The 57,671-nt window shown below is 40.1% G+C and carries 58 protein-coding genes and 2 tRNA genes (2 of these 60 only partly in view); 32 read left to right on the forward strand and 28 right to left on the reverse strand.

Annotation, left to right across the window (positions count from 1 at the left end):
* Together KME09_24695 and KME09_24700 are read right to left on the reverse strand one after the other, a co-directional pair.
* On the reverse strand, positions 1-255 hold the 5' portion of the coding sequence (locus KME09_24695) for a glycosyltransferase (protein ID MBW4537138.1). The gene continues 897 nt to the left of window position 1, outside the view; only the first 255 of its 1,152 coding nucleotides appear in the window; the start codon lies at positions 253-255; the stop codon falls past the left edge of the window.
* Between the two features lie 33 nt (positions 256-288).
* Entirely contained in the window at positions 289-1,653 is a 1,365-nt protein-coding gene (locus KME09_24700) for an NACHT domain-containing protein (GenBank protein MBW4537139.1), read from the reverse strand.
* 357 nt (positions 1,654-2,010) lie between these two features.
* On the opposite strand from KME09_24700, the gene KME09_24705 reads away from it, so the two are divergent.
* The gene (locus tag KME09_24705; GenBank protein MBW4537140.1) at positions 2,011-2,613 is read left to right on the forward strand and encodes a peroxiredoxin; all 603 of its coding nucleotides are present in this window, start codon (positions 2,011-2,013) and stop codon (positions 2,611-2,613) included.
* Between the two features lie 146 nt (positions 2,614-2,759).
* On the opposite strand, the gene KME09_24710 is transcribed toward KME09_24705, so the two are convergent.
* Both KME09_24710 and KME09_24715 read right to left on the reverse strand, forming a co-directional pair.
* Positions 2,760-3,965, reverse strand: coding sequence for a DUF3747 domain-containing protein (locus KME09_24710; GenBank protein ID MBW4537141.1), 1,206 nt, complete (start codon positions 3,963-3,965; stop codon positions 2,760-2,762).
* 618 nt (positions 3,966-4,583) lie between these two features.
* Positions 4,584-6,275 (reverse strand): NAD(P)/FAD-dependent oxidoreductase, encoded by a 1,692-nt coding sequence (locus KME09_24715; protein MBW4537142.1) that lies wholly within the window; start codon positions 6,273-6,275, stop codon positions 4,584-4,586.
* Positions 6,276-6,637: 362 nt separating this feature from the next.
* On the opposite strand from KME09_24715, the gene KME09_24720 reads away from it, so the two are divergent.
* From KME09_24720 to KME09_24730, 3 genes are all read left to right on the forward strand, one after another.
* A complete protein-coding gene (locus KME09_24720) occupies positions 6,638-7,303 on the forward strand; it encodes an SRPBCC family protein (protein ID MBW4537143.1) in 666 nt (221 codons plus the stop codon).
* A gap of 127 nt (positions 7,304-7,430) precedes the next feature.
* The gene (locus KME09_24725; GenBank protein ID MBW4537144.1) at positions 7,431-8,216 is read left to right on the forward strand and encodes a signal transduction histidine kinase (STHK), LytS; all 786 of its coding nucleotides are present in this window, start codon (positions 7,431-7,433) and stop codon (positions 8,214-8,216) included.
* A gap of 376 nt (positions 8,217-8,592) precedes the next feature.
* Positions 8,593-9,762 carry a glutathione-dependent formaldehyde dehydrogenase gene (locus KME09_24730; GenBank protein MBW4537145.1) on the forward strand — a complete coding sequence of 390 codons (1,170 nt, stop codon included), beginning with the start codon at positions 8,593-8,595 and terminating at the stop codon, positions 9,760-9,762.
* A gap of 195 nt (positions 9,763-9,957) precedes the next feature.
* On the opposite strand, the gene KME09_24735 is transcribed toward KME09_24730, so the two are convergent.
* The gene (locus KME09_24735) at positions 9,958-10,212 is read right to left on the reverse strand and encodes a hypothetical protein (GenBank protein MBW4537146.1); all 255 of its coding nucleotides are present in this window, start codon (positions 10,210-10,212) and stop codon (positions 9,958-9,960) included.
* A gap of 518 nt (positions 10,213-10,730) precedes the next feature.
* On the opposite strand from KME09_24735, the gene KME09_24740 reads away from it, so the two are divergent.
* The 5 genes from KME09_24740 (at position 10,731) to KME09_24760 (ending at position 15,022) form a co-directional block, all read left to right on the forward strand.
* A complete protein-coding gene (locus tag KME09_24740; protein ID MBW4537147.1) occupies positions 10,731-11,585 on the forward strand; it encodes a manganese catalase family protein in 855 nt (284 codons plus the stop codon).
* A gap of 142 nt (positions 11,586-11,727) precedes the next feature.
* Positions 11,728-12,177, forward strand: a complete 450-nt coding sequence (locus tag KME09_24745) for a DUF4383 domain-containing protein (GenBank protein MBW4537148.1) — start codon at positions 11,728-11,730, stop codon at positions 12,175-12,177.
* 514 nt (positions 12,178-12,691) lie between these two features.
* A complete protein-coding gene (locus tag KME09_24750) occupies positions 12,692-13,642 on the forward strand; it encodes a hypothetical protein (GenBank protein MBW4537149.1) in 951 nt (316 codons plus the stop codon).
* Positions 13,617-14,444, forward strand: a complete 828-nt coding sequence (locus KME09_24755; GenBank protein MBW4537150.1) for a PIG-L family deacetylase — start codon at positions 13,617-13,619, stop codon at positions 14,442-14,444. Before KME09_24750 ends, KME09_24755 begins: the two co-directional genes overlap by 26 nt.
* Entirely contained in the window at positions 14,441-15,022 is a 582-nt protein-coding gene (locus KME09_24760) for a nodulation S family protein (GenBank protein MBW4537151.1), read from the forward strand. Before KME09_24755 ends, KME09_24760 begins: the two co-directional genes overlap by 4 nt.
* Here the strand turns inward: KME09_24760 and KME09_24765 are convergent.
* Positions 14,969-16,246 (reverse strand): glycosyltransferase, encoded by a 1,278-nt coding sequence (locus KME09_24765; protein ID MBW4537152.1) that lies wholly within the window; start codon positions 16,244-16,246, stop codon positions 14,969-14,971. The genes KME09_24760 and KME09_24765 overlap by 54 nt on opposite strands.
* Positions 16,247-16,593: 347 nt before the next feature.
* Here KME09_24765 and KME09_24770 point away from each other — a divergent pair, with 347 nt between their 5' ends.
* Positions 16,594-17,658 (forward strand): DUF1517 domain-containing protein, encoded by a 1,065-nt coding sequence (locus tag KME09_24770; GenBank protein MBW4537153.1) that lies wholly within the window; start codon positions 16,594-16,596, stop codon positions 17,656-17,658.
* 189 nt (positions 17,659-17,847) lie between these two features.
* Here the strand turns inward: KME09_24770 and KME09_24775 are convergent, their stop codons facing one another.
* The 3 genes from KME09_24775 to KME09_24785 all read right to left on the reverse strand — a co-directional run bounded on the left by KME09_24775 (position 17,848) and on the right by KME09_24785 (position 19,705).
* The gene (locus tag KME09_24775) at positions 17,848-18,864 is read right to left on the reverse strand and encodes an NAD-dependent epimerase (protein MBW4537154.1); all 1,017 of its coding nucleotides are present in this window, start codon (positions 18,862-18,864) and stop codon (positions 17,848-17,850) included.
* 255 nt (positions 18,865-19,119) lie between these two features.
* A complete protein-coding gene (locus tag KME09_24780; GenBank protein MBW4537155.1) occupies positions 19,120-19,467 on the reverse strand; it encodes a 4a-hydroxytetrahydrobiopterin dehydratase in 348 nt (115 codons plus the stop codon).
* Positions 19,468-19,498: 31 nt separating this feature from the next.
* A complete protein-coding gene (locus KME09_24785) occupies positions 19,499-19,705 on the reverse strand; it encodes a hypothetical protein (GenBank protein MBW4537156.1) in 207 nt (68 codons plus the stop codon).
* 220 nt (positions 19,706-19,925) lie between these two features.
* Here KME09_24785 and KME09_24790 point away from each other — a divergent pair, with 220 nt between their 5' ends.
* The 4 genes from KME09_24790 (at position 19,926) to KME09_24805 (ending at position 22,168) form a co-directional block, all read left to right on the forward strand.
* Positions 19,926-20,396 (forward strand): DUF4079 domain-containing protein, encoded by a 471-nt coding sequence (locus tag KME09_24790; protein ID MBW4537157.1) that lies wholly within the window; start codon positions 19,926-19,928, stop codon positions 20,394-20,396.
* 125 nt (positions 20,397-20,521) lie between these two features.
* Positions 20,522-21,466: an SDR family oxidoreductase gene (locus KME09_24795; protein ID MBW4537158.1), complete on the forward strand. Its 945-nt coding sequence runs from the start codon at positions 20,522-20,524 to the stop codon at positions 21,464-21,466.
* Between the two features lie 133 nt (positions 21,467-21,599).
* The gene (locus KME09_24800) at positions 21,600-21,803 is read left to right on the forward strand and encodes a hypothetical protein (GenBank protein MBW4537159.1); all 204 of its coding nucleotides are present in this window, start codon (positions 21,600-21,602) and stop codon (positions 21,801-21,803) included.
* Entirely contained in the window at positions 21,800-22,168 is a 369-nt protein-coding gene (locus KME09_24805; GenBank protein MBW4537160.1) for a hypothetical protein, read from the forward strand. The genes KME09_24800 and KME09_24805 overlap by 4 nt, the downstream gene beginning before the upstream one ends.
* 47 nt (positions 22,169-22,215) lie before the next feature.
* Here the strand turns inward: KME09_24805 and tgt are convergent, their stop codons facing one another.
* Both tgt and KME09_24815 read right to left on the reverse strand, forming a co-directional pair.
* Positions 22,216-23,331 (reverse strand): tRNA guanosine(34) transglycosylase Tgt, encoded by a 1,116-nt coding sequence (gene tgt, locus KME09_24810; protein MBW4537161.1) that lies wholly within the window; start codon positions 23,329-23,331, stop codon positions 22,216-22,218.
* A gap of 56 nt (positions 23,332-23,387) precedes the next feature.
* Positions 23,388-23,819 (reverse strand): hypothetical protein, encoded by a 432-nt coding sequence (locus KME09_24815; GenBank protein MBW4537162.1) that lies wholly within the window; start codon positions 23,817-23,819, stop codon positions 23,388-23,390.
* Between the two features lie 97 nt (positions 23,820-23,916).
* Here KME09_24815 and cobS point away from each other — a divergent pair, with 97 nt between their 5' ends.
* Positions 23,917-24,768, forward strand: coding sequence for an adenosylcobinamide-GDP ribazoletransferase (gene cobS, locus KME09_24820; GenBank protein MBW4537163.1), 852 nt, complete (start codon positions 23,917-23,919; stop codon positions 24,766-24,768).
* On the opposite strand, the gene KME09_24825 is transcribed toward cobS, so the two are convergent.
* Positions 24,765-25,640: an AraC family transcriptional regulator gene (locus KME09_24825; protein MBW4537164.1), complete on the reverse strand. Its 876-nt coding sequence runs from the start codon at positions 25,638-25,640 to the stop codon at positions 24,765-24,767. The two genes, cobS and KME09_24825, sit on opposite strands and share 4 nt — an antisense overlap.
* Before the next feature lie 102 nt (positions 25,641-25,742).
* On the opposite strand from KME09_24825, the gene KME09_24830 reads away from it, so the two are divergent.
* The 3 genes from KME09_24830 to KME09_24840 all read left to right on the forward strand — a co-directional run bounded on the left by KME09_24830 (position 25,743) and on the right by KME09_24840 (position 29,492).
* The gene (locus KME09_24830; protein MBW4537165.1) at positions 25,743-26,174 is read left to right on the forward strand and encodes a GFA family protein; all 432 of its coding nucleotides are present in this window, start codon (positions 25,743-25,745) and stop codon (positions 26,172-26,174) included.
* 104 nt (positions 26,175-26,278) lie between these two features.
* Entirely contained in the window at positions 26,279-26,911 is a 633-nt protein-coding gene (locus KME09_24835) for an FMN-dependent NADH-azoreductase (GenBank protein MBW4537166.1), read from the forward strand.
* A 214-nt stretch (positions 26,912-27,125) separates the two neighbouring features.
* The gene (locus KME09_24840) at positions 27,126-29,492 is read left to right on the forward strand and encodes a DHH family phosphoesterase (protein ID MBW4537167.1); all 2,367 of its coding nucleotides are present in this window, start codon (positions 27,126-27,128) and stop codon (positions 29,490-29,492) included.
* A gap of 146 nt (positions 29,493-29,638) precedes the next feature.
* On the opposite strand, the gene KME09_24845 is transcribed toward KME09_24840, so the two are convergent.
* Positions 29,639-29,720, reverse strand: a tRNA-Leu gene (locus tag KME09_24845).
* Between the two features lie 51 nt (positions 29,721-29,771).
* Positions 29,772-31,223: a family 10 glycosylhydrolase gene (locus tag KME09_24850; GenBank protein ID MBW4537168.1), complete on the reverse strand. Its 1,452-nt coding sequence runs from the start codon at positions 31,221-31,223 to the stop codon at positions 29,772-29,774.
* A gap of 337 nt (positions 31,224-31,560) precedes the next feature.
* Between KME09_24850 and KME09_24855 the strand changes: the two genes are divergently transcribed.
* Positions 31,561-32,598, forward strand: a complete 1,038-nt coding sequence (locus KME09_24855; protein MBW4537169.1) for a GHMP kinase — start codon at positions 31,561-31,563, stop codon at positions 32,596-32,598.
* Positions 32,599-32,650: 52 nt separating this feature from the next.
* Here the strand turns inward: KME09_24855 and KME09_24860 are convergent, their stop codons facing one another.
* The 5 genes from KME09_24860 to KME09_24880 form a co-directional block, all read right to left on the reverse strand.
* On the reverse strand, positions 32,651-32,944 hold the full coding sequence (locus KME09_24860; protein MBW4537170.1) for a 2Fe-2S iron-sulfur cluster binding domain-containing protein: 294 nt from the start codon (positions 32,942-32,944) through the stop codon (positions 32,651-32,653).
* Between the two features lie 354 nt (positions 32,945-33,298).
* Positions 33,299-33,889, reverse strand: coding sequence for a hypothetical protein (locus tag KME09_24865; protein ID MBW4537171.1), 591 nt, complete (start codon positions 33,887-33,889; stop codon positions 33,299-33,301).
* 120 nt (positions 33,890-34,009) lie between these two features.
* Entirely contained in the window at positions 34,010-34,489 is a 480-nt protein-coding gene (gene coaD, locus KME09_24870; GenBank protein MBW4537172.1) for a pantetheine-phosphate adenylyltransferase, read from the reverse strand.
* A gap of 3 nt (positions 34,490-34,492) precedes the next feature.
* Positions 34,493-35,581, reverse strand: coding sequence for an AI-2E family transporter (locus KME09_24875; GenBank protein MBW4537173.1), 1,089 nt, complete (start codon positions 35,579-35,581; stop codon positions 34,493-34,495).
* 84 nt (positions 35,582-35,665) lie between these two features.
* The gene (locus KME09_24880) at positions 35,666-37,909 is read right to left on the reverse strand and encodes a glycosyltransferase (protein ID MBW4537174.1); all 2,244 of its coding nucleotides are present in this window, start codon (positions 37,907-37,909) and stop codon (positions 35,666-35,668) included.
* 364 nt (positions 37,910-38,273) lie between these two features.
* Here KME09_24880 and KME09_24885 point away from each other — a divergent pair, with 364 nt between their 5' ends.
* Positions 38,274-38,555: an RNA-binding protein gene (locus KME09_24885; protein MBW4537175.1), complete on the forward strand. Its 282-nt coding sequence runs from the start codon at positions 38,274-38,276 to the stop codon at positions 38,553-38,555.
* Positions 38,556-38,891: 336 nt separating this feature from the next.
* On the opposite strand, the gene KME09_24890 is transcribed toward KME09_24885, so the two are convergent.
* From KME09_24890 to moaC, 3 genes are read right to left on the reverse strand one after another with little or no spacing between them, the layout of a single operon-like run.
* A complete protein-coding gene (locus KME09_24890; GenBank protein MBW4537176.1) occupies positions 38,892-39,191 on the reverse strand; it encodes a DUF3181 family protein in 300 nt (99 codons plus the stop codon).
* 11 nt (positions 39,192-39,202) lie between these two features.
* Positions 39,203-39,454: a 2TM domain-containing protein gene (locus KME09_24895; GenBank protein MBW4537177.1), complete on the reverse strand. Its 252-nt coding sequence runs from the start codon at positions 39,452-39,454 to the stop codon at positions 39,203-39,205.
* A 42-nt stretch (positions 39,455-39,496) separates the two neighbouring features.
* Positions 39,497-40,015, reverse strand: coding sequence for a cyclic pyranopterin monophosphate synthase MoaC (gene moaC, locus KME09_24900; GenBank protein MBW4537178.1), 519 nt, complete (start codon positions 40,013-40,015; stop codon positions 39,497-39,499).
* 69 nt (positions 40,016-40,084) lie between these two features.
* Here moaC and KME09_24905 point away from each other — a divergent pair.
* Together KME09_24905 and KME09_24910 are read left to right on the forward strand one after the other, a co-directional pair.
* Positions 40,085-40,158, forward strand: a tRNA-Arg gene (locus tag KME09_24905).
* Between the two features lie 281 nt (positions 40,159-40,439).
* A complete protein-coding gene (locus KME09_24910; protein MBW4537179.1) occupies positions 40,440-41,357 on the forward strand; it encodes a TIGR01777 family oxidoreductase in 918 nt (305 codons plus the stop codon).
* A gap of 50 nt (positions 41,358-41,407) precedes the next feature.
* Here KME09_24910 and KME09_24915 read toward each other — a convergent pair whose 3' ends face one another.
* A complete protein-coding gene (locus KME09_24915; protein MBW4537180.1) occupies positions 41,408-42,175 on the reverse strand; it encodes a hypothetical protein in 768 nt (255 codons plus the stop codon).
* A gap of 442 nt (positions 42,176-42,617) precedes the next feature.
* Between KME09_24915 and KME09_24920 the strand changes: the two genes are divergently transcribed.
* The gene (locus tag KME09_24920; GenBank protein MBW4537181.1) at positions 42,618-43,889 is read left to right on the forward strand and encodes a class I SAM-dependent methyltransferase; all 1,272 of its coding nucleotides are present in this window, start codon (positions 42,618-42,620) and stop codon (positions 43,887-43,889) included.
* A 46-nt stretch (positions 43,890-43,935) separates the two neighbouring features.
* Here the strand turns inward: KME09_24920 and KME09_24925 are convergent, their stop codons facing one another.
* A complete protein-coding gene (locus KME09_24925) occupies positions 43,936-44,475 on the reverse strand; it encodes a TetR/AcrR family transcriptional regulator (GenBank protein MBW4537182.1) in 540 nt (179 codons plus the stop codon).
* A 106-nt stretch (positions 44,476-44,581) separates the two neighbouring features.
* Between KME09_24925 and KME09_24930 the strand changes: the two genes are divergently transcribed.
* Together KME09_24930 and KME09_24935 are read left to right on the forward strand one after the other, a co-directional pair.
* Positions 44,582-45,184 (forward strand): glutathione S-transferase family protein, encoded by a 603-nt coding sequence (locus KME09_24930; protein ID MBW4537183.1) that lies wholly within the window; start codon positions 44,582-44,584, stop codon positions 45,182-45,184.
* 34 nt (positions 45,185-45,218) lie between these two features.
* On the forward strand, positions 45,219-45,839 hold the full coding sequence (locus KME09_24935) for a pyridoxamine 5'-phosphate oxidase family protein (GenBank protein MBW4537184.1): 621 nt from the start codon (positions 45,219-45,221) through the stop codon (positions 45,837-45,839).
* A 270-nt stretch (positions 45,840-46,109) separates the two neighbouring features.
* Here the strand turns inward: KME09_24935 and KME09_24940 are convergent, their stop codons facing one another.
* Positions 46,110-47,384 carry an MFS transporter gene (locus tag KME09_24940; protein ID MBW4537185.1) on the reverse strand — a complete coding sequence of 425 codons (1,275 nt, stop codon included), beginning with the start codon at positions 47,382-47,384 and terminating at the stop codon, positions 46,110-46,112.
* 231 nt (positions 47,385-47,615) lie between these two features.
* Here KME09_24940 and KME09_24945 point away from each other — a divergent pair, with 231 nt between their 5' ends.
* Complete coding sequence (locus KME09_24945) at positions 47,616-47,819, forward strand: hypothetical protein (GenBank protein ID MBW4537186.1); 204 nt, start codon at positions 47,616-47,618, stop codon at positions 47,817-47,819.
* On the opposite strand, the gene KME09_24950 is transcribed toward KME09_24945, so the two are convergent.
* From KME09_24950 to KME09_24960, 3 genes are all read right to left on the reverse strand, one after another.
* Positions 47,816-48,076 carry a hypothetical protein gene (locus tag KME09_24950; GenBank protein ID MBW4537187.1) on the reverse strand — a complete coding sequence of 87 codons (261 nt, stop codon included), beginning with the start codon at positions 48,074-48,076 and terminating at the stop codon, positions 47,816-47,818. The genes KME09_24945 and KME09_24950 overlap by 4 nt on opposite strands.
* A 23-nt stretch (positions 48,077-48,099) precedes the next feature.
* Entirely contained in the window at positions 48,100-49,125 is a 1,026-nt protein-coding gene (locus tag KME09_24955; protein MBW4537188.1) for an ABC transporter permease, read from the reverse strand.
* Between the two features lie 76 nt (positions 49,126-49,201).
* Positions 49,202-49,459: a hypothetical protein gene (locus tag KME09_24960; GenBank protein MBW4537189.1), complete on the reverse strand. Its 258-nt coding sequence runs from the start codon at positions 49,457-49,459 to the stop codon at positions 49,202-49,204.
* Between the two features lie 268 nt (positions 49,460-49,727).
* Between KME09_24960 and KME09_24965 the strand changes: the two genes are divergently transcribed.
* From KME09_24965 to ftsH, 6 genes are all read left to right on the forward strand, one after another.
* Positions 49,728-50,459: a phosphoribosylaminoimidazolesuccinocarboxamide synthase gene (locus KME09_24965; GenBank protein ID MBW4537190.1), complete on the forward strand. Its 732-nt coding sequence runs from the start codon at positions 49,728-49,730 to the stop codon at positions 50,457-50,459.
* A 419-nt stretch (positions 50,460-50,878) separates the two neighbouring features.
* Positions 50,879-52,972 carry a BamA/TamA family outer membrane protein gene (locus KME09_24970; GenBank protein ID MBW4537191.1) on the forward strand — a complete coding sequence of 698 codons (2,094 nt, stop codon included), beginning with the start codon at positions 50,879-50,881 and terminating at the stop codon, positions 52,970-52,972.
* A 20-nt stretch (positions 52,973-52,992) separates the two neighbouring features.
* Entirely contained in the window at positions 52,993-53,826 is an 834-nt protein-coding gene (locus KME09_24975) for a UDP-3-O-acyl-N-acetylglucosamine deacetylase (GenBank protein ID MBW4537192.1), read from the forward strand.
* Between the two features lie 254 nt (positions 53,827-54,080).
* Positions 54,081-54,554: a 3-hydroxyacyl-ACP dehydratase FabZ gene (fabZ, locus tag KME09_24980; GenBank protein MBW4537193.1), complete on the forward strand. Its 474-nt coding sequence runs from the start codon at positions 54,081-54,083 to the stop codon at positions 54,552-54,554.
* A 242-nt stretch (positions 54,555-54,796) separates the two neighbouring features.
* Positions 54,797-55,588, forward strand: coding sequence for an acyl-ACP--UDP-N-acetylglucosamine O-acyltransferase (lpxA, locus tag KME09_24985; GenBank protein ID MBW4537194.1), 792 nt, complete (start codon positions 54,797-54,799; stop codon positions 55,586-55,588).
* Between the two features lie 365 nt (positions 55,589-55,953).
* Positions 55,954-57,671 carry the 5' portion of an ATP-dependent zinc metalloprotease FtsH gene (gene ftsH / locus KME09_24990; GenBank protein MBW4537195.1) on the forward strand. It continues 112 nt past the right edge of the window, so 1,718 of the gene's 1,830 nt are visible here — the first part of the coding sequence; its start codon is at positions 55,954-55,956; the stop codon falls past the right edge of the window.

Raw genomic sequence — 57,671 nt, forward strand, 5'->3', positions numbered from 1 at the left:
CATGTTCCAAAGTTCGGGGATTGCGGTTAAAGAACTCCATCCTCCATTCGTACGTAAGTTGAGCATCTCTGCCGAAGCTTGAGCAACACTCACCTTGACCCCTGCCTTTTCCAACCGTTCACGCAATACTCCGTCACTAAACAACAAAACTTTGCTTCCTTGAGCATAGGCGCTTGACAAGTCCAAAAGACTCAGTTCTGCTCCTCCCATGACTGCTGTATGATCGACAAAAAGAATCTTACGCTGCTTTGTCATTAATTTAGGCAAATTAAATACTAATGATGATTTTTAACCTTGAAGAGCTTGCTTGACTAATTTTTTTCGTACATATGTTCTCATAATAGGCATTAGAGAATAGGTAGAATTATTATTAATTACCAGCGTTCTTTTAACTAAAGAATCAATACTCTGGGCAAATTTAAGTTTATATTGAGATTTTTCCACACAATAAGTTAACTCTTCCAGCGAAACAGGATAACAAGAAATTGCTAGCCAGTAAATAATCTCTTTTTGCAAATCAGATAGATAAAATAATTCTTGCTCCAGCAAGTTACTGATTTCATCAATGAGAATTATATCTTGCCAAACCTGTTCAATATCTTTTTCGATAAAATATTTAAATTCATCTAAGTGATTTTTAATAATATTAAGTATTTGCGGGTTATTTTGGACACTTTTTGCTAAAAACGATAGCTGTTCTGCTTCAAGTAAAATACTACTATGGGAATTAATTATTGCTTCAGTAGTTTGAAAATTAAATCCTTGCAAGTCGAGCATTTTAACTTGATTTTCACTATAATATTCCAGCATTTTTGGCTTGATACGGCTGGTAGTAATTAATAAACTTTGATGGTCGATAGATATGAGCGATCGCAAAAATCGACCGTATTCTTCAAAATTTTTTTTGTAACAGCTATTTGTTTCATTAGTATCAAAAATACAATGTAAATCATCTAAAACTAATAAAACTTTTTTTTGTTTTAAACAACTAATAAACTCAGACATTAAAAAGCTTAATTCTAAAGATTTTAAATTTATCTGAGCTTCGCTTGTCTGCATTATGACTTTTAAGTAACTATGAATAAGTGTGGTTAAAGTCGGAGTTTGTAGCAAGGAAAACCAAATAACATAATCAAATTTATCTTTATTTCGTTTGGCTAACTCAGTTACTAAAGTAGTTTTTCCACTCCCCACCATACCTGAAATGACAATGCAGCGGGTATCAGGATCTTGAGTCCATAATTCCAGCGTATTTAATTCTTTCGTTCTACCTTCAAAAAGTTTTATATCAGGTGCAGTTGTCCAGTGATAATTTTGTTGATTTCCTAGACTATTAAAGGAAGAGTGATCGTGAGGTTCTTCTAACTGTAAAGTATTTTCTTCAATTAATTGAGCTATTCTTTGTCTCATAAAGGGAACAAAATTACTTTTGCTAATTTGCTTATCAAAAGTACGAGAAAGAATCTGCCACAAATTACAGCCTACACCCTTAATATATTCTGAGTCATAATTATGTTGATAAGCGATCTCTGCATATGTTTTACCATTCCAAACTCCTCGCAGCACCATTTCTTGAGTAGGATTAAGATAGGAAGGACTAATTGACTGATCGACTAAGCATAAAACTGTTTCAAAATCATGTAAATTTGTCATTGCTATTACCGTTTAATTAAACTCAACCAGAATTTCCTGAGGAGTATCGCGCTTTTATACATTCGCGATTTTGATCTTTAGTTAATAGTTAATAGTTAGTAATTTTGGACAGATGTTCTTGAAGATAATTTTGGAGGTTTCTCGCCTATTTTTGCTTTAATACATCAAAATTCAGCATGAAGCTGATGGATTTTAGTATATTAAATAGTTAAATTTATTGTTGTATCATAAACTACAATATAACTTCTCTGCCGATGGTCAACTCGTTGCCGTTATGAGTATGATATATTAATTAAGATTCGTAAATTTGTATAATTTGTCAACTTAACGTTGTTTGGTAATTAAGAGATCAAAACTATGACTACAGAAGGATGTTTAAGAGTAGGGCAAAAAGCCCCCGAATTTATGGCTACGGCTGTTTTTGATCAAGAATTTAAAAATGTTAAGCTATCTGACTATCGTGGTCAGTATGTAGTCTTATTTTTCTATCCTTTAGACTTCACCTTTGTTTGTCCGACGGAAATTATTGCATTTAGCGATCGCTATGCAGATTTTAAATCTCTCAATACTGAAATTCTAGGCGCGTCTGTAGACAGTGAATTTTCTCACCTAGCTTGGATCCAGACTGACCGCAAAGCAGGCGGAATTGGTGATATTGACTATCCTTTAATCTCCGATCTCAAAAAAGAAATTAGCACTGCCTATAATGTTCTCGATCCTGAAGCAGGAGTAGCACTACGGGGACTGTTTATTATCGATAAAGAAGGTATTATTCAACATGCAACGATCAATAACCTTTCATTTGGTCGTAGTGTAGAGGAGACTTTGCGTACATTAAAAGCGATCCAGCATGTACAGAATAATCCTGATGAGGTTTGTCCTGCGGGATGGCAAGAAGGAGATCAAACCATGAATCCCGATCCGATCAAATCTAAAGTTTACTTTTCTTCGGTTGGTTAACAATCAATCAGACGATTCAATAGCTTTTAGCCATTAGCTCTTAGCTTTTAGCTAATTGCTGTTTGATAAATCTTTTTTCAATGAAAAAGGGGCAGTTGCCCCTTTTTTTTTTGATTATTTTTTATTTGTGGTTAATGCGAATTATTTTATTGAGCTTTAGCTTTTTGAGTCAAACAATGGTGAGTTCTCAGGGTAGCAGCAGCAGCATAGTCTCTTGCTGCGGGAGAATCAGGGTTGAATGAATCTCCTACTTCTTGATACGGTGAGGCAACACCACAGTAGGCTGACATAGCGGAAATCGTGGCTGCACCCCAGTGATTGGCGGTATCAGCAAATTTAACAGGTTCTTGATTGCTGGCTAACTCTGGGTTTTTACCTTGTAGAGTATTGGCGTACTTAGCAAGATTTTGTAAGACAACGACTAATTCTGCTCTAGTGACAGGATTGGCTGGTTTAAATGAGCCATCGGGATAACCCTTGACAATATTATTCTCTTTTGCCCATTGAATTTTATTAGCACTCCAGCGAGTAGAATCCACGTCAGGATAAGGTTGAGTCGGCACTACAGGAGCTTTTAGATCCAAACCATCAATAGTTTCCAACGCACCATAAGCCATTGAAACCAGTTGTTCTCTAGTTAAAGATTCGGTAGGACGAAAAGTTTGATCTTTAAAGCCAGCAATAAACCCAAGCGCAACAGCATCCTCAATCTCTTTTTTGTAGATATCCTGGGCAATGTCACTAAACTTAGAATCACCGCCAGCAGGACTAGGTGAGCCTTCTGGAGCATCTCCCGCAGCAGCGATCGCCGTTGAATTGCCACTTAAAAAGTAATGACCTAATGTTTTGCCTTGATAAGCTTTTTTGGTAAACTTCCAGCCAGGATTAAGATCGATTTTGACATATTCTCCTGGTGCTGGTTTGCCATTGGTTTGACCGACAACTAGATCGGCACCTTCTTGAGTGTTGGTCGCAATTAGCTGAAGATTGTCGCCTTTAGCAATCACATCCAGCCGATAATCTAAACTAGTATCTTGACCGTCAAGACGTACTGAATAACCATTGCCATCTGTCGAACGATTACAGCTACCAGTAAAATCGAACTTAGTCCAGAGGGGATCGATAATGGTAGGGTTGTCACCTTTTTCGGCGTAACACTGTTGCTTACCAGGAATCTGCTCGATTACGTTTAAATTGTAGCCAATTGCACCAGCAGGAACAGCGATCGCCGCAACATTACTTTCAGCTACGGGTGCTTCAGTAAACTGAGCCACGGCTGGTAACAGTGGTGTGGTTAAGATGAGCGTTCCTGTAAAAAATGCCGCTAATTTCAACTTGGTTGATAATTTCATAGTATCTTTTGTGTGCTTGTCGTATCGATATGATTAAAGCTCAAAATTATGGTTTCGTCCTTATTAATTACGACTTATTTGATATTGAAGCAGACAAAACCTAAAAATGAGGGTAATAAAACTGGTTTCTAATGGGTAATGGGCATTGCTGACAAGTTAAGCTTAAATACCTTGTGTCAAGAGGGAAAGGGAGATAAATTAAGAGGTGATTTGATTATCCCCAAGTCTCGATCGACTACTACAAATAGTGTTTTATAAATTTGTAAACAATAAATATGAAATTGAACTCAATAAAAAACAACTAGGCTCCCCTAAAGGATTCCCCCCAGTCACGAAGCTTATCCTTTAGGACAAGGGTATATCCGAAGGTGTATCCTTTAGGACAATGTGCTTTAGCATGTTATACCCTTGTGGTACTAACTTCTTGTCGCACCGCATAGTTTGGTGGAAAAGGGGAAAAAGAAAACCAAATGTGTAATTAATTTTAGCTAGGTACTTATTTTTGAGAACCGAATTTAGTATTAATACTATTCCGTTAACGATTATTTAAGAATTGAGGTTTTAGGAATATTGAGGCAATAATTATCTCCCTATTTCCTATTTCCTATTTCCTACTCCCTATTCCAAGATCGACTTCACCGTAGATCCAATGCTATCTTTAGCATCTTTAATGATGGTTTTAATAGGCTGTTGTTGCTGTAAAAAGACGCGGGCGCAGTTGCGGCCTGGCATCCCTGAAATAGAGCCGCCTGGATGAGTTCCTGCTCCAGTTAAATATAGTCCGTCTATAGGTGTGGTGTAGTTGGCTATTTCGGGCAAAGGACGGAAAAAAACCATTTGATCGAGGGTCATATCCATATGATAGTAATTGCCTTTGTATGCTCCCAGACGTTCTCCCAATTCGGCAGGGCTTTCTACCCGACGGGCAATCATGGCGTCTTTCACATTAGGCGCATAGTCGGCAAGTTTATTAATTACCCGATCTGCAACCTGGTTTTTAAGTTCATCTGTCCAACCAGTACCTTTTAGACCTGTTCCCTCTAGCCCGTGAATTTGGTATGGTGCAAAGAATTCAATCCACAAAATATGTTTGCCTTCTGGAGCGAGAGAAGGATCGAGTACGGTAGGTACATCGAGGTACATTGAAGGATTTTCATCGGGTATTTTACCCATTGAAGGTAAAGAGTGAGATTCTTCGACATGGTGTACCGAGTCAGCGATTAAAATTGAACCAATATTAAACTCTTCTCGGTGGTCGTAGCGTTCAAAACGCGGTGCTTCAGATAGAGCGCAGTCTATTTTGAGGATAGTTTCGTTGTTGTTAACAATGCGTCGATCTAGTCTTTCTCTTAAATTAGGAGCGGCTGCATTACTCGCTTCAACGGGAATCAGGTTTAAAAATAAGCGACGAGCATCAATATTAGAAATAACCGCAGTTTTAGCGCGATATTCTTCACCGTTTGCGGTTCTTACTCCTTCTGCCTTGCCTTCATTGCTAATTAAGACTGTTTCCACATCGCGATCGCATAATACTACTCCACCCTTTTCGGTGACGAGATTGAGTAATGCCTTAGTTAAGGCTCCTGTGCCACCACGAGGTCTTGCCATACCTGGATTGTGACGCATTGACATCATCATTGAACCAATGCTAATAGTTTTTTGGGAAGGAGGCGCGCCAAATTCTGAGGCTAACCTAGCCAATGGTGCTTTGAGAAACTCCGAATCAAACCAATACTGCAAAGTATCTTCGGGAGATGTCAGCATCGTACGAATCAAATCCAAGGTTTTATCTACACCGCCTAAAGTAGAAAACAATTCTTGAATATTTTTTAAGCCGTAGTTACCAGCAATATCGAGTAAAGACTTAGGTGGAGCATTAAAAATAGGTGTAATACCTTTTGTCAGACGTTGCCAAAAATCAATAAATTCGCCATATTTTTCCGCATCTCTTTGATTAAAGCGAGCAATTTCAGCACAGGTTTTTTCAACAGATTTATGAGCTAAAAAATATTTACCATCGGGATGAGGACAAAAGGTTACGGGATCGCAGTAGAGATATTCCAAACCGTATTTGTTTAACTCTAGTTCTTCAACTACAGGCCCTAAATGAATAAACTCATGGTCGATCGCACACAAGTTAAATTTAAATCCTGGGGCTTCTTCTGGCATCGCTTCTTCGGTAGTTGCCCCACCACCAGGTATAGACCGCTTTTCTAGTAATGCCACACTATAACCTGCTTTGAGAAGATAAGCAGCACAAACCAATCCATTGTGACCTGCACCGATAATTACTACGTCGTACGTCGGCATAACTTTAATATTTAATTAAATAATTGCTTTATAAATATTAAAAATATTTTGTCCCTAGCTCGATCTGTCTAGGGAAAGAGATTACACCAACGCTTTGCTGATCTCAGTTAATAAAATTGCGATCGCCTGAGAAGCATCAATTTCTGCCAGCAGCTTAATCTTACAGCGAATTTCAGTTGGATAAAACCCATTACCCATTACCCCGATAAATTAATGTGTCTGCTCAATTGAAAACTGCTGTAAAACTCTGTCCTTCGGTTGAAGCAAAATTATTCAGATTATCTAAAGATATTTTTATAGCTATTACGGTATTCATCAGTTTCGTAAAACTGTAATAGGTTTCTAACCTTGACAAAATTATCATGGAAAATGTCGCTCGCACCAATATTGATAACTTACTTACCAGTCAAGCAATCATCAATAGTCCCTTAGTAATTAAAAATTTACAGCAGCATTCGTTAAAAGAAGTTTTAGCTGACTATAGTAACCGCCAGCAGCTTACTGAAACTAGTTTAATCGATCGCGCTACCGAGGCTATAGGTTTAACACCTAATATTCAGGTAGAAAAAACTGTGACGATTGAGCGTCCCGCATCGGAACTATATAGCTACTGGCGTAACTTGACTAATTTGCCCAATTTTATGGGACATTTAAAGTCAGTCACCAACAAAAATGAAGCAGGTACAGTATCCCATTGGGTAGCCAATGCACCTTTAGATCTGAGTGTGGAATGGGATGCCGAAATTATCAAAGATGAACCCGATCATTTAATTGCCTGGAACGCTTTAGACAACGCAGATATCGCTAACTGTGGTTTTGTGCGGTTTCAACCAGCTACGGGAGATCGTGGTACTCAAGTAAAGGTGGTTTTAGAATATCAGCCCCCAGGTGGCGCGTTAACTAATGCGATCGTCAAATTATTTGGTGAATCACCCCAACAACAAATTGGGGATGAATTAAATCGCTTTAAACAGCTGATGGAAACTGGCGAAATTGCCACCACCAAAGGACAGCCAAAAGGTTCTTAAGCAAAAAAAATAATTGGCATGACGATATTTAGCAGCAACGCCCAATATTTAACACTTATAACTTTTGGGTGATGAATAAACAAGAGATGCGTCAAAGAATATAAGTGTCGTTGATCAATAAAAAACAATGAATCAGTACAAACGTTCAGTAGGTTTATTTTATAGTCGTGATGAAGCAGAAGCAGCTTTACGCGCTCTCAAAGACGACGGTTTTGATATGAACCGAGTTAATGTTATTGCCAAGGATGCAGATCAGGTAACTCAATCGGCAGGTATGGATACAGCCGAGGATGAAGGTAACAAGGCCCCCGAAGGTGCTGGTGCTGGTGCGACCTCTGGTGCGGTATTAGGTGGTATTACTGGTCTATTAGTCGGCTTAGGTACTCTGGCAATTCCTGGTGTAGGGCCAATTATTGTAGCGGGAGAAGCAGCGACTGCGATCGCCACTACTTTAGCTGGTGCTGGTATCGGTGCAGCAGCGGGTGGTATTATTGGCGGTTTAATCGGTTTGGGTATTCCTGAAGATGAAGCGAAAATCTATAGCGATCGCGTTGGTCGTGGTAGTTATTTAGTCATGGTCAATGGTACTAGCGCTGACATCAGCCGTGCTGAAAGCATTTTACACAATCATGGTATTGAAAATTACGGCGTATACGATGCCCATGATATTAATGATGACTCGTATCATAGAACCTCTGGGATTAATCGAGTAGATACTGGTGCATCTGTAAACACAATGGGAGATACAGATCTAGATCGTTCTGGAGTAATCGAACCTAACACTACAGATAAAGTAATGGGTACTCGTACTGACGCGATCGATCCCACGATTCGTACAAGCGATCGCACAACCACAGGGAATAATGCTGATGTAATTGTGGTCGAACCACGAGACAACAAAAAAATAAATTAGTCAGTTATCCTGCACTTCGCGTCAATACATTTCTAGTTGGTTGCGTTAGCCGAATTAATAAACGCCAACTAGAAACCTCAAAACAAATGTAGCAGCGCGTCTAGGCTAAAGTACTGGGTTTATTTAAGTAGGGTGGGGTGTGCCTCGCTCTACTAGAAACCTCAAAATAAATCTAGCAGCAGTTCAACTTGAGAAAGCAAAAACCATAATGAACTTTGAGAATTGCTGCTTTCAAAATCCTCAGCGTTTCGATTTGAAAAATTAGCCTGGCTCTCGCTCAATCAAATAAATTTCCATTACAGAGAAAAAAATAGCTACAAAATTTCTCCGTGATTAATTAGCTACTAACTATCCACAAACTATCAATTAAAGAATAATGAAAGCTGTATGTTGGCATGGCGCAAAAGATATTAGAGTTGAAACTGTACCAGATCCTAAAATTCTTAATCCCCGCGATGCCATTATCAAGGTAACCTCTACTGCTATTTGTGGCTCAGATCTGCATCTATACGAAGGCAATATTCCGAGTATGGAGTCTGGGGATATTATGGGACACGAATTTATGGGAGAAATTGTCGAAACAGGCAGAGAAGTCAAGAATCTTAAACAAGGCGATCGCGTTGTCGTTCCTTTTACTATTGCCTGTGGTGGCTGTTTCTTCTGTAACAAGGATTTATGGTCGCTGTGTGATAACTCTAATCCTAACGCTTGGATGGCAGAGAAACTATACGGTCATTCGCCTTCAGGTATTTATGGCTATTCTCATTTACTGGGAGGCTATGCAGGGGGACAGGCTGAATATGTGCGTATTCCTTTTGCCGATGTTGGCCCCTTAAAAGTACCTGATGGCTTGGAGGACGATAAAGTTTTATTCTTAACTGATATCTTTCCGACTGGCTATATGGCAGCTGAAAATGCTGATATCGAACCAGGAGATACTGTTGCTGTTTGGGGTTGTGGCCCTGTAGGTCAGTTTGCCATAAAAAGTGCCTATATGCTGGGTGCAGCCAGGGTAATTGCCATCGATCGCTTTGCCGAACGGTTACAAATGGCGAAAGAACAGGGCAATGCAGAGATTATCAACTACGAAGAAATCGATCCAGGAGAAGCCCTCAAAGAAATGACAGGAGGCAGAGGCCCAGATCGCTGTATTGATGCTGTGGGGATGGAAGCTCACGGTACAGATGCAATGGCAGCCTACGATAAAGTCAAGCAGGGAGTCAAGCTAGAAACAGGTAGACCTACGGCTTTAAGACAAGCTATAGTTGCTTGTCGCAAGGGTGGTACGGTTTCTATTCCTGGAGTTTATGGTGGTTTTGTGGATAAAGTACCGCTAGGGGCAGTTGTCAATAAAGCTTTGACTTTGCGATCGGGACAAACTCATGTGCATAAATATTTGCAACCTTTACTCGAACGTATTCAGCGGGGGGAAATCGATCCTTCTTATGTTATTTCTCATCACCTGAGTATTGACGATGCACCCAAAGGCTACAAAATGTTTCGCAACAAAGAAGACAATTGTACCAAAGTAGTTCTCAAACCTTAGATAAATATTGTTCACAGTAATTTTGGGGAATATATCTCAAAAGACTGAGACGAGATCTAACTCTTAGACGACACATTTATTTAAGCGATTTGCGAAGCTAGAAATAAGAGCAAACAAATTTAAAAATTAACCAAAACAATCAAAGGAGGATTGAAATGGGAATCAAGGATATGTTTGATGGAATGCAACGCGATCTCAAACGCAGAGTAGATGGCGATCGCTATCGTGACGATGACTATGAATCACGCCGTTACCGCGATGACGACGACGATGAAAGACGTAGCTACCGTGAGCGCGACGACGACTATGAGCCACGTCGTTACCGTGATGACGACGATAATGAGCGACGTAGCTACCGTGAGCGCGACGACGACTATGAACCACGCCGTTACCGTGATGATGACGATAATGAGCGACGTAGCTACCGCGATGATGATGACGATGAACCACGCCGCTACCGTGATGACGATGATGAACGACGCAGCTACCGCGATCGCGACGACGATGATGACGATTAAAAGCTAACTGAGTTTACAGTTTGAAGCTTAATTGACTGATAAGAAGGACAGCAGAGATTTGATAGGGTGGGTCAATACTTCTCGGATAAGCCTTTAAGAAGATTAATTGTGTTTGAGGTAGTAGGTAGTAGGTTAGGTAGTAGATTATTTTTCTTTAATTTTTTAGGTAATTGCCACAAAAAGTAGATATTAATTACCTACTACCCATTACCTGCTAGCTACTACCTGAATAAAAACCCATCAATAACAAAGCCTAAACGAGAAGTATTGCTCCCCAACCTACACATTTCAAAGCTCATCTATCTAGCTAGTTTTGTTCTATAACTACCTTTTTAGTTTGATCAGAGCAGCATGACAGAAACGTTCTTCTGATCGAACTTGGGAGGATAGGAGTCTGGACAACCACTATTTCCTACCCAAGCTAAGACACATAGATCTCCAGCAAATTATATGTTTTATCACAAAAAAAGGCTACAGTATTTTACCAAACCAGAAAGATCCGATCCGATCCTGGCTAAAAAAATGCAGGAACTAATTGGTGGCCCTTATGGCGAAATGACTGTAATGATGCAGTATTTCTTCCAAGGCTGGAACTGTCGTGGCCCTTCTAAATACAAAGATATGATGCTTGATATTGCTACCGAAGAAATCGGGCATATTGAGATGCTGGCAACCACCATGGCTTATTTACTTGACAATGCTCCTCTTGAGCAAAAAGAATCAGCCGTAAAAGATCCTATTATGCAGGGTATTATGGGTGGCATGAAAGCTGAAGACATCATCATGTCCAGCATGAATCCACAGCACGCTACGGTTAGTGGTGGCGGTGCATTACCTGCTGATAGTACAGGATATCCTTGGAATGGCCGCTATGTATCTGCTTCAGGTAATTTGATGGCTGATTTTTATTCCAATGTGCAGGCAGAAGCCCAAGGACGCTTACAAGCAGTCAGAATCTATGAAATGGCAACAGATCCTGGGGTCAAAGATACTCTAGCTTATATGATTGCCCGCGATACTATGCACCAGAATCAGTGGCTAGCAGCGATTGAAGAATTGAAAGCTGATGGTTTAGAAGATTTACCTATTCCTAGTTCTTTCCCTCAATCACAAGAGAAACAGTACACTTCTTATCAATTCTGGAACTTGTCTGAAGGTACAGAAAGTAAAGAAGGTCGTTGGGCAAAAGGGCCAAGCCCCGATGGAAAAGGTGAGTTTGAATATCTCGAAAATCCTGAAGGCGAGTCAGAAATGCCCGATCCTCCAGCACCCGATCCTCGACTACATAGTACAGGGAAACAGTAGTAGAGCTTTTAGCTTTTGGCTTCTTGCTTAAAAATTAATTGTTCAAGCGACTAATGGATCTAAACAACAAGTCGCTGAGCAATTTAATCAACATCAAACAAACAAACAAACAATCAATCAACACAATCGAGGTAATAAAATTATGCAACGCAACTCTGCTTTAGCTATAGGCATCATTTTTCTTCTCTTAGGCATAGCTGGATTTATTCCTAACTTTATCAGCTTACCTAGCTCCACTTTCGATTCAGGTATTCCTTTGGATGCTGACGGTATTTACGCTAAAGGATTTGGATTTCTATTTGGCGCATTTCCTACCAACTTCATCCATAACTTAGTTCATGTATCAGTTGGACTATTAGGTATTGTGGCAGCTAGCACTGGAAATGCACGCCTTTATAATAGAGCTTTTGGAGTGAGCTATATTTTAATCGCTGTCATGGGCTTATTACCATTAACTCAAACTACTTTTGGTATTATGCCTATTTTTGGCAACAATGTCTGGTTAAATGCTTTGTCAGGTGTAATCGCCACCTACTATGGCTTCTTGGGTACAAACCCAGAAGTTAAAACAGACCGAATCAATGCTTCGTAGTAATTATCTTTGGTAATTGGTAACTTTGATAAATAACTGTTTACTAATTACCAAAGACTATTTTATAGTTTGGGCGATCGCCTGAACTGGTTTTTAAATCTTTGGATAGAAGCACTAACATAACCTTAACCGCGACAATTTAATAGGTCGTCAAATTTGTTTTAAGTAATGAGTTTTTAACCTACTACCTACTACTTAATCTCAACCCATCAATTCAAACTTGACGATCTACTAACTAAATTACCATTATTAAACAAGGAGAAGGGACATTACTACCCAACTATTCTCTAAAGTAGCACCAAGTCAAAACTTATCTTTAGAGGCGATCGCTAAAGAAACTAAGAAGATTGCCGATTTTGCAGCAGCGAATGCGGATGCACTAGATAAACAAGGCGTTTTCCCAGTCGAAGAATTCCAACGAATAGCAGCAGCAGGTTTATTAACTGCGCCTTTAAGCCAGCGTTTGGGTGGCTTGGGGTTGGGCTTTGAAACAGGACAGACTGAGGAGTTGCTGATGCTGCTTCAAGAAATAGGACGTGGCAATTTAGTTGTCGGACGTATTTATGAAGGTCATGTTAATGCTCTGCAATTGATCCAAACCTTTGGTACATCAGAGCAAATAAAAGTTTATGCTAACGATGCTAGACAAGATAAGATATTTGGCGTATGGAATGCCGAAGCCCAAGACGGCGTAAAGATTATTCCTCTAGATAACGGTAAATATCGACTAGAAGGGAGCAAAACTTTTTGTACTGGCTGTGGTTATGTCGAACGCCCTTTTGTTAACGGCAAGTTACCTGATGGCAGTTGGCAAATGTGCATTGTACCGATGGATGAGGTTGCCACAGTATTCGATTCTGATTGGTGGCAACCAGCGGGAATGCGAGCAACAGTAAGCTACAAGGTTGATTTTACGGGCGTAGAAGTAGAACAGAAATCATTACTTGCTCAACCAGGAGACTATTTTCGTCAGCCTTGGTTAAGTGGTGGCGTAATTCGCTTTGCTGCGGTACAGCTTGGCGGTGCGTCAGCCTTATTTGATGCTACTCGTCAATATTTACAGAAGCTAGATCGCTGTGGACATCCCCAGCAGCAAGAACGTTTAGGTAAAATGGCGATCGCGATTGAAAGCGGTAATCTCTGGCTCAAAGGTGCAGCGCAGTTGGTCGATAATTACGCCCCCGTGTTTGGTGGTTATCCAGATGACGATCGGGAACAAGCTGCCAAGCTAGTCGCTTATAGCAACATGGTACGAACAGCGATCGAGCAAATTTGTATTGATACGATTCAGTTAAGTCAACGTTCAATTGGTACTTTGGGCTTACTACCACCCGAACCAATGGAACGCATAATTAGAGATTTGAGTTTATATCTGCGTCAACCTGCTTTTGATGCTGCCTTAACAGATGTCGGTAAATATGTTCTTACAGAAACGGTGAATGCTAGTGAAATTTGGTCATGGTAGGGGCGAACGCCCTAAAGGATTAGCTAGCGCGTCGCCGTTCGCCCCTACAGATAATCGATCGCTTTTTAATACCCCAGAGTCTCTACCTATTTTGAATATTAAAACTCTGGTTAATCGATCTAGCGCTCGATCTGATAAATCTATTTTAATTGTTGCTCCCCATCCCGATGATGAAACCCTTGGCTGTGGGGGCGCGATCGCTTTATTGCGTCAGTTAAATCTCCCAGTATCAGTAGCAGTGGTAAGTGATGGGACAAAATCTCATCCTAACTCTTTAACCTATCCACCTCTAGCCCTCAAGCAATTACGAGAACAAGAAAGTTTAGCTGCTTTAGCTCTTTTAGGAGTTGCACCTGAAGCGGTTATTTTTTTAGAAATACCTGATGGTGAGGTACAGATAGCGAGGGAATCAGCAAAAGCGATCGCACTTATCTCTCAATATTTAAATGAACTAGAACCGTCAATAATTTTTCTACCTTGGCGCAAAGATCCACACCCAGATCATCGTGCCAGTTGGCAATTGTTCACCGCAGCTACTAAGAATTTAATTAATCCTCCCCGTATCATTGAATATCCAATTTGGGATTGGGATACTGAGCAAAGGGGTGATTTTGCTGACTCCATTAATGCTTGGCGATTAGATATTACTAAAGTACTGGAATTAAAACAACAGGCGATCGCTCAATATCGTTCGCAAATTAGCGATTTAATTAAAGACGATCCTCAAGGTTTTCGCCTTACACCCCAAATGCTACAAAACTTTACCCAACCTTGGGAAATATATTTAGAAGTTAAATCATGAACCAGCCAAAAGATTCGCTTCAACCAAGCTATTTTGAAAATCTGTATCAAGCAAATCCCGATCCTTGGGATTTTGAAACTAGTGACTATGAAGCGCAAAAATATCAGACAACTATTAAGGCTTTACCCAAATCTCGTTACCGCAATGCTTTAGAAGTAGGTGGTTCGATTGGCGTACTGACAGCTTTACTGGCTCAACGCTGTGACTCTTTACTTTCAATCGATGTTTCCCAATTAGCTCAACAAAAAGCGATCGCTCGTTGTCAAGATTTGCCCCAGGTACGCTTTAAAATTGCTCAAGTGCCACAAGATTATCCTGATGAGATGTTCGATCTCACTCTGCTGTCTGAGGTTGGCTATTATTTGAGTTGGGACGATCTTAAAAAAACTCAACAGTTAATTATCGAACACCTTGATGTAGGGGGACATCTTTTGCTAGTTCACTGGACACTATTTGCGAAAGACTACCCCCTTTCAGGTGATGAAGTTCACGATTCTTTTTTACAGCTAGCCGAGTTAAAACATTTAACAGGATTGCGGCAGGAGCGATATCGGCTCGATCTGTTTGAGCGCATCTAGACTTGCATCAGGGCAATTTAAATTTTGGTTAATTAAAGTCTGTAAATCGGCGATCGCTTGAGAAAGTATTACTCTTGGGGCAGACACATGATACATAGCTGCATTTTCCTGCTGATATTGGTTAATTTGCTCGATAACTAAACCAAAAGTAGGCGATCGCAAAATAATTTCTGCTAATAAATCTCGTTCTATGCCCAGGTTTAGAGCGATAAGCGCCATTTTCATTTTGTGTAAATTATCCCCTCTTGTTTGTCTTTGCCACAGGTGACGTAGCTGACGACGCAGACGAAAACGAGCTTCAATCGTCGAAGCAGATTCAACTAATGGACACTGTTGTTGCTTACTAATAATCTTTAACTCAGACAATCGATCTGCTAACCCAGCTTTTGCTCTACCTAACGCTCTAGCACTAGTAACTACGCGCACTGCTGGACTATGGCGAAAACGAGCATCAACAAGCATTAGGGCATTATACAAAGCTACGTCTTCCGAAGAAGGTAAAGGTGGCAAACCGCCAACCCGATTGTACATCTGAGCTGTAACCGCAAAACTTGCGCCATAATGATGATGATGTCGGGTGAGCGATTCAAAATCGGGATCGATCGCAGCTTCTAATTGTGCAGTTAAATAGCCATAACGGATAAAGCGTAAAAAATATAGTCTGGTGCTTTTGTCTAGTTTATTTCTTTCTCTATTATTAGTGATAATGCGACCGCCTACAGCATCAGCTCCAGCTTCAATTTCGGCTAAAGTTGCAGCAATCCAGGTAGAAGCAACTCTTGTATCACCATCGGTTGAGGCAATTACGCCCAAATCGCGTCCTATCAACTGGAATCGCCTACAAGCTTCATCCATCAACAGTTTGCGTACCCAACCAACGTGAGCGCGATCGCTATCTATCGTTTTTTCCACCAGATGAAGTATTAGATCTGGGTGAGTTCGCGCAAAACGCCTCACTATTTCGCCAGAATCATCGGTACAGTTATTAGCTAAAACAATAATTTCATAGCAGTTTTTGTTTAATGGCTTCCCTGTTAAGTCGACTTGATTTGTCAGAGCGAGTAAAGTCGCTTCAATATTTTGCGCTTCATTACGCACAGGAATAATTACACAAACTTTACAGCTAATCAAAGGTAATCGAGCAACCAACGGTTGTAAATAAAGATAATGATTTGTCTGCTCTATTTTTACCGCAGGTCGATTTACCAAATTAATTTGCAACATTAAATTGTTTAGATATTTAGATATGTAGTGTTATCTTTATCTTTGCCAATTCAAATATCGATCTGTTCATCACAAAGATGGAATTTAAAATTTAAATTAGTAGAAAAATACTCTATAAATTAGTAGATGTTAATTGTGCTAGTTGTGTCTATCAAAAGATGTTTATTTAGAGAAGAGTTTTGATACTTGTCTGTTTAATTGATAAATGGTAAATAATTGCCAAAAATAAAATTAAGCTTAAATAAACTGTAATCTTAGTAATTCTTTAGAATAATTGGCAACCAAATGTGGAGAAATAAAGTAGCATTGTAATCAATCAAAAAATTTCTTATTAAACTATTTTAAGCGTGTCTCAAGCCAGAATTTTTAATCTTACTAATCTAAGGTTTTTTAGTGCTGTTCTATTAGCTACTACTGCTTATAGCTTAAATCCGACTACGATCGAAGTAGAATTTGCTTCAGACACATTTACCGAGCAATTATTAGTATCAAAGAATACATCAACTGAGCGAGATTTAAAACACAGTCAAAATAGTCAGAAAAATTTAGTAGTAGCATCTTTTTTGAAGCAGCAGGGTGAAGCTAATCTGCTTTTGGCAGACAATACAGATTTAGCAGCTACTAGATCGGATGTGAAAGAATCCCCATCAAGACTAATTAGACTCATCTCGCTGTCTTTTTTCTTCTTGTTTTTTGTTCCCTTGGGTATTTTTTATCCTCTATTTTTGTTTTACAAAATGCTGTTGACCAAGCCTGATGAGCCTAATGATCTTTTAAATAGCGATTTAAATAGCGATCGCCAAGCGGGATTCGCTGAACCTGTAGACTCAATCGATTCAGTCTTGCAAGCAGAACAAGATGTCAATCAAGCAACGGTATCGAAGCTCCAAATTGCCTTTTCTCCCCCTGCTAGGCAGTTAAGAGCAGAATTAAGTCGAGTTACTTCCATAACTGATTTGCACCAGTTTGATTTAGTTGATTTGATGCATCAGACTGTAGAGGTGCTAATTGAACAGGGACATTGGACTCATGCAAGTTATGGTTCAACAACTCTTCCTCTAACAAAAGTGAGATCAGAATTTAATTTTATTTCTGTCCAAGAAAGAACTAAGTTCACCAGTAAAATGCCAAGTTTGGTCAACCACAATCGCAACATTGGTAATAGTGATGGCAATCAAGAAAGTTATAGTTATGTAGTAGTTACTCTGATTCTCTGTACATCTCACACTACACCTCTATTTAAAAAAATTAACACTAAAGAACAGTTAGTTAATGAACTAACGCAACTAGGCAAGATGGAAAGGGATTCAGTGATTAAATTTGAATTATTATGGAATCCTCAACAGGAAGGCGTGTATCTTAGTAACGATCAGCTATTAACTGAATATGCAGACATGACCAGATTATTGTAATCTGGTATCAATCTAACAACTGTAATTTTAAACGGGCGTTGCTGAATCGATGTATACCACAAGGGTACAATGTGATTCGACTATTTTCGCTATGCAAGCAAATCAGCTAAAAAGCTAAGAGCTAATAGCTAGGAGCTAATAGCTAAGTACAGATTACTCTTCGGTTTCCTACTTCAAATCAGCAACGTCTTAAACGACAGTAGATAATTCTGTAGCCGATAACAATTTGTCTCTGGGAGTTGTGTAGCCATAGTAGGCTCTATACCAATTGACAAAACTGGCTAATCCATGAGCAATAGAGGTAGCAGGTTTAAAGCCAATATCAGTCATCGATTCTTCTATGTCTGCATAGGTAGCAACTACATCTCCTGGCTGCATGGGTAGAAAGTTTTTCTGGGCTAATTTACCCATCAAAGTTTCAATGATGGCAATAAATTCTTGTAGCTCAACAGGATTATTGTTACCCAGATTATAGATTTTATAGGGAGGAAATAATTTAGTTCGGTGAGAAATTAATTTAACTATACCTGCTACTATATCGTCAATGTAGGTAAAATCTCGCATCATCTTACCGTAATTATAAACATCGATGGGTCGATCTTCAGCGATCGCCTTAACAAATTTATAATAAGCCATATCTGGTCTACCCCAAGGGCCATATACTGTAAAGAAACGTAGTCCTGTCGTGGGAATTTGATAGAGATGACTATAGGCGTGAGCCATTAGCTCATTAGCTTTCTTGGTAGCAGCATACAAGGATACGGGGGTATCTACGCGATCGCCGACTGAAAAAGGAACTTGAGTATTGTTGCCATAGATAGAACTGGAAGAGGCAAATATCAGATGCCCAACTGCACCGTGGCGACAACCTTCGAGAATGTTAGTAAAGCCAACTAAGTTACTATCAACATAGGCGTGAGGATTTTCTAAAGAATAGCGTACCCCTGCTTGTGCTGCCAGGTGAACCACCACTTTAAAATCACCAGAGGCAAATAAATTAGCTGTTGAAGAGCGATCGCTAATATCGAGGTATTCAAATGTAAACCTAGAATAGGGTAATAGTTGTTCCAGACGAGCCTGTTTTAAACCAACATCATAGTAATCATTAAGATTATCAACCCCATATACCTGGTTGCCTAACTCCAGTAGTTTTTTGGCTAAGTGAAAACCAATAAAGCCAGCCACGCCAGTTACTAAAATTTTCATCAATGAATTCTCCTGAAACAGCTAAACAAGTATTGAGATTTCTAAAAAGTGCTACTATTTTGGCTGTCAAGATTGATAATGGCAAATAATCCTCAACAAAGAAGATCGAGAATATCGCTACAATATTACTAATGATAGCGATCTCCTCATCTCCCTATCTCCCTATCTCCCTATCTCCCTATCTCCCTATCTCCCTATCTCCCTATCTCCCTATCTCCCCGTCAATCTCAATCAACAAATTAAATATCTGACAGCTTACTGCAAAGAAGACCAAGCTGCATCGCTTTTGGCTGCCATAATAAAATCATTATGATGAAGTCCTTTGATAGCATGAGTCCACCAGGTAACCGTCACTTTTCCCCATTCAGTGAGTAGAGCAGGGTGATGCCCCTCTGCTTCGGCAATATCTCCTACTAAATTAGTAAAATCTAGCGCGTCTTGAAAATCGGCAAATTGAAAAACCCGTTGCAGACGCAATTCGTCATTTTCTGTAATCAGATGCCAATCGGGTACCTGTTTTTTGTAAGTGTCAATTTCTGCTGCTGTAGCTGGAGGTAGGCTGCCAGTACAAGGAACGCATTTTTGCTTTAATAATTCAGTCATGATTATTGTTTGGCTTAATTAAATATTTTTCTTATTCTAAGTAATGGTTGGCTGAATTTTGCTTTTTAGCTTGTACAGGCGATCGCTCGATCTCCCCCTCACAATAACCCAAATCATACATACTAGCAGCTTGAGGATCGTGTTCTGGCGTTTGTTTGGATTTACCTGCCCAAGCGTCAGCTTTACCCTGATTAAACCAATCTTCATCATTCATGTATATGTTTGAGACGTTATCCATGATTATGTCCCGCTTATTTTTATGGTTCTCTACTGTTGTTGTATCAGTCTTTGTCTTTGCTGGAAGCTATTTGCAACTAATCGATAAGTATTTAACTCTTTAAAGCTTATTTCTACTGTTTGATGGATTAGATTGAACAGTAATTTTTCTTAAGATAATTTTGAGGAGCAGGATCAATCTATTTCAGATCGTAATACAATTGCAGGAAAAATTATCAATTATGAGTTTAGCAATTCCAGAATCAGTCAAAGTTTGGTCGCAATTTATCCACCCGATTATTATGTGGGTATTATTAGTAACAGCAATTTATGCTTTATATTTAGGACTAAAAATTCGCCAAAGTAGGAATGCCGAAGGTGAAGCTAAAAAAGAATTGATTAAGGGTCGTTACAATATTAAACACTACCAAGTAGGTTCTGTGCTGTTAGCGGTGCTTACGCTTAATGCTTTTTTGGCTATGGCTGTTACCTATGTCAATCACGGCAAAATCTTTTTTGGCTCTCATTTAATTGTCGGTTTAATTGTAGTCAGCCTAATCGTTACTTCTGCTTCCCTCTCACCCTTCATGCAAAGAGGCAATATGTGGGCGCGCAACCTGCATTTGGCGATAAATATCGGCGTTTTAGGGCTATTTGGCTGGCAAGCAATAACTGGTGTACAAGTAGTGCAAAAAATAATTAGCCAACTTTAATCCCGCTTCCCTCAAGTGGCAAGTTAGATATCTTCAAAGTTTCAAGTTGAATCAAGAGTTATCTATACCTCTGCCTAGTAATTTCTTTAGCTTAATTATCTTTTTTATTTATAGGAACAAGATCCATGCAATTAAAACCAATTTCCCAACAAGTAGTCGCTATCATTGGAGCTTCCAGTGGTATTGGACGAGAGACAGCGCTACAGTTTGCCAAGAAGGGAACTAAGATAGTTGTCTCAGCCCGAAATGAACTAGGACTAAATTCTCTAGTGGCAGAAATTCAGGCTTTTGGCGGAGAGGCGACAGCCATCAAAGGTGATGTAGCAGACTTTGAACAAGTAAAAGCGATCGCCGATTATACCGTCGAACATTATGGGAGGTTGGATACTTGGGTACATTGTGCCGCTAGTGGAATTATCGCGCCTTTTGCAGAAATTACCCCAGAAGAATTTAAGCGGGTTATTGATGTTACTTTAATGGGACAAGTATACGGAGCAATGGCAGCATTACCCTATCTCAAGCAAGAAGGAAGAGGCGCAATGATTCATATTTCCTCAATGGAAGGAAGGCGAGCTTTACCCTTACAAAGCCCCTATTCTACAGCTAAACACGGTTTGGAAGGCTTTTTGGAATCATTAAGGGTAGAACTAAAACACGATAAGATGCCGATTAGCGTTACCAGTATTAAACCAGCAGTAATTAATACTCCCTTTTACAACCACGTACTAACCAAGCTGGGAGTTAAACCTACAGGATTACCCCCGTACTATTCACCCAAGCTAGTAGCCCAAGCCATTCTCCACACAGCCGAACATCCTACCCGCGACTTCATAGTTGGTGATGTTGGCAGGATATTAGACCTCGCTCAAAGACTCTCACCAGAACTGATGGATGCTATATTGGTTGCGATTGGCTTTTCGGGACAGCATACCTCAGAACCCAAATCAGCAGAGGGACAAAATAATTTGTATGCACCTATGGATGGTTATACCCAAGTCGAAGGAGATTTTAATAACTTAACCATTTTTAGTCTTTCCGACTGGCTCGTTAAAAAAACCACCTTTAAGTAGAGCTTGATAGTCGTACAAAGTTAGATTAGGACATTAATAGACTTGTTGCTTAATAAGGTAAAGTAGAATGGCAATTTTGTTTTGAGGAATAAAAAAGAGGTAATGTGAAGGAGAAGGATGAGAAAGAGAAATAATGCCCAAGAAGAAATACATCGTCTCCCTTACAGTGTCAAAAACAAAACTTCTGGAACAGTTGACCAAAAAAGGAAAAATCGCCGCATATAAGATGAATCAGGCCCGAATCTTGCTCAAAGCGAATATCAATCAAAAAGAGGGGGGATGGACAGACGGCGCACAGCTTGAGGTCACCTCAAGCTTGCGTCGCGACCTTGGTTGAATGAATCCTGGGTTATCCCACCACAGTCAAATGCAGAATTTGTTTGCTGCATGGAAAATGTTTTAGATATTTATCAAAGTCCTTATGATGAACTCAAGCCTTGGATTTGTTTTGATGAAAGCTGCAAGCAGTTAGTCCAAGAAACTCGTGAAATCATTCCAGCCAAACCTGGTCAGAAGAAACGTTACGACTATCAATATCAAAGGAATGGAGTAGCTAATTTGTTGATGTTTTTCGAGCCATTGACAGGTTGGAGACACGTCGAAGTTACTGACCAAAGGACTGCTATTGACTTGCGACGGGGTTGTGGAACTTCTACTTGGAGGCCTCCTAACACCCAAAGATCAAGGAGAAACAGTCTCTGATTTGCTTTTAAAGCTTTTTATAAAGCAACAAGTCTAGTAATTAGTCATCAGTTATCAGCTTCATCATTAAGCCAGTGGGCAAAATCAGTGGCAAAAGTTCCCTTAAAGATCGCCTCGCGGATTTCTTGGGTAAAGCGAATTAATTCTGTAATGTTGTGGAGCGAGATCATAATGTAGCCTAGCATTTCTTGCGATCGCAGCATATGGTTTAAATAAGCACGGCTAAAATTTTGGCAGGCATAACAAGAGCAGGTTTCATCAAGGGGTCGATAGTCCCGTTTATAGGGAGCATTTTTAATATTAGTCCGTTTGCCACGAATTAAAGCAGCACCATGACGACCTAAACGAGTAGGAATCACACAGTCAAATAAATCGATCCCCGAAGCGATCGCCTGAGCCATTTCGCGATAAGTCCCTACACCCATGAGATAACGGGGTTTATCAGCAGGTAATAAAGGAGCAGTATGGCGCACCGTTGCGTTAATTAGCTGCGGATCTTCCCCTACGCTCACCCCACCAATAGCATAGCCAGGTAAATCTAGTTCAGCTAGCTGTTCGACTGCCTTTTGCCTGAGATCTAGATGTATTCCCCCTTGAACAATACCAAATAAGGCTTGCTCAGACGTATTCTGATGTTGGGCCACACATCTTTTTAACCAACGATAACTGCGATCGGTTGACGCCTGAACCTGTTCTTTAGTCGCATCCGCAGGGGGACACTCATCAAATGCCATAATCACGTCTGCACCTAAAGCATTCTGAATCTGAATCGAACGCTCTGGGGTAATGTTGATCATGCTACCGTCACGAGGGGATTTAAAAATAACCCCTTCTTCTGTCACCTTACGCATTTCGCTTAAGCTAAAAACCTGAAACCCACCTGAATCAGTCAAAATAGGCTGATCCCACGCCATAAAGCGATGTAACCCCCCAGCTTCCTTGACTATATCTTCTCCTGGCTGAATATGCAGGTGATAGGTGTTTGCCAAAATCATTTGCGAATTGGCAGCTTTTAGCTGTTGAGGAATAACGCCCTTAACCGTAGCTAAAGTGCCAACAGGCATAAATCTAGGTGTCTCAACAATCCCATGGGGAGTATGAAAAACCCCCGCTCGTGCTTTGGTATGGCTACAGTTAGCCTGACATTCAAATGAAAATCCCACTATGTGATTACTGGTTACTGGTTACTGGTTACTGGTTACTGGTTACTGCTCATTGCTCATTGTTCACTATCAAAATCAAGCTGGACATCTAAACGAGCGGTTAAAACGTCCGCTACCATCGCTTCTATTGTGTCGATATCAATATTTTTAGCGATCGCTTGAGGTTGAGCAGTAGGGTAAATAGGAATTAGACTGAGTTGGCGATTGTCTTGAATTAGATTAAAACAGGCTTCTCCCTCTGTAGATTTACTGAGGTGGAGGTAATCAAAACTCTGAATATTAATATAGATTTTTCTATTAGCAATTAAAGTAGACTGATTGTAGTCACTAAAGATTTCTTGTATATATCCTTGACCTTGACTAGTTTTTTGGCCACTAATTTTATGAATATATTGAACATGACATAAATCGGCTAATAAGCGTCTCATATCATCTTGGTTGATTACAATGCCTTCGTCTACAATACAGGGAGCGGGTAGCGATTCCATGCCTTGATGTTTGCTCATAAGAAGTATATTTGAAGTGTCAAATTACCTAGCTAAATATTTTGCTGTAAGAAATTATGCCGTTAAAATAAAGTAGCTTATGAAACAATATTATCCCAACATTCCCCATATATTTAATCAAATTTTAAGCAAATATTTTTTCTGGTTCAAAATACCGATTAATAGTCTTTGGTTATATATTACAAATGTAATCACTTCATTTTGCAGTGGAGTAATATTTTATACCGTTATACCGCTACCAGGTAAATGGACGAATAATTGGTCAAGAATTGCTCGTTGGTGTCCGATGATCGGACTATTAATTGGTTTAATCTTGTTTTTATCAGCAAGCTTAGTAGAATTTCTGGGCATACCTAATTTGACTGGGAATGCTCTAACTGTAGCAGTTTGGGTAATTGTTACGGGAGGCTTACATCTGGATGGAGCGATGGATACCGCAGATGGTTTGTCTGTTACTAGTCCCGAACGTCGTTTGGAGGTGATGAAAGATAGTGCCACAGGAGCTTTTGGCGCGATCGCAGCTATAATTATTCTTTTGCTTAAAACCGTAACCCTCAGCGAGGTGTCATTGCCTCTTTGGTTAGTATTGCTTTCTGTAACAGGTTGGGCTAGATGGGGACAAGTTTGCGCGATCGCTTTTTATCCGTACCTCAGAGAAACGGGGAAAGGTTCATTTCACCGAGAAAATTTACGCCTACCGCAAGATATTTTATTAGGCTTGGTGGTTTTGCTTTGTTTTAGTGGCGGGTGGTTGACTGTAGATTACTTATCCTGGTGGCAAATAGGCTCGATTGTTGGGGGAAATATAGCGATCGCCCTGTTAACAGGATACTGGTTTAACAGACAGCTAGGAGGACATACAGGGGATACTTATGGCGCAGTAGTTGAATGGAGTGAAGTTTTGAGCTTATGCTTTTTGACGGCATTTTAGTAAGTTGCTCTGAAGGCTTTGGGTGTCATACCTGTAAGTTGACGAAATTGTTTAGTTAGATGGCTGTGGCTATTGAAACCACAGGCAAAGGCAATGTTGACAATTGATTTGTCTGTTTGCTTTAACAACTGCTTTGCTCGTTCGATGCGTTGCTGGAGTAGGTATTGATACGGAGGAATTCCGAGCGATCGCTTGAACAGATAGCTAAAATGAAATTGACTCATACCAAGCAATTGGGCTAAATCTGCCAGCTTGATGTCCCGATCTAAATATTCGTTGATGTAATCTAAAACTTTGACTAGTTGACGTTTGGGTAATCCTCCTTCATAGATTGAAAAGCGAGGTTGGTGAGCCGAATATTGCCTAAGTAAATGTACTGCTAGAACATTTGCTAGTGAATCGATATAAAGTCTTCCGCCTAAATTTTCCTGTTGTAGTTCAGCTAGTAACATCATACTCATAGCTTCGATCTGGGAATCACGAGTCCGAAATTCAGGGATAAATTCAACTTGCTCAGGATTCATTTCCAGTGCATCTTTGGCAACAGTTTTAATAAACTCAGACGCAATCCGAATCTGCAAAAAGCGATCTTCACTATCCCAACGAGCAAAAAACGAAGTCTTGGCAGGAGTTACAGAAATGTCCCCTTGTCCATATAATCCTGTGTGGGTTTTGCCTCCTTTAATTTGCAACAAGTATACTGGACGTGGGGCAAGAGACAGGCAAATCGAGTGTTCATCATTGTAATAAGTTTTCCCCTCCCCCGCAGGATGTTGAAATTGCTCGACCACAATGTTTTCCCAACCTCTATCCTTACTGGACAAAATGGGCAAGCTGCTACATTCAATTTGATGCCTGACGGTATGATCCATAATGCAAATTCAACTTGTTTTAATTTGATTGTATTCATTTTTGGTTTTAGAGATAATGAAAAAAACTCCTTTTCCTGCATAAAAAATTAAGGAGGTATCTGGATGAAATTACCTTTTACTGGTGGTTGTATGTGTAGGGCTATTCGCTACGAATGTTCGGCAGAACCTATTATGATGGGTAATTGTCATTGTCGCGATTGCCAGCAAGCCACAGGAACAGCGTTTGCTGCTGCAATGCTCGTACTTCGCGATGCAGTTACCATAACTGGTGATGTTAAATACTATGATGTTACAGGTGATAGTGGAAGCATTGTTAGTCGTGGTTTTTGTCCTAACTGTGGTTCTCGATTATTTAGCAAACCTCCAATTCCAGAATTCATGGGTATCATGGCAGGTAGCCTAGACAATCCAAGCTGGTTTCAACCTGAAGCAGATCTTTATACTGCCAGTGCGCAACCGTGGGATTATCTGAATCCAGATTTACCTAAATTTGCTAAGTTTCCGTCACCCGAACAGTCAAATATAACCCACTAAATCAATCCTAATTTCACCGCAAGATTGTGATAGTTTCACCAGAATTAGATAGCCCAAAATTGTTAGTTTCTCTAAGCTGGAATCATAATTACTCAGGAGAAACTATGACACATTTACTACACATCGATTCTAGTCCGCGTGGCGATCGCTCTCACTCCCGTAGACTGACCAAAGAATTTGTTGAAACATGGCAGCAGACTTATCCTGATGATATCGTCACTTATCGAGATGTTGGTCGTCATCCCGTTCCCCATGTAGATGAACCTTGGATTGCAGCAGCTTATACACCAACAGAACAACGGACACCCGAACTACAAAAAGCGATTTCTACTAGCGATCGCTTGGTCGATGAATTTTTAGCTGCCGATATCTACGTGATCGGTGTTCCTATGTACAATTTCAGTGTTCCTAGTACGTTAAAGGCATATATCGATCAAATTGTGCGGATCGGGCGAACTTTTGAAATTAAGCTAGAAAATCCTGATAACCCTTATCAACCCCTAGTATTTGGTAAAAAAATGTTTGTCATCTCCGCCAGAGGAGGTTCTGGCTTTGGAGTGGGTGGACAATACGAGAAGATGAATCATCAAACTCCCTATCTAGCAACGATATTTGGATTTATTGGTATTACTGACATCACTTTTATTGATGTTGAAAACGATGAAATTGGTGGGCAAAAGTTAGTAGACGCGATCGCCTCGGCTCGTCATCAAATCGCTCAATTGATTGAGGTTTAAATGATTAATTTCTATATATCTCAGGTAATTTGATTTGTGCAGCCGTTAAGATAAACATTCGTAGTAGGTCGTCAAATTTGTTTTGAGTAATGAGTTTTTAACTTACTACCTACTACCCACTACCCACTACCTAATCTCAACCCATCAATTCAAACTTAACGATCTAGTAGGTTTAGCGATCGCTTGTGATTAATAACTTGATAACTGGTAACTGATGAAAGAGAAGTGGCATTTAGCGACATCGACAGCGCCTTTGGAGTTTGTTCAAGGGGTGCAGCAAATTACAGGCAGAGACAGCCAGTACTGCGCTCAACTGTTATGGCAGAGGGGAATTAGAGATTTAGAACAGTTACCAGGGTTTTTCAATTCGGCTTTATATCAACCTACCAATGCTCGTGCTTTCGGTGTGGAGATGGAATGGGCGATCGCTCGATTAAAACTGGCAGGCGATCGCGCTGAGAAAGTCACGATTTGGGGAGATTTTGATGCGGATGGGATTACTTCTACTAGTGTTTTATGGGATGGTTTAGGGCAGTTTTTTCCCCAGCATTTGCAGCTTGACTACTATATTCCCAATCGACAGACTGAATCTCATGGCTTGAATTGTCCAGGAATAGCCAGATTAGCCGAAGCGGGAACCAGGTTGATTGTGACTTGCGATACGGGTAGCACCAATTTAGCAGAGATTGCCTACGCTAAAACATTGGGTATTGATGTTATTATTACCGATCACCATACTCTACCTGAGACTCGTCCTGAAGTTACGGCGATCATTAATCCTCGTTATTTTGAACAATCCCATCCTTTATATAATCTCTCTGGGGTAGCAGTCGCCTACAAGTTAGTTGAAGGATTATATGAGGCATTACCCGATCTACCTAGTCAGCCGATTGAAAACTTGTTAGATTTAGTGGCAATTGGTTTGATAGCCGACTTGGTGGAGTTAAAAGGAGACTGTCGTTATCTAGCACAGGTGGGCATTAAGCAGCTTAGAAAACAGGTAAATCCTGATACCATGACTCGCCCTGGAGTAGCTAAGTTATTAGATTTATGTAAACGTAATGGCGATCGCCCGACGGACATTTCTTTTGGTTTAGGGCCGAGAATCAATGCTGTAAGTCGGATTCATGGTGATGCTAGTTTCTGCGTTGAGTTACTTACCAGTCGCGATCGCGATCGCTGTAATTATTTAGCCGAAGAAGCGGAATTAGCTAATACTCGTCGTAAGTCATTGCAAAAAGATACGATTAAGCAAGTTACGAAAAAGTTAGAGCAGCTAGATTTATCAACTACCTCGGTAATTGTCCTCGAAGATCCTCAATGGCAAGGTGGGGTATTGGGTTTGGCTGCGGGAACAATTGCTCAAGAATATGGTCGCCCAACGGTTTTGTTGAGTAGCGAAAATAATGTAGGGGCGTTTCGCGAAGTAGGGGCGAACGGCGGTTCGCCCCTACCAAATCATGATTCGCCTGAAATTATGGCGCGAGGATCTGCTAGATCCGTTAACGGTATCGATCTATATCAACTAGTTAAATCTCAATCCAATTTGCTGCATCGCTTTGGGGGACATCCTTTTGCTGCGGGGTTAAGTTTACCTTTAGCGAATCTAGATTTATTTAGAGAAGGGATAAATCAGCAACTACGACAACAGATTAATATAGCCGAGATGATGCCCCAAATAGATATCGATCTAGTGGTTACCGTGGCAGATCTGGGTGAGAATTTATTTGACGAATTAAGACAGCTAGAACCTTACGGTATGGGTAATCCTGTTCCCAAATTGCTCATTAAAAACTGCTGGTTTAAAAATGCTTGGCATAAAAATATTCAAGATAGCCGTGGTCAAAAAATTGAGTATATCAAGACTACATTTGAGATCTGGGATGATTCTAGTAATCAAGGATTTCCTGGACTGTGGTGGGGACACTATAAAGACGAAATACCCGTCATCGGCAAGTGTGATGCGATCGCTGAACTGGATTTTAACACCTTTAGCAAACGTTATGAAATCCGCTTAGTTAGTCTAGGTTTAGCATCGGCAAGTTCTTGGCTAAATTCAGCTTTAAACTCAACACATCGATTAATCGATCGCCGTTCGACTCCCCAAGAATTAACTAATTTAGCAGTTCCTCTAGAACAAGCTAGCTTTCTCCAACAATGTCCTGGTAACTGGGGCGATCTTCGCCGAGAATATCAACAGGCTCTACAGGGCGATCGCTCTTTAGTTTTGGCTTATGAACCAGATCGCTCAACAGATGCCATGGCTGTTTGGCAACAGTTAGTTGGGGTTGCTAAATATCTCAGTCGTACCCAAAAATCAGTGACCAAATCACAAATACAAACAAAATTAAACTTAAGCGATCGCGCTTTTGAGCTTGGCTTAAAAGCGTTAGCCACAGTAGGTTTGCCGTCTAAATTGCAATCAAATCAATACCAGTTTGATTTCGTCGCCAATGATCGTGATTTTAGTTTAAATACTACTGTTGAATCTTTTTTATCAATAATTCAAGAAGAAGACTTCCAACAACAATATTTTTATCAAGTTCCCTTAACTACTATTACTCAGTCAATCATTAATTGACTGAGCGCTTAAATCACAATATTTGTAGACCTGTTAGATTAAGTTCCAGCCAATTGCTCGGTCTAGTTTAGAAGTGAGTAAGATTTAGCCTGGGCAATCATGGGGATTAAGCTTAATGTCTTTATCCCTAATTAAACCCGAAGCAATGCGGATGAAAGGACTTGAACCTTCACGTCCGAAAACGCTAGAACCTAAATCTAGTGCGTCTACCAATTCCGCCACATCCGCAAGTTTGCAACGTCTATCATCATAACAGATATTAATCATAAATCCAACATTTTAGAAAAGATTGCAAGATTGCCGACGACGATCTAAATCTGGCTCTTGCCAAGCGTAGCTAAAATGGCTAATAGAATTGACTTCAGGAGTTGCTTTACGTAAAGCTTCAATCTGAGTTTCTAAAGGAAGATGATTTCGGTATTCCTTGCCCCAAGCCCCAGCTAAAGCAGGAATGACATTTGTTTCTGGTGATGTTTTTAAGACTTTTTTCACTTCATCGGTAATGCAGTTAGTCTTTTCTTCACAGACAGCATAAGCCATGGGATGCCACTCTAAATCTGGAGAAAATTTATCCCAAGCCTGAAGACGAGAATCGAATCCTTGCGCACCGACAAGACGATTAGCATCGGGGAAAAATACTGCCCCCGCCTTTAGTCCGCGATCTTGTACTGGTTGAGCTGCTGAGGAGAGAAAATCGATTACGCCTTGGGCAGCATGGGCAACGGTAAAGAACCATAAATCTTGGTTGAGCTTATTTTGGCGAGATGATGCATTAGCTTTGGAGTCAGATTCAGAGAGGCTACCCTGCCACTTAGCGTGGGTTTCTTTCGGATATTGCTGATCGACAATTTCTATATCACGGGTAGACAGATTTCCCTTCTCAACAAATTTCTTGATCAGAGCTAATCCTTTGGAATTACTTGCTCGACTGTATAAGGCATTGAGAGACGATTTGCCGTGAATCCAAAGGTCTTTGACACTATGGACAGAAGAATGTCCAGCAACGCCACGAGGATAGCGAACATAATCAAATAAGATGCCGTCTGGCTTTCGTTCAAGTACAGCCTGGACTAAATTATTATAATCACTTTGTGCTTGAGGGGAGTAAGGATCGATAAAGGCTTGAGCGCGATCGTCGACGTAGCTGAGGCTATTTTTGCCCGTACCGTTACGAGCCAATGCTTCCTGGCGATCGGGTTTTTGAGCATAGGTATAGCCAAAATTCATCGTAAATAGCCAAGCGTAAACTTTTAAACCCCGTTGGTGTGCTTTGTCGATCGCCTGTTGTAATAAATCGATCTGATCTCCATTAGGCGATCGCACTACTGGAGTCCAAGGAGTTGGGTTATCTCCAGGCGGTAACAGCACTTGGCTATCGTAAAAGACTTCTAAATGTACCCTGTTGTAGCCTAAATTAACAATGCGATCTAAAACATAATCAATAGAACCAGGAGTGATATCGCAAGGATACAGACGCAACCAAATAGCCTGTTCTTCAGGCCAAGTTTGACTGCGACAAATCTGAAGCATTTCCCGATGTTTTTGCACAATCGCATCGTATTCTAATTTGGTTTGGTTATCCTTTAAAGATGTTCTGAGCAACTTTTCTTTAGCCATGGCATCTTCAGGAGCAAACTGACAATAAGGGCCGATAGCGGCTGTTGCGGGAATTGTCACCAAAAAACTAGAGCAACTTATCAAGCTGGTTGCTAAGGCAGTCAGAATTTTCATAGTAGTGTTAGGAAGTGTGTGATTTAGCTGGAGGAATTTAACCGCGATCCCGAAGGGTAGGCGGAGCCTAATCGCTTGATGAACTATTTTTTGATTAGACATAAATTGTGGCTTGTTTTCTCATAAAAAATGTTCAATTTGGCGCATCCTCGATCTCACTTAGTTGCTTCCTGTGATGGAATCGAACAACCTGATTACTCGACTCGGTTGATGCTACCTCAATTATTAGCTATTTGATGGTTTGAGATTAGGAAACAACATTTTAGCAAGATTAATAGCAAATTTATGAATAAACTACCAGCATAATACGCAAATATTGAAGCTAAACATTGAACTTATGGACATTTTTGTTTCTGGTCGTCTTTGTCTATTTGGAGAGCATAGTGATTGGGCAGGAGAATATCGGCAGGTTAATCCTCAAATCAAACCTGGCTGTGCTGTAGTGGTGGGTACAAACCAAGGTATCTATGCCCGCGTAAATCAGAATCCTGACCTAATTTTTAAGACCCTGCATTATGAAGCATTAGAATTAGCTATGGACAAAGAACTGTTGTTAGCTATGGCGCAGACGGATAATTTTTATAGTTATGTAGCGGGGGTAGCTTACCAGGCTTTAATTCGTTATGGAGTTGGTGGTTTGGCGATCGACAACTATCGCATGGATTTACCATTACAAAAAGGCTTGTCTTCCAGCGCCGCAATCTGTGTTTTAGTCGCCAGAGCATTCAATCAGCTTTACGATCTTGGTTTAAGTCTTGCTGAAGAGATGGAATTAGCCTACTGGGGAGAAAGGACTACTCCTAGTCAATGTGGCAGACTCGATCAAGCTTGTGCTTATGGTCAGCAGCCGATTTTAATGACTTTTGATGGCGATCGCCACACCACAAAACCATTAACTGTCAAACAAAATTTATCTTTAATTATTGTCGATTTGGCAGGGGCAAAAAACACTCAAAAGATTCTCGCTCAACTAAATCAGTGTTACCCCCAGGCGCGAAATACGATCGCAGTTCAAGTACAAAAATATCTAGGTGAAATTAACCAAGCATTAGTTAAACAGGCTGTTATCGCCCTGCAACAAGGGAATGCTAAGAAAATTGGCGCTTTGATGAATCAAGCTCAAGCAGAATTTGACCGCTATGTTATTCCTGCTTGTCCCGAACAGTTAAAAGCACCTATGCTCCATCAGCTACTCGATCATCCATCACTCAAGCCTTACATACATGGGGGTAAAGGCGTTGGTTCACAAGGGGACGGTACAGCACAGTTAATTGCCCAAGATCGCAGTAGTCAGTCAGAAGCGATCGCTTTGATTAAAAGAGATTTTCCGCAGATGCAATGTTATAAGTTAGATATTCCCCAGCAAATAAACTAAAATGGGAAAAGACGTTCTAATCATAGAACGCCTAAAAAAAAGCTTTAGTTTTCTAGTAAAGCTCTTCTTCTTGATGAGTAGTGATTGTACAATCAGAGCTAGGATAAGCAACGCAAGTAAGAACGTATCCAGCTTCGATTTGATCGTCATCAAGAAAAGACTGATCGGATTGGTCTACAGTACCAGACTCAAGTTTACCCGCACAAGTAGAACAAGCACCAGCACGACAGGAGTAGGGTAAATCCAAACCTTGCTCTTCAGCAACGTCAAGAATGTACTCATCATCAGGTACTTCAATAGTTTGCTCGCCTTCAGGCATTTTTAAAGTAACGTTATAAGTAGCCATGTAAGTTTTCCTCTTTTATCAGGTGAAATATTAATTACTGCTAGCATAATCAGACTCATCTGCTTTTTTTAAATTAAGCCGATTTTTCTTGACCATCCAGCATCATTTTTGATACTAAGGGAAAAATACTAATTATTGATCGGGCATTAGCAATGAGATTTGTAATTTATCTTACCATAAGTTTTACTTATGCTTGTCTGGAGGTAATAAACCTGGTTTTAAAACCATTCTATGTCGTCCATAACCACGAATCAGTCAGATAATTTAAATATTAAAACCACAATCAAAAAGCCAATATTTTCTCTAAAAATAACTATTAATTATAGTTATAGCCTTTTCCTATAATAATAATGGTTAATTTACCCCGTCAAGTTGTTGACGACCATTTTGAATCACTAGCAACATCTGCTGCATTCTCTGTTCAATATCACCCAGAACTTGATCGGCATAATCATCAGCCCCTTTTTGAATGGCTTGAGATTCGGCGATCGCATTTTGGTGTAACTCTCTCATTTCATTAAGAGTTGCTTGCTTGAGATGCTCACATTCCTGTTCAGTTTTTAGTCTAATCTTTGCTCCGTCTAACTCTGCTTGGCGCAATATACTTGAATCCTGCAAGATTTGATTAGCTTGTGCTTGTGCGGATTTTACTAATGAAGTGGCGTAATTTTCAGCCTCAGAAATGATTTGCTGTTTATGGTTGGCAATGGTAGTGGCAGTAGCCAAATCTACAGGTAAATGTTCTTTAATTTGATTTAGCTGATGCAGAACGATCACGCGATCGATAATGATCAATTCAGTTAATGGAACATGAGTACTATTAATAATTAATTCTTCTAAAGCATCTAACTCAATTTCTAGATTAAAACCTAGTGGCTGATTGGCGATCGCTTCTGGTCTATCAACAGAAACTGTAGAAGATTGAGTATAATTAGTTGGCAACATTAATACAAGCAAATATATTTAATTATTTGAATTTATTTTTAACTCAAATTAGACTTAATTGCCAACCTATTTATTACTTAGAAAATATCATTTATTTTAGTAGCTTATATTAAGCTTTATTTACATATCACGGTATTTCTGCTCTATATCTTCAGCGATATCTTGAGAAACTAAATGTTCAATTGCACCTCCAAATTGAGCGATTTCTTTAACAATACTACTACTTAAAAAACTGTACTCTTTGGTAGTAGCTAAAAATACGGTTTCAATTTCTTGATTAAGAGTTTTGTTAGTGTGAGCCATCTGTAATTCTTTCTCAAAATCAGATAGGACTCTTAAGCCTCTTAGCAATACTCCAGCATTATGTAATTTGGCATAATCAACAGTTAAACCAACAAAACTATCTACTTCTACATTGTCAATATGCTTAGTACATTGGGTAATTTGTTCAATTCTTTTTTCTACTGAAAATAAGGGCCGTTTACTAGGATTAGAAAGCACGGCGACAATAACTTTTTCAAAAAGTTTCGCTCCTCTTTCCACAATATCAATATGCCCCAAAGTAATCGGATCGAAGCTACCTGGATAAATTGCGATCATAATTTATACTATTTTACTATTAATTAGTTTCACCTCCTCAACTGAGACTTCATCATACTCTGGCCTTAATTCAAATAGCATAAATAAAACCTTAATAAAGCTTGCGAGCGGTACAGCTAAAATCAAGCCTAAAAATCCACCTAGCTGTGCGCCAACCAAGAGTGAAACTAAGACTAAAACAGGATTTAACCCAGTAAATTCGCCTAACAGGCGTGGTGCAATCACACTTTCTACTATTTGCTCAATCACAAAAGAAACTGCTAAAACTTTTAGACCCAACCAGATACTTTTGAGCGCCATTAAAAAGCTAACTAAGCTAATACTTAAAGCTGCACCAAAGGGAAATAACGCCATCAAACCAACTACCAACCCAAACAACAAGGCAAAGGGTATTTGAATAATCAAGAAGGCAATTGTAATCGAAACACCCATTACCGATGCCACTGTCAGTTGTCCGATAAAATAGTTGTTAAAAGTGCGTTTTAGGGCATCACGAATATTTTGTCTAGAAGTATTGGGGAAAAATTGAAACACATCTGCCCATAGTTCATCGCCATGAAGCAACATATAGAAAGTTAAGACAATAGTTAAGAGCAAATCTAGGATACTACCTACTACTGACAAGAAGCTCCCTAAAATCTGACCACTTAACTGCTGTAATTGATAGGTAACTCGACTGAGAGAGTCGGCAACCAAATTGCTGATATCGACTGGTAAATTTCGCTCCTCTGCCCAGGCTTCAAAGACTGCTGCTTGTTCACTCCCAGAAGCAACATAGCTAGGCAAACGTTCCAGTAAACCATTTAGCTGGTTGAGTAAAATTGGAATCACCGTAACGCCAATAAAGGCTAACAGCAAGATTCCAATCAAAAGAACTATCAAAATGGCGATCGCTCGGGGAATATTACGCTTTTCAATCAGGCGAACGGGATAATCCAAGATAAATGACAGCAGGGTAGCAGTGATGAATATGGTAATCAGAGATTCAAAATATTCAAATGCTAAGATAATCAGCCAGCCATTTAATACCAATAATGGAACAACTAGCCCGACAGTAAGCCATTTCGGTAACTTAGAGATTCTTTCGATCATGTTTTTGGTATAGACAGCAGGATTAAATATACCAATTTATCTCAAAAAGAGCATAACTGACCTCCCACGCAAGTTAGAACAATTTTAGTAATGCAACTTCATCTGCTTAACTTTTTTGGGATTTAAAAACACTAATGGTCGGAGAAGAAGTTTGAACAAAATCAATCCTGACTGCAATTCATTGGGAATTTTGCGTACTTCCCATTGACCAGGGCGACAATAAAGCATTTCTACCAGTTCACGATGTTGCTCCGTGGTGACATTTTGAAATTTAATAATCGCATTAAAAGCACCGTCAGCAGTAAAGCTGCGCGTTACCTTGCCAGAGAGAATCAGAATCTCTGGGATTAATTCCACCATCACATTAGTAGATAGATGAACTGGTGAATCGAGATTGATTTGGACTCCTTCTTCCGAAATTTTTTGGGTTGTACCCTGATAAACTTGGCGATTGGACTCCGTCCACGCTGCGCGATCGCCATAGATATTAATTTCTTGCTTACGGCTGTACCATTCATACAAACTAAGTTTGGGTAAATCTAGCAGAGTCATCATCGCAACAGCAATAGTGATTAGATTGTAAGCACCCCAATACATGCTTAAGTTAAATCCAGTTTCGGGAAAACTGAGCAAGCTAATACTAAAACTAATTAAAGTTGCTCCTAACAAGATTGTCATGGGTAAAGCCAAAGACCAATTGTAGTTGAACTTGTCTCTAGCTAAACCTTTAGGTGTAACTTTGAAGCCTTTGCCAAATGGATTTAACAATACTTTAATTACGGTGATAAAGACAGGAATTGCCTGAACAATCGAGTAAACATCAGAAAGTAGAATGGAGCGCGATCGCCTATTAAGCCAAGAAAAGACGGTTAAAAGCAAGATGTAATAAGGTAAAACTACATACATAGTTTCGGGTAAGCTGGAAACGATCGGGTTTAAATGCCCAAAAGTACAGATGATTGGCACAAATAGAAAAAAGACACGGGGAAAACAGGTCAACCAATGGACTAGACCTTCGAGGTGCGCCAATCTTTGCCAGAAGTTTAAACCAGGGATAGTTAAAGGATTAGATTTAATAAAAAAGGCTTGTAGAGTGCCTCTTCCCCAGCGTAATCTCTGGTCGATATGCGCACCAATACTTTCGGCGGCTAAACCAGCACTCAGTTTTTCATTAAGATAGGCAAGCTCATAACCTTTAGCTGACAAGCGAATCCCTGTAAAATAGTCTTCACTGACCGAATCAGTGACAAAATAACCTATTTCTTGTAATGCATCGCGTCTAGCGATAAACGATGTTCCCGCACAAACTACACTACCTGCACCATCTCTAATTGGCTGGAGATAACGGTAGAACACTTCTTCTTCTGGAGTTAAAACATTCTCCAAGCCTAAGTTACGGGCAATAGGATCGGAATTATAATAACTTTGAGGGGTCTGTAATAAACCTATTTTAGGGTTATGGAAAAAGCCGACAGTGCGCTCTAAAAAATTAGTTGTTGGCACAAAATCCGCATCGAAAACCACCACTAACTCGCCTTTAGTTTGTTTTAAAGCATTATTGAGATTACCAGCCTTAGCATGAGAATTATCTGGTCGAGTAATATAGTGGCAGCCTAATTCTTGAGCAAGCTTTTTAATACTTTGTCTTCGAGTATCGTCAAGGACATAAACCTGTTTGCGGTCATAGTTAAGTGCCTGACAACCAATAATAGTTCTTTTAACAATAAAATCAGGCTCGTTATAGGTGGGAATTAGAATGTCTACGGTAGGATTATAACGACCTTCTTTAACAGCAATACTGCATCGATCTGCTTGGCGAGTGCGGTTTTTAGCAGTAAATAGTAACAGCATTTGAAATGCAGTACCAATCATGGCTAATAGTTCCATGCTCAAAAGAGTAATACTAAAAATACCGTCTACTGGATTAGAAACATTAAGACTACAAAGCGATCGCCAGGCAAAATAGCGGAAAAACAAGAGTAGACAAAGCATCCCAACCAAGCGTTGTGAGAAAACTGTAGGCTGAGGAGATAATCTCATCACTACTTGAGCTACCAAAAACAGAATTAACGTTGGCACTAGCAAATAGTAATTATTGCCTAACTGTGGTGGCATCAGCCATTGAGGAGGATTAGACTGAATTAAATGTAGCTGTACAAATAATTCGGTAACATGACTGTTGCCCAATAACCAAGAAATCGCGATCGCACCCACAAAACCTAAAGCTGATAAAATTACCAAAGTAGGAACTTGAAGGTTAAATTTACGCCATGATTGTGGTGGATTGCAGACTTTTTCAGTTACTGCTGTAGGCTTGATAGTTTGCATTTTTAAGTTATAGTTGTCCTACCATTTCAAGTGAGGCTAGCTTAACAAAAGATATGTAAATTTCTCGTTAACACAAGGTTGGATTTTAAAGATTTTGTGGTAGTATTTCTGGAAACACTAGCTCAATCGAGATTATTCGTAGCTCGCTTCAAGATTTAAAAATCTAAACAATAAGAATAAAAACAAAATTTAAAATAATTCGTTTTTATTTCGTTAAGAGTGTTAGTGTTAAGACGGAGAATCAACAGATTAAAGATTAAGTTTGTATCCAGTCTCTACAGGTTTTTTCCGTAAAGTATTGAGCTATTTCTTTCCCAATAATCCAGTCTCTCTAAACACAACACTCATTGAGAGGACAATTAACATGTCAATTTACGTAGGCAATTTATCCTATGAAGTTAATCAAGAAGATTTAACTGAAGTCTTTGCCGAATATGGAACTGTTAAACGGGTTCATATTCCTAGCGATCGCGAAACAGGACGTGTTCGTGGTTTTGCATTTGTCGAAATGGAATCCGAAGCTAATGAAGATAAAGCTATTGAAGCTTTAGATGGAGCAGAGTGGATGGATCGTGCGCTAAAAGTTAATAAAGCTAAGCCTCGTGAAGATAATAGAAATGGTGGTGGTCGAAATAACCGCTTTTAAGCTCTCTTAGGTTGTCAAGTTTGAATTAATGGACTGAGGTAGGTAGAGGAGATATTGTTTTTTCTACTCCCTTCACTCCTCATACCATTTCTCCTTGAGGCTGCACTTAATATTCTAAGTTTAAATCTCGCGCCAAGACGCAAAGACGCAAAGGGGTTAAATTTAATTTAGTGCATTGTTATAGAGAATTGGTATCAAAACAGTCTTGACAGACAATATAGTTAAATTAAAAAAACTAACGCCTTTAGGATCGAGTAGATAAGCTCTACATCACTTTCTTAGAGGCGTTTTATTGTTTGAATTTTAGGGAAATTAAGCGAATGAGGAGTGTTGGGCTTACAGATCTTGCTGATATTCTTCCAACAAATCAATCAGATTCATTTGGCACTGCATTGGTAATAGTTGGCTGAGGGCTAATTCTGTCTGACCACCACCAAGTTTAACGGGAATATCTTTTAAGACAGCAGAGATCGCCTCTTCAGTCAAAGAATTATCTTCCAGAAGGGGATAAATTTTCTCTGCTAGGGGGGTATGTAAGTGGGCATCATTGAGATATAGATGCCACTTGGCAACATCAATGTAAATGTTTTCGCCAATTTTCGCTGCTAAAGCTTCGATTTCTCTTGTAGTAGCCATTTGATTTTGATTTAGGTTTTGATTGTGGTGTAATCTGCGATCGCCTTAATATAGATAAAGTGTAGCGCTAAAATACCAAACCAGATACCATTAACCCACAGTAGCCAAGACCATTGCGTCGATTTTAAAATATGGACGAACCATAAGCCAGAGTTGGTGGCGGCATAAATACCAACGTGAATTGCAAAATTCATTAGGTCATCAAGACGGCGATACTCAGGATCGCTTTGGCGATCGGGTTCGCGAGGCCAACGAGGAGGCATAGGTAATAACTAAATAAAAAGTAGACATATTCGACAATATTCTTATTGTATCTGTTTAGCTGCTTTTTGCTCAGCAAAATAATCTCCCGATTTTCCCCCTGTCTTACTCAAAAGACGAATCTCGGAAATTTGCATTGATTTCTCTAATGCCTTTGCCATGTCGTAAAGCGTTAATGCTGCTACTGATACGGCAGTTAAAGCCTCCATTTCTACTCCTGTTTCTGCTTTAATGGCTACCTTAGCCTGAATTTCATATCCAGGTAATTCAGCATTAGGAGTAATCTCCACCTCTATTTTATGAATTGGTAAGGGATGGCACATTGGAATCAGGTTTGCTGTCTGTTTTGCTGCCATAATGCCAGCAATTTTTGCCGTCCCCAAGACATCGCCTTTGGGTGCGTTACCCGCTTCGATCTTAGTTAAGGTTTCGGCGGACATGATCACTTTGCCCACGGCGATCGCCTCTCGACGAGTTATTTTTTTCGCTGAAACGTCTACCATTTGAGCTTCTCCGCGATCATTAAGATGGGAGAGAGATGAAAATTGATCTTTTTCTTGCATTGCTTTACCTCGTTCTGCTACTATTGAACACTGTTGGGTAAGATAAGTAAAACACCTTAACCAAGTTAGGGGCGAGTAGCTCAGTGGATTAGAGCATTTGGCTACGAACCAAAAGGTCAGGGGTTCAAATCCCTTCTCGCTCATACCTACCTGTCGGTTGTCTGGCAAACATTGAGACTTTAACATTTTTTAGACCTCAAGTGTTTGCTAGTAACTTTACTGAAGATGCTTTTGGCGATCTCCAAATCGAAAGTTAACAGGATACATATATACCTCAAAGTTAAGCGGTTAATATCATAAGAGAGGATGCTGGTCACAGTATCCTTTTTTCATTTATAAATAGCTGGAAGGTATAGTAAAAGTTTATTTAGGCTAGTGGCACTCTAATATATTTAATCAATAGGTTATTAAGATAAAACAATTTATGAAAATCGCAATTACAGGAGCAACAGGACTAGTTGGTAGTCAATTGGTAGCTCAACTAAACCAGATAGGACATCAGATTTTAGTATTCACTCGTAACCCCGACAAAGCACGAAAAGTTTTTCCTGCCTCCGCTTTGGCTAATTTGGAAATTGTTCAATATACTCCTCAAGAGTCGGGAGCATGGCAACAAAGCATCTCTGGTTGTGATGCGGTAATAAATTTGGCGGGAGAACCAATTGCTGAGCGTTGGACTATCCAGCAAAAGCAAGCAATCATGGAAAGTCGCCAGCTAGGAACTAGAAAAATAGTTGAAGCGATCGCCATGGCCGAACAAAAGCCACAAGTGTTAGTTAGCGGATCGGCGATCGGCTATTATGGCACCAGCGAAACCAACGCCTTTGACGAAACTAGTGAATCGGGTAGCGATTTTTTGGCGCAGGTATGTCAAAACTGGGAAGCTGAGGCACAGAAGGTAACAGAACTAGGAGTACGTTTAGTTATCCTGCGGATAGGCATTGTCCTGGCTAATGGTGGCGCATTAGGCAAAATGATTGGGCCTTTTAAAATGTTTGCTGGTGGCCCTATTGGTAGCGGTAAGCAGTGGTTTTCTTGGATTCACCGCGCTGATTTAGTTAATTTAATCTGTCAGGCAGTTGAAAATCAGCAAATGTCGGGGGTCTATAATGCGACTGCACCCAACCCTGTACGGATGAGTAAACTGTGTCAGACTTTGGGCGAAGTAATGAATCGACCTTCCTGGCTACCCGTGCCTGATTTTGTTTTAGAACTATTATTGGGGGATGGGGCGATCGTCGTTTTACAAGGACAGCAGGTATTACCGAAACAGACACAGCAGATCGGGTTTAACTATCAATATCCTGAGCTTAAAGCTGCGTTGGCAGATATTGTTAATTGAGTAGAGTGGCAGCTGGTGGTTATTCGTTAAAACCTAATTAAAAGGGACTATTAACGAGATTTATGACCAAACCAGCTTCGTTCTTTTACTTGAGAATATTTACAGTCTAGTAACTCAACCACATCATTCATGTTGCCGCTGTTTTTTACCCAAGCCTCTTCAACATCAGGGAAATCAATTTTACAGTTCTCGCATTTTTTTTCCGAATAAAAGCGAATCGGACACCAGAAAGATTCAACATTGCGCAGCATTTCCGTCCCTAGCGACCATACACCCGTCATCCAGTCGCAATATAAACACCAAATTAGGTCGTAACCAACTAAGCCTGTAAACTTTTGACGTGAGACATTTACCCAATCCCGAGCTTGATATTTGGGCAAGCCGATCAGCCATGTCAACGGAGGATAGGCTAAAATTTCGGCCAAGCGAACTGTCCAAAAACAGGGTAGAGCCAATAAGGTGATCCAAACTGCAAGATGATTGCGCCAACCACCGACGATACGGCTCAAGGTAGGAAAAATTTTTGGTTCTCGGCGACTTTTGTAGTTAACTAGCTCATGAAAAATAATCCAAATCCAAAGTGTACTAAATTGAGCTATTAAAGCGGCGATCGCGCCACGACCACCAGCAATTAAACAGCCAACTAGTAAAGGTAACAACATAAAGTATGCCAGCAATAAATCGATTCCTGGTGCATGACAAAGTGAATCTGATAGCTGGTTGCCTGATTTACCTAAACGAGGCAGAAGATGAAGCAATAAGGAACTGCTAACTAAAATTGCTGTTAGTGATAAATAAACTTCAATCACTAAATTCATTAAATTCATTTTTAATTTTACCTTTTTGATGTGATTTTAATGAGGCGCAGATCTTGAAATAGCTTGTAATAATTTACCGAATATTTATTTAATATTTTGTAATATTCGTTTTTTTTATTGTATATATAATATTTTTATAGATTGTGTAACGTTAAACAGAGATAAATTATTAAAAAACTTAACGAACTAGCTATTAATTAATCAAAGCTAGCTTACACTTTTGTTTCGATCACTGAATATGGTTAAAGTCATAATAGACTATAATTTTAACGAGTTGACTAAGATAAAAGTGTAGATTTGCTCTGGCTTTTTTTACGGAAAAACTAAACAAAAAAAATAAGCTAAGAAGTTAAATAATTACAACTATAAATAAAATTGACTGCAAACTAATGAGTTTCACAATTTATTGGGTTTTATTTTAGTTTAATTTAGGAGAAAAACTATGAGTTCTACCCTAGAAATTAGCTCCCATCGGCAAAATTCTCTGCCCCAAAAATATAGCAAACTAATTGAACTTTTACAAAGTCAAAATATTCAAGTTCTCCTTGAGCAAGAAGCGCACTCTAGCTCAAACCCTTGGGATATTATTTGTCAAAGCGATCGCCGAAACTATGTACTTCAACAATTTACCCAGCTTAAGACTTTGGGTTTAGGCAATGCCTATATAGCGGGATATTGGCACTGTGCCAGATTAGATTTTTTGTTTGAGCGTCTTTTTGCACTCAATTTAGATACCAAGTCCAACTCAATCTTATTTGAGCTGCCCAATTCACCCGCCTTAATTTTGGAACAATTACTGTATAAGTTTTTTAATGTCTCTCTAATTAAGCAGCATGATGTAGCAAAAATACACTATGACTTACCGACGGAGCTATATGAAGGCTTTCTCGAAGAGTCGATGAAATACACCACTGGAGACTGGACAGGATTAGAACAAGTTCCCGAAAACTTAAATGCTGCTCAAAGACAAAACCTAGAATATTGGGTTGAGGAACTACAAATTCAGGATGGAGATATTATTCTTGATTGTGGCTGTGGCTGGGGAACCTTACCTCAACATTTAGCTAACCGTTTTGCTCTCACCTATATTGGTATTACGATTTCAGATGTACAGGTAGATTACTGTCGCTCGAAATTTGCGGGAGTAGACAATTACTATTTTTACAATCACAGCTACCATAATCAATATCAAAAAATTCTGGCTGAATCTGGTGTCGATCGCATTACCAAGTGCATCTTTTTAGAAACTATTGAACATGGTGGTACTAAAAACTGGGGAAATATCCTCCACAATATCCGCACAATAATCACTCAAGATGGTCTTTTGGGTATTCAAACCAATGGATCTGATCATCCCGTCTTAGTCAGCGATCCCTATATCAATCGCTATATATTTCCTCATCTGGCTTTAGGTTCTCCTGCCGAATTAGGTAGGGCGATTGAGAAAAATCGTCAGTTCATTATGTGTCGAGAAAACAATATTTCTCAACAATATGGAGTAACTTGGAGAACTTGGAATCATTACTTCCAAAAAAATTGGAGTGATATTCAACCTCATATTACAAAAATCATCGATTCAACCCCATTTTCCACTACAGCAGAATGGAAACGCCATTGGGAATACTTCTTGTTACTTTGCGCTGGTGCTTATGATGCAGGAACTTATCCTCAGCTTTATCAACTGACTGCTAAACCTCATTTTTTTCCTCGCTAAAGCAGATAATTCTTTAAATTCCTAAGATTGAGCCTAGATAACATGCCTAGAGTAACTTTTTGGGCATGTTGTTTAGTATTCTAGTAAAAATTGCAGGTTCATCTAAAATTCTGACCAAAATTAATCCACCCTGAATCTCGATCATGGCATCTTGCGATCGCTCGCGGGCTAGTTTTGGTTCAATTCCCGCTTCAATTAATACTTGCGTTAGAGTATCAATCCAGATTTCTAGTTGCTGTTTAACTTGGTCGTGAAATAATTTATCGGCTTCTCCCCAAGACATCATAGCGAGAAAACAATTGTTATTACCATGGGCATAATAATCGTCTAAAGCTTGACACATCAACAAGATTCTCTCTTCAGGTGTACCAGAACTTGGCAAAAATTGTAGCACTGTCTCCTCAAAACTCTTGGCTATATAATCCATCACCGCGTTTGCCATCCCTTGTTTACCCTGGGGAAAATGATGATATAAGCTTGCTTTGCCTAAACCAGTTGCTTGAGACAACATAGATAAACTCGTGCCTTCATAACCATACTGTCTGAAGACGGGAATCAGCTTGAGAATTACTTGCTCTTTAGACATCAAGATCGATCTTTCTTAAATACTTTGTAGTGCTTATTTGACATTATACCGAACAATCGGTATAGTAATTTTATCAATCTCTAGACCAAACGATCGGTACAAATTCATGACAATTAAACTTTATGATTTCGAGTTATCGGGAAATTGTTACAAAGTAAGGCTGCTGATGTCTTTATTAGGTTTGGAACATGAACTTGTACCTGTTAACTTGCCAGCAGGAGAACATAAATCACCTAAGTTTTTGCAGCTTAATCCTTTAGGAGAAGTTCCAGTTTTAACAGACGGAGATTTAGTGCTTGCCGATTCTCAAGCTATTTTGGTTTATCTCGCCAGGAAATATGGCGATCAGACTTGGTTGCCTAACGATGCGGAATCCTTGAGTCGGATTGTGCGGTGGCTATCAATCGCTGCTGGAGAAATTCGTCAAGGCGTAGCAACAGCAAGATTGTTTTATCTATTTAATAGCAAAGGTATTGATATTGAAGCAGTAATGGAGAAATCGGCGATTATTTTACAACAGCTAGAACAACATTTAACTGATAGGGAATGGCTAGAATTAGGACATCCTACTATTGCCGATATTGCAGTATTTCCTTATGTAGCTTTAGCTGCCGATGGCAAAATTTCCCTTAAACCCTATCCGCAAATATTAGCTTGGTGCGATCGCCTTAAACAACTACCAGGATTTATCTCCATGCCAGGAATTTAGTTAGCAATTATTAAACTAAACATAAGTTAGAGTTATGCGACGTAAATTTACAGAAATAGCTTTTACCCCTGAAGTCAAAGCAGCACAAAGCCAATATGGCACAAGAGAAATATATGAAAAGTTTGTGCAGCAGGGTATTACGGAAGATCTCTTAACCGCTCAAGAAATAGAGTTTATTCAAGCTAGAGATAGTTTCTATCTGGGGACAGTGGGTAGTAATGGCTATCCCTATATTCAATTTCGTGGTGGCGCGCCAGGCTTTCTGCGAATTATCGACGAGAAAACTTTAGGCTTTGCCGATTTTAAAGGGAATCTACAATATATTAGCGTGGGTAATTTATTATCAAGCGATACCTGCGGTGTGCTTCGCAATCGCGTTTTTTTGTTTCTAATGGACTATGCTCATCGTCGCCGTTTAAAAATTTGGGGACGAGCAAAAGTAATCGACGATGCCTCTTTATTGTCAGAATTAGCAGTATCAAACTATCCAGCAGAAATTGAGCGAGGAATCATAATTACCATTGAAGCAATGAGTTGGAATTGTCCCCAGCACATTCCCCTGAAATATTCAGAGGCAGAAGTAAAAGCCAAAACTGACCCCTTGGAAGCAAAAATTAAAGAATTAGAGGCAAAATTAGCCAAGCTTACTAAATAACTTCTAAGAGGATGTCTGAGAACTTGATTCTGTTATGCTTAGACCCTAGCAGATCCCCCCTAGCCCACGGCAGTCGCTACAACGGAGGAAACCTCCGCAACGCGCTGCCTCCCCTTAACAAGGGGGGAATCGGAATCAAAGTCCCCCTTAACAAGGGGAGCCACTGCGGTCTTGGGGTCTCCCCAAGTAGAGCAAGTGGCATGGATTTAGGGGGATCTACCCACTGAAAACGTAGCAATTAGACTTTTCAGATATCCTCTAAGAAACAAATCACGTCAAAGACTTATTTAAAGCATAAACATCTGGTACTTTACCCAAAGCAAAGTTGAGAGAATGACGCAAGTTTTTTCCTGTTTGAGTCATAAAAATAATTAAAGCGATCGCGGCGACAACTGCTGCTAGAGAAAATATCCCTTGATAGCCACCTAAAGTATCATCCAGAAAGCCAAAAATAGGGCCTCCTAGGGCGATACCAACATCAAAACCTCCCATACAGAGGGCAAACACTTTTCCCCTTTCATTGGCGTAGGAACGGTCAGCAATTAACGCTAAGGTCAAAGGAATCAATACCCCTGCCCCTGCACCTTCGGCGATCGCTGATAAGATAAACATAGTCGTAGTCTGCGCTTGAGCAAGTAGTACCATCGAAACTACATAACAAACTAAAGCGCCAGTAATAAACAAACCCCGTCCATAGCGATCGCTTGCTGGTGCTACAACAATACGGACGACAAAAGAAGCGATCGCCGTTGCCGTATAGTATAGACCGACATTAAAATCTAGCTGTAGTTCTTTAATAAACAGCGGTAAAAAAGCCACCAAAGTTCCAAATACTAGTCCGATCAAGAGCAAAACCATCGTGGGGACAAGTAGGGCAGGATCTTTAGTTAGCTGCCAAAAATCTCGCTTAATTTGGGGCGAATGACTTTGAGCCATACCATCGGGTAAAGCAGATTCCTCGATCAGGCTGGAAAAAACAAAAGCTACCACACCACAAATTGCCGAAATCCCAAACAGAACTTCATAACCTGTACCTTGGGGAAAATATTGTTGACCACTAGCTTGTAAAAATCCCCCCAAAGCTGGGCCAATAGACATTCCAACTGGTACAGCCAGATTCATGTAGCCAATTAATGTTCCTCGATGCTGGATGGGAGAAAGATCCACCACCAAAGCACTATAGCCAATTGTAAAGGCAGCAATGCTGATACCGTGAAAAGCTCTAATCGATGCTAGACCATAGATAGAATGTACGAATAAATAAAATATAGGTGCTAAAAATGCCACCAGGGTACCAATCAGAATTACTACTTTCCGACTGCGACGATCTGCTACTTTGCCCAACCAGGTACGAGAAGCTAAAAGTCCGATCGCAAAACTGCCCATCACAAAGCCAACTTGCTTGGTAGTTCCTCCCAGATCTTGAACGTAGATCGGCAAAGCGGGTAATAAAAGAGTGATGCTGATCCAAAATAGCAGTCCAGCTAAAAAAAGGTAAATTAGCTTCTGTTTAGTTGATGATTCAAGAGCTTTCCAGACTTCCACAGGTTACGTAAAAAGATTAAAAATAGAGGGGCTTTCTTAATCTAACTTAATACTAAAAATTAAAGAATTATCTAGTCACATAGATAGATATCAATATTGCATCTACCAAAATACGATTAGCCTGGCGATCGCTAAACTCACTACTTTACCGCAAGATTACTAGTGGGCAGATCTCTAACTACTCCTTAGAATTAGAAAGACTAGCAAGTCAATAATTGATTAATAACTTCTATGAATAATAAATTATCCAATAAAAATTTAAAGCAAGGTTTGGGATTTTTCACCGCCGCGATCGATGCCACCCTAATCTATAATTTCAGTCAAGATTTATCGGATATCAAGCTATTTATTCTTAAACTGCTATTAACTATTTTTGTCTCGGCGGGTATCTGGCTCATCATTTGCTACGTTATCGATCGCGTTGATGGTGCTTAAGCATAGCTATTAATGTCTTCCTGAATCCAGTTCTCTACTGGTTTGCCGTCTTTACGACGTAGTTTAATTTCACGCATAATAACTAATCCCGAACCTGGTGGTGCTGGTTTCTCCTCGAAAGAAATCTCATAATCATCAGGATTTTCATTTCGTTCCCGCAACCAATCCTGCACCTTAATTTCACAAAAGAAAGACTGTCCCTGCTCAAACATACGGCTAATTTGCATTGACAGGCTATGAATATTTAAACGAGCCATAATTTTTTATCAGTAATCACTAATCAATACCTAATTCTAGGATCAATATAGGCATTAATAATATCGATCGCAATACTAGCCAACACTACAATTATTCCGAAGAATACCATTACTCCCTGTACAGTAGGATAATCGCGCAAAGATATTGCTTCATATAGTCTATTACCTAACCCTGGCCAAGAGAAAGTGACTTCTGTTAGCACTGCACCACCAAGTAGGGAGGAAAAGGTTAAACCCAATACCGTAATTACAGGAATTAAGGCATTTTTCAGCGCATGGTTAATTAAAATATGCTTTTCGGCAATGCCTCTGGCTCTGGCTGCTTCTACATAGTCTGCCTGTAGAGTTTGCTTGAGATTCACCCGCACGATGCGTTCAAAGATACCGCTGAGGAGTAAGCCTAAAGTTAAACTGGGCAATGCTAAATAATGGATGGTGTTGAGCAGCATTCCTAAGTCTCCCGCTAGTAAACTATCAACGATATATAGCCCTGTAATATTAGGCGGAGTTGTGGCGCTTACGGGAAAGCGAGTACCTAGAGGAAACCAATTTAGATTCACGGCAAAGATCAGCTGTAATACCATCCCTACCCAAAATAGAGGCAGAGAATAGGTGATAATGCCAAATAGTCTTCCCCCAGCATCTAAAAACTTATTCGAGGAGGCAGCGGAAACCATTCCTGTAGATACGCCTACAGTTACCGCTACTACCATACTGCAAAAGGAAAGTTCAACGGTAGCAGGAAAATATTCTTGGATTACTGACCAAACTGATAAACCCCGACTGGAAAGAGAGCTACCTAAATTGAAGCTCAGTAAATCTTTGAGGTAGTCTAGATATTGTTGCCAAAGAGGATCGGTTAAACCTAACTGCGATCGCAATGCCGCCTTAGCAGCTTCAGGCGCACGAGTACCTAAGATCGCATCGGCTGGATCTCCTGGAGTTGCTCGCAACAGCAAAAATACAATAGTGGCGATCGTCAACAACATTAAAGGCGCAAGCAACAAACGAATCAAAATATAGGATTGTAGAGCTTTAGAGCGAGACATAGTCAGCCATAATGAATAATCCTATTAGTTATAGCAGTCACTATTCTAAATTTGAACAATCTGGAATCTGACTCAGTTACTTGTTAGTTGATTGACTATCTTGCCCGATATTTAACTCCTTCTTACTTTTCTTCAGCTCTTTCCACAGAGATTTAATCCGCCGATAAGCGACCTCTGGAGGGATTTTTCCGCCAGTTTCTAGGTTACAGATATAGCTGATTTTTTGAGCAAACTCTTGCAAATTGGAATTGAATACCAAGTTTTCGGGCTTTACTCTGCCGTGGTAAGAATGTCGCGGATGAAGAAAATCGTTTTTACTTTGGTCAATTGTCATAGTTCGGGGATCTACTTTGAAATCAATTAATAATCACTCTATGTATCTTTATTTGTGTTATGTCTAATTTTAACTTAACAATTTTTTACAATTACTGGTATTAACCGATCTTAACAAGAAGGTTTTTTAAATGCTACGAGCAAACGCTACGATAGACAGGGTTTTATTTTTCATATCTTAACAAGGTTTTTAGATTTTATTAACCTATTCTTAACTTAAGCTTTACAGTTAAACGTTCATTATTGCAAGCAACTACTAATACTGAAGTATGTCACAAGCAGCAAAACTATATGAAGGCAAGGCAAAAATTCTTTATGCCACCGCAGATCCAGAAATATTGCTTACTGTATATAAAGATGATGCGACAGCCTTTAATGCCCAGAAGCGGGGGCAAATTAAGGGCAAAGGAGAGATCAATTGCCAAATCACGGCAGCATTATTTGAATGGTTAGGGTCAAAAGATATTCCTACCCACTACCTTGATTGTCCTGAACCCAATCAAATGCGAGTCAAAGCAGTAACGATTGTGCCGATCGAAGTAGTAGTCAGAAACATTGCCGCAGGTAGCTTATGCCGTCAAACAGGATTACCAGAGGGGAAAATATTAGCTACGCCTTTGGTGGAATATTACTACAAAAGTGATGAATTGGGCGATCCTTTATTGACTCGCGATCGCATATTTTTATTGGATTTAGTTACAGCAGAAAGATTAGCAGAAATCGAAGAAATGGCACGAAAAATAAATCAAAATCTGCAAAGTTTTTTCGACAAATGTAAGATTACTTTAGTAGATTTTAAACTTGAATTTGGTATTGATCGCCAACAAAATTTACTTTTAGCTGATGAAATAAGTCCTGATACTTGTCGTCTTTGGGATCAAGGTCAAGACGACCCCCAATCCAGAGTGATGGATAAAGATCGTTTTCGCCGAGATTTAGGTCAAGTAGAAAATGCCTATCAAGAAGTTCAACAGCGCGTTTTAACTCAGTTAAAATTATAGATTTCACGGATAATTAAATTCAATCAATGCTTTATCAACTATTTGACTTTAATAGTTCAATCTAGATAGGCATAATTAATTTACACAATAGGGAACTTAGAACAGCGGAAATAGTCATACTTTTTTGGTAGTTAATCGACCAGAACGTTGAGGGTGGTAATTCATAGCTAACTTGCGATCGCTTATTAATGCTCTCGAAGTTAAAAGAAAAACTTGATAACCTAACTATCGCTTATTAATTCCTAAGCAAGTATAGTGTTACTCCAGTCACCATATTCCAGACTCCGATCTAAAACCAGACTTACTTATTAGTCTGTTGTGAGTTAAATTGGTCAACCAAAAGCAAGATAATTACCAAAATTGTCTACTCGCATAGTTCTTTAATCTGGTGTGTGGAAGTGTTTATCGAAGTGAAAAAATTGCGTCTATCTCCTACCTTACTTACAATCTTGGTAACAACTCTCGCTTGTAGTGTTACTCCAGCAAGTAGAGCTGAAAGTTCTATCCATCATCAGTCAAACAAAATTATCGTCAACAATGGAGCTGTTTTATTGGGCAAGATCGAGCCAGTACAGCTAGCCCAAAACCCTGAACCCAACTTACCGTCTACCGATGATGCTCAAGTTACTCCTGACATCAAGCTACCAGAATTTAATCCCGCAGAATCACAAACTCCTGGTAACGGAAATACCCCAGTCAATCCTCCAGAAGGCGAAACAACCCAAGATCGGCCTCAATCTCCTAATGAACCTCGTGTTTTAGTCGCAGAAGTAGTAGTAAATGGCGCTAATGAAGAGTTAAAAGATATTGTTTACGCCACCATTGCCACAGAACCAGGCAGAACCACCACCAGAACTCAACTACAGGAAGATGTTAACGCTGTTTACGCTACAGGGTTTTTCCAAAATGTAGAAGTGACTCCAGGGGATACGCCTCTTGGTGTCAGAATTACTTTTGATGTTGAACCAAACCCCATTTTAAATGATGTCAATGTCCAGACAGTTTCCCAACAAGACGGCAAGGGAGTTTTACCTCCTGAGAAAGTCGATCAGTTTTTTGGCGCTAACTACGGACGGATTCTCAATCTACGAGATCTTCAACAGGGCATCATTAAAGTAAATGAATGGTATAGCAAGAATGGCTATCAACTGGCTCAGGTTGTCGGCGCGCCCCAGGTTAGCCCAGAAGGAAATGTCACTTTGGTAGTTGCCGAGGGTGTGATTGAAGATATTAAAGTTAGATATTTCGATGAAAATGATGAACCAATTAAGGGAAAAACCCGTGAATTTATTATTACTAGAGAAGTAGAACTATCGCCAGGAGATGTCTTTAATCGCGATACGGCAGGAAAAGACTTGCAGAGAATTTTCGGCTTAGGAATTTTTGAGGATGCTCGTTTTTCCTTTAGTCCAGGGCAAGATCCGAGTAAGGTAGTAGTTAATATTGACGTAGTCGAAGGTAGTAGTGGTTCGGTTGCTGCGGGAGCAGGTTTTAGTTCTGATAGTGGTTTATTTGGTACGGCTAGTTATCAACAAAAAAACTTTGGGGGAAATAACCAGACTTTAGGCACAGAGTTGCAGGTGGGTGATGATAGCTTGCTGTTCGATCTAAACTTTACCGATCCTTGGATTGCAACTAGCAAGAGCCGTACCTCCTATACTGTTAATGCTTTTCGTCGTCGCTCAATCTCGTTGGTTTTCAACGGAGATGAAGATATTGATACCCAGAACGGCAGTGATTCTCCACGGATTGTACGTACAGGAGGAGGAATTAACTTTTCTCGTCCCATACCTTCAGATCCTTTTAGGCGCAGAGATTGGACACTATCAACAGGTCTTAAATATCAAAGGGTAGAAGTCAAAAACAGTGATGGAGATATTGCTCCATTGTCGGAACAGGGCTTTAATCTGGCTGCAGGGGATGATGGTACAGATGATCTTTTGTCTGTTACTTTTAATGCTACGCGCGATCGCCGAAATAATGCTTTGCAACCCACTAAAGGTTCTTTATTAAGGGTCGGTACAGAACAAACCATTCCCCTTGACGGAATTGTATTTAATCGTGTTCGGGCTAACTACAGCCAATACTTCCCAATCAATATTGTTCCCTTTGGTGGTGAGAGCGAAGCACTGGCTTTTAACTTCCAAGCAGGTACGATTCTTGGTGATTTACCCCCCTACGAAGCTTTTATTTTGGGTGGTAGTAACTCGATCAGGGGTTATGGTGATGGAGAAGTTGGCAGTGGCAAGAGTTTTCTCCAGGCTACAGCCGAATATCGTTTCCCTATCTTTAAAATTGTTGGTGGCGCACTCTTTTTTGACTACGGTACAACTATTGGTTCTGACGATAGCGTACCAGGGAGTCCTTCCATTGAAAGAGATCTACCTGGTAGCGGTTTTGGCTATGGCTTGGGTGTTAGGATACAGTCTCCTTTGGGGCCAATTCGCGTAGATTATGGAATTAGTGATGAGGGCGACAGTCAAATTCAATTTGGCATTGGGGAGAAATTCTAGGTGCAATATTCAAAGCAATTATGAGAAGTACGTTAAAAAATGCCTTTGAGTTATCAGGCATAGGTTTGCACCTAGGGAAACAGAGTACGGTAAAAGTGATGCCTGCTTTGCCTGGCGAAGGGCGCTATTTTGTGAGGGTAGATTTGCCTAATGCGCCCAAAATTCCTGCTCAAATTGCAGCCGTGGGCGATACTACCTTATCTACTGAATTAAGCCTAGAAACAGCCAAAGTTAGGACAGTAGAACATCTTTTAGCATCTCTGGTAGCATCTGGAATCGATGATGCACGCATCGAAATCAACGCCGAAGAATTACCTCTATTAGATGGTTCAGCACAAAACTGGTGTGAAGCGATCGCCCAAGCAGGAATACAGGTTCACCAGAATCAATCTATTCAAGCGCCCATTACCCCCCAAGAACCAATTTGGATTCGCGATCGTGACTGCTTTGTGGCAGCTTTGCCAGCGACTCAAACGCGCTTTACCTACGGTATAGATTTTCCCTATCAGGCGATCGGTAATCAGTGGCATAGTTGGAGTCCTGCTGAACAGGATTTTGCGATCGAAATTGCCCCAGCACGTACTTTTGGTTTTGCCGAGCAGATCGAGCAGTTACAGCAAGCAGGATTAATTAAAGGTGGAAGCCTGGAAAATGCTCTAGTTTGTAGCCATCACGGCTGGCTCAATCCTCCCCTCAGATTTACTAATGAACCAGCCCGTCATAAACTATTAGATTTAGTAGGAGATCTTAGTCTGTTGGGTCAATTACCAACCGCTCATATCTTGGCCTACAAAGCCAGTCACAAGCTACACACTCAGTTAGCTAAAAAGCTGGCGCAAATCAGTGAACAATGAGCAATGAGCAATGAGCAATGAGCAATGAGTCCTAAAGGATTCCCTAACCCTAAAGGGTACCGCTTCGCATAAGGGCGACACGGAGTTAGTACCCTTGCGGTATACACCTTCGGACGATGCGACCCTAAAGGGTTAGCTTCGCGTCAGCGAGTCCTAAAGGATAAGCTTCGCAAATGCTTTAGTATAAGCTCGCAAGCTCGCGTCACAATGAACAATGAACAGCAATCAGTAATCAGTAATCAGTAATTAAAATAATGGATTCTGTCATCGAAACTTCCGACACCCAGCTTAAAACCACTTTTAATATTCAAGAAATTCATCAGCTATTACCTCACCGTTATCCTTTTGCCCTAGTCGATCGCATTATTGATTATGTGCCTGGAGAGAAAGCTGTCGGTATCAAAAATGTCACTTTTAATGAACCCTTTTTTCCTGGACATATTCCCAATTTTCCTCTGATGCCTGGAGTATTAATGGTGGAAGCGATGGCACAAGTAGGAGGGATTGTTTTAGTTCAGCTACCTGGAATGAGTGGCAAGTTTTTTGCCTTTGCAGGTATTGACAAGGTGCGTTTTCGTCGTCCTGTAACTCCTGGCGATCGCTTGATTATGACTGTAGAACTGTTATCACTTAAGCAAAATCGTATTGCCAAGATGCAGGGAAAAGGAGAAGTTGATGGAGAATTGGCAGTCAAAGGTGAAATGTTATTTTCGCTGATTGAGCAGTAAACTTAATTATTTATGAAGTACAAAAAAAGTATTTTTTGTTACTAATAATCCGCAAATATTGCGATTTAGTCTGTTGATCCTGAATAGATAAGTTATCATCGTGCATAACTTTGAATTAGACAGTAGCAAACGTGACTTGGTTTCTCCGTTCAAGAGTTTTGAAGCACAAAGGCTTACTGTCTTGCTTCCAATGATAATTAATCCCCCAGAGGGAATCACCATAGCCTTTAGGAGAATTGATTTTGACAGCCTTAATTCATCCAACTGCTGTTATCAATAAAAATGCTCAAATACACCCAACGGCGGAAATTAAACCTTATGCGGTAATCGGCAGTCAGGTTAGAATTGGCGCAAATACAGTAGTCGGTAGCCATGCCATCATTGATGGTTTAACTACAATTGGTCAAGACAACCAGATTTTTCCTGGTGCAGCCATTGGTTTGGAACCCCAAGATCTTAAATATAAAGGGGCAAATAGTGAGGTGATTATTGGCGATCGCAACCGTATTCGCGAATATGTCACGATCAATCGCGCTACCGATGAAGGAGAAGCTACGGTAATTGGTAACGACAATCTACTGATGGCATATAGCCACGTTGGTCATAACTGCATGATTGGTAACGAGGTAGTAATTGCGAATAGTGTGGCGATCGCTGGTCATGTCCAGATTGAGTCGATGGCGGTTATTAGCGGTGTTTTGGGGATCCATCAGTTTGTCCATATTGGCACGATGTCCATGGTGGGGGGAATGACTCGTATTAGCCGAGATGTCCCGCCCTATATGATGGTGGAGGGCAACCCTGCACGAGTGCGATCGCTTAACCTAGTTGGCTTAAAACGGCGAGGCTTTAGTAATGAAGAAATCCGCCAATTAAAACAAGCTTTTCGCTTACTTTATCTGCAAAATATTCCTGTTCAAGAAGCGATCGCCCAACTCGATCGGCTAATAGATAATCGACATGTTCAGCATCTTCAAAAGTTTATCCAGTTTTCTCTGACAGATAATCGTCGAGGTTTAATTGGCGGTAAATAGATAATTAAACATTTAATTTTAAACAAAAAATCATTGATTGCAGCGCTAAATTTGGCAGCATAGATTATCGATCATCAAATCTGTTAAATTATAGTAAAAACATTTTTTTTTAGTTAGGCTGGAGTTATTCTCAAATTTTCAGATCTTATATTACCTCTTGCGGTAAGCAGATAGATAGCTATAGATAAATAATAAACACTATGGAAAATCGTCAAATTCAGCAGCAAACCAAGCTAGATATTACGAAGTTAGAGGAAGCCCCGTTGTCTTACGGCGGGGTCTCTCTAACTCCCGTCCGTCGGCTTAATCGCCAACCTCAAAAAACTAAAGCTATTACTATTATTGGTCGGCTAGCTGCGGGATGGATGATTTTAACGACTTGTTTATTGGCAACTCCAGTCCTAGCCCAACAACGTTCCAAAAATACCCTCAGCTACAGTGAGTTTCTAGAAAAACTAGAGTCAAATCAAATCACCAAGGTAGAGATCGATGAAACTACTAACAAAGCCCACGTAGTTTTAAAAGGACAGTCTCAAGACGATGCTCCCAGCGAAGTACTCTTATTTGAGCAAGACCAAAATTTAATTCCCAAGATCAGAGCCAAAAACATCGATTTTAGTACCAAAACTTCGATCGATCATTCCACTACTGTAGGAATTTTGCTCAATCTACTAATTATCATGGTTTTGTTGTCTGGACTGATTATGATTCTGCGTCGCTCTGCTAACACATCTGGTCAAGCAATGAACTTTGGTCGCTCTAAAGCCAAGTTTCAAATGGAAGCTAAGACAGGCATCCAGTTTGATGATGTGGCAGGAATTGAGGAAGCTAAAGAAGAATTACAGGAAGTTGTTACCTTTCTGAAAGAGCCTGAAAAATTTACGGCGATCGGAGCAAAAATTCCTCGTGGTGTTTTGTTAGTTGGCCCTCCAGGGACGGGTAAAACATTATTAGCTAAGGCAATTTCAGGAGAAGCTGGCGTACCTTTTTTCAGTATTTCAGGTTCAGAATTCGTCGAAATGTTTGTTGGGGTAGGAGCATCCCGCGTCCGCGATTTGTTTAAGAAAGCCAAAGAAAACGCCCCTTGTTTGGTATTTATTGATGAGATTGATGCAGTTGGTCGTCAAAGAGGGACAGGAATCGGTGGCGGAAATGATGAGCGGGAGCAAACTCTGAACCAGCTACTCACAGAAATGGACGGCTTTGAGGGCAATAGTGGCATTATCGTGATTGCAGCAACTAACCGCCCAGACGTTTTAGACAAGGCGTTATTGCGCCCTGGTCGTTTTGATCGTCAAGTGATTGTTGACTATCCAGATCTACAGGGTAGATTAGGTATTCTCGAAGTTCATGCCCGTGGCAAGAAAATTGCTCCTGAAGTATCCCTTGAAGCGATCGCCCGACGTACGCCTGGGTTTAGTGGTGCAGATTTAGCCAACCTCCTTAATGAAGCTGCAATTTTAACCGCCAGAAGACATAAGCAAGCAGTAACGATGCTTGAGGTGAATGATGCTGTAGACCGTATTGTAGCGGGTATGGAGGGAGTTCCTTTAGTAGATAGTAAATCTAAAAGACTAATTGCCTATCACGAGGTCGGTCATGCGATTGTGGCAACAATGGTTCCTGGTCACGATCCTGTAGAGAAGGTGACCCTTATTCCTCGCGGTGGTGCAGGGGGATTGACTTGGTTTACTCCCGACGAAGAAATGGGATTAGAAAGTAAAAGCAAAATTTTGGCTAAAATAACTGCCACATTAGGTGGTAGAGCAGCAGAAGAAGAGGTGTTTGGGGTTGATGAGGTGACTCAGGGAGCTAGCCAAGATATTCAAGCGGTAACTTCTTTTGCCCGACAAATGGTGACTAAATTTGGCATGTCTGATTTAGGAGCATTAGCCCTTGAAGGTCAGGATCAACCTGTATTCTTAGGGGGTGATTCAAGCTCTAGAAACGAATATTCCGAGGAAGTCGCAGCTCAGATCGATATCCGTATTAGAAACATCGCTTTTGATTGTCTCAACAAAGCCAGAAACATTATTAGTGAAAATCGATTAGCGATCGATCGCATTGTAGATCTATTAATAGA

Source organism: Pleurocapsa minor HA4230-MV1, assembly GCA_019359095.1.
Classification (GTDB): Bacteria; Cyanobacteriota; Cyanobacteriia; order Cyanobacteriales; family Xenococcaceae; genus Waterburya; species Waterburya minor.

What these genes read in the sequence shown, in the direction of transcription:
- KME09_24700 (MBW4537139.1), bottom strand. Translation starts at nt 1,653, where the DNA reads ATGACAAATTTACATGATTTTGAAACAGTTTTATGCTTAGTCGATCAG.
- KME09_24705 (MBW4537140.1), top strand. Translation starts at nt 2,011, where the DNA reads ATGACTACAGAAGGATGTTTAAGAGTAGGGCAAAAAGCCCCCGAATTT.
- KME09_24710 (MBW4537141.1), bottom strand. Translation starts at nt 3,965, where the DNA reads ATGAAATTATCAACCAAGTTGAAATTAGCGGCATTTTTTACAGGAACG.
- KME09_24715 (MBW4537142.1), bottom strand. Translation starts at nt 6,275, where the DNA reads ATGCCGACGTACGACGTAGTAATTATCGGTGCAGGTCACAATGGATTG.
- KME09_24720 (MBW4537143.1), top strand. Translation starts at nt 6,638, where the DNA reads ATGGAAAATGTCGCTCGCACCAATATTGATAACTTACTTACCAGTCAA.
- KME09_24725 (MBW4537144.1), top strand. Translation starts at nt 7,431, where the DNA reads ATGAATCAGTACAAACGTTCAGTAGGTTTATTTTATAGTCGTGATGAA.
- KME09_24730 (MBW4537145.1), top strand. Translation starts at nt 8,593, where the DNA reads ATGAAAGCTGTATGTTGGCATGGCGCAAAAGATATTAGAGTTGAAACT.
- KME09_24740 (MBW4537147.1), top strand. Translation starts at nt 10,731, where the DNA reads ATGTTTTATCACAAAAAAAGGCTACAGTATTTTACCAAACCAGAAAGA.
- KME09_24745 (MBW4537148.1), top strand. Translation starts at nt 11,728, where the DNA reads ATGCAACGCAACTCTGCTTTAGCTATAGGCATCATTTTTCTTCTCTTA.
- KME09_24750 (MBW4537149.1), top strand. Translation starts at nt 12,692, where the DNA reads ATGCTGCTTCAAGAAATAGGACGTGGCAATTTAGTTGTCGGACGTATT.
- KME09_24755 (MBW4537150.1), top strand. Translation starts at nt 13,617, where the DNA reads ATGCTAGTGAAATTTGGTCATGGTAGGGGCGAACGCCCTAAAGGATTA.
- KME09_24760 (MBW4537151.1), top strand. Translation starts at nt 14,441, where the DNA reads ATGAACCAGCCAAAAGATTCGCTTCAACCAAGCTATTTTGAAAATCTG.
- KME09_24765 (MBW4537152.1), bottom strand. Translation starts at nt 16,246, where the DNA reads ATGTTGCAAATTAATTTGGTAAATCGACCTGCGGTAAAAATAGAGCAG.
- KME09_24775 (MBW4537154.1), bottom strand. Translation starts at nt 18,864, where the DNA reads ATGAAAATTTTAGTAACTGGCGTGGCTGGCTTTATTGGTTTTCACTTA.
- KME09_24780 (MBW4537155.1), bottom strand. Translation starts at nt 19,467, where the DNA reads ATGACTGAATTATTAAAGCAAAAATGCGTTCCTTGTACTGGCAGCCTA.
- KME09_24785 (MBW4537156.1), bottom strand. Translation starts at nt 19,705, where the DNA reads ATGGATAACGTCTCAAACATATACATGAATGATGAAGATTGGTTTAAT.
- KME09_24790 (MBW4537157.1), top strand. Translation starts at nt 19,926, where the DNA reads ATGAGTTTAGCAATTCCAGAATCAGTCAAAGTTTGGTCGCAATTTATC.
- KME09_24795 (MBW4537158.1), top strand. Translation starts at nt 20,522, where the DNA reads ATGCAATTAAAACCAATTTCCCAACAAGTAGTCGCTATCATTGGAGCT.
- KME09_24800 (MBW4537159.1), top strand. Translation starts at nt 21,600, where the DNA reads ATGCCCAAGAAGAAATACATCGTCTCCCTTACAGTGTCAAAAACAAAA.
- KME09_24815 (MBW4537162.1), bottom strand. Translation starts at nt 23,819, where the DNA reads ATGGAATCGCTACCCGCTCCCTGTATTGTAGACGAAGGCATTGTAATC.
- cobS (MBW4537163.1), top strand. Translation starts at nt 23,917, where the DNA reads ATGAAACAATATTATCCCAACATTCCCCATATATTTAATCAAATTTTA.
- KME09_24825 (MBW4537164.1), bottom strand. Translation starts at nt 25,640, where the DNA reads ATGGATCATACCGTCAGGCATCAAATTGAATGTAGCAGCTTGCCCATT.
- KME09_24830 (MBW4537165.1), top strand. Translation starts at nt 25,743, where the DNA reads ATGAAATTACCTTTTACTGGTGGTTGTATGTGTAGGGCTATTCGCTAC.
- KME09_24835 (MBW4537166.1), top strand. Translation starts at nt 26,279, where the DNA reads ATGACACATTTACTACACATCGATTCTAGTCCGCGTGGCGATCGCTCT.
- KME09_24840 (MBW4537167.1), top strand. Translation starts at nt 27,126, where the DNA reads ATGAAAGAGAAGTGGCATTTAGCGACATCGACAGCGCCTTTGGAGTTT.
- KME09_24850 (MBW4537168.1), bottom strand. Translation starts at nt 31,223, where the DNA reads ATGAAAATTCTGACTGCCTTAGCAACCAGCTTGATAAGTTGCTCTAGT.
- KME09_24855 (MBW4537169.1), top strand. Translation starts at nt 31,561, where the DNA reads ATGGACATTTTTGTTTCTGGTCGTCTTTGTCTATTTGGAGAGCATAGT.
- KME09_24860 (MBW4537170.1), bottom strand. Translation starts at nt 32,944, where the DNA reads ATGGCTACTTATAACGTTACTTTAAAAATGCCTGAAGGCGAGCAAACT.
- KME09_24865 (MBW4537171.1), bottom strand. Translation starts at nt 33,889, where the DNA reads ATGTTGCCAACTAATTATACTCAATCTTCTACAGTTTCTGTTGATAGA.
- coaD (MBW4537172.1), bottom strand. Translation starts at nt 34,489, where the DNA reads ATGATCGCAATTTATCCAGGTAGCTTCGATCCGATTACTTTGGGGCAT.
- KME09_24875 (MBW4537173.1), bottom strand. Translation starts at nt 35,581, where the DNA reads ATGATCGAAAGAATCTCTAAGTTACCGAAATGGCTTACTGTCGGGCTA.
- KME09_24880 (MBW4537174.1), bottom strand. Translation starts at nt 37,909, where the DNA reads ATGCAAACTATCAAGCCTACAGCAGTAACTGAAAAAGTCTGCAATCCA.
- KME09_24885 (MBW4537175.1), top strand. Translation starts at nt 38,274, where the DNA reads ATGTCAATTTACGTAGGCAATTTATCCTATGAAGTTAATCAAGAAGAT.
- KME09_24890 (MBW4537176.1), bottom strand. Translation starts at nt 39,191, where the DNA reads ATGGCTACTACAAGAGAAATCGAAGCTTTAGCAGCGAAAATTGGCGAA.
- KME09_24895 (MBW4537177.1), bottom strand. Translation starts at nt 39,454, where the DNA reads ATGCCTCCTCGTTGGCCTCGCGAACCCGATCGCCAAAGCGATCCTGAG.
- moaC (MBW4537178.1), bottom strand. Translation starts at nt 40,015, where the DNA reads ATGCAAGAAAAAGATCAATTTTCATCTCTCTCCCATCTTAATGATCGC.
- KME09_24910 (MBW4537179.1), top strand. Translation starts at nt 40,440, where the DNA reads ATGAAAATCGCAATTACAGGAGCAACAGGACTAGTTGGTAGTCAATTG.
- KME09_24915 (MBW4537180.1), bottom strand. Translation starts at nt 42,175, where the DNA reads ATGAATTTAGTGATTGAAGTTTATTTATCACTAACAGCAATTTTAGTT.
- KME09_24920 (MBW4537181.1), top strand. Translation starts at nt 42,618, where the DNA reads ATGAGTTCTACCCTAGAAATTAGCTCCCATCGGCAAAATTCTCTGCCC.
- KME09_24925 (MBW4537182.1), bottom strand. Translation starts at nt 44,475, where the DNA reads ATGTCTAAAGAGCAAGTAATTCTCAAGCTGATTCCCGTCTTCAGACAG.
- KME09_24930 (MBW4537183.1), top strand. Translation starts at nt 44,582, where the DNA reads ATGACAATTAAACTTTATGATTTCGAGTTATCGGGAAATTGTTACAAA.
- KME09_24935 (MBW4537184.1), top strand. Translation starts at nt 45,219, where the DNA reads ATGCGACGTAAATTTACAGAAATAGCTTTTACCCCTGAAGTCAAAGCA.
- KME09_24945 (MBW4537186.1), top strand. Translation starts at nt 47,616, where the DNA reads ATGAATAATAAATTATCCAATAAAAATTTAAAGCAAGGTTTGGGATTT.
- KME09_24950 (MBW4537187.1), bottom strand. Translation starts at nt 48,076, where the DNA reads ATGGCTCGTTTAAATATTCATAGCCTGTCAATGCAAATTAGCCGTATG.
- KME09_24955 (MBW4537188.1), bottom strand. Translation starts at nt 49,125, where the DNA reads ATGTCTCGCTCTAAAGCTCTACAATCCTATATTTTGATTCGTTTGTTG.
- KME09_24960 (MBW4537189.1), bottom strand. Translation starts at nt 49,459, where the DNA reads ATGACAATTGACCAAAGTAAAAACGATTTTCTTCATCCGCGACATTCT.
- KME09_24965 (MBW4537190.1), top strand. Translation starts at nt 49,728, where the DNA reads ATGTCACAAGCAGCAAAACTATATGAAGGCAAGGCAAAAATTCTTTAT.
- KME09_24975 (MBW4537192.1), top strand. Translation starts at nt 52,993, where the DNA reads ATGAGAAGTACGTTAAAAAATGCCTTTGAGTTATCAGGCATAGGTTTG.
- fabZ (MBW4537193.1), top strand. Translation starts at nt 54,081, where the DNA reads ATGGATTCTGTCATCGAAACTTCCGACACCCAGCTTAAAACCACTTTT.